Raw genomic sequence first — 57,671 nt, 5'->3', positions numbered from 1 at the left:
TCTCCAGTGCGATATCGCAGGAGGTTTCCGGGATCGGAATCACGACATCAATATCCAGATCTTCCCACTCGCGAGCAATCTTCTCCCCCAGCTTCTGCCCCATACGCACACGGGCGCTGTAGACCGAAATCTTGTCCATAAAGGAGTCAGGACGAGCGAAATAAACGTACTCGAACAGGCATGGGTTGGTTTTCGGATTCTCTGCACACTGGCGCGTGAACAATTGGCCCTTATTGGTGATATACACCGCTTCGCCCGGCGCCACGTCGCGCAAGAACTCAAAGCCCAGCGTATCCAGCGCCACGCTTTCGGAAGCCACCATATATTCATTACGGCCATCTTCCAGCGTGCGTTTGCCGATGACTAACGGGCGGATGCCGTGCGGGTCACGGAATGCCAACAGGCCATGGCCGATGATCATCGCGACACAAGCGTAAGCACCACGCAGCTGCTGATGCATGGCGGCAACGGCAGTGAAGACGTTGTCGGACTCCAGCGGATAGTGTTGGAAGCGGTCCAGCTCACTGGCCAGCACGTTCAGCAGAATCTCAGAGTCGGATGTGGTGTTGATATGGCGGCGACCGCTTTCGAACAACGTCTGGCGCAGTTCATGGGCATTGGTCAGATTGCCGTTATGTGCCAGCGTAATGCCGAACGGTGAGTTTACATAGAAAGGTTGAGCCTCTGAAGCACTGGAGCTGCCAGCCGTCGGGTAACGCACATGGCCAATACCCATGTTGCCCTGCAAACGCTGCATATGGCGTGCCTCAAACACATCCTTCACCAGACCGTTTGCTTTACGCAGGCGGAACCCGTTATGGGCATCAATGGTGACGATGCCTGCGGCATCCTGGCCACGGTGCTGAAGCACCGTCAGCGCATCATAAATCGACTGGTTTACCGGCATAAAACCGGCGATACCGACAATACCGCACATGTTGTCTTTTCCTCATCAGCGCTACCGCCCTGGTAAATGGGTCGGTAAGAAACTCGACGTGCTCTGCAGGTAGTCAAAGAACCACCTGATGATGTAACTGAACTGGGGAATAAGCTGCGACTGTTTCCAATCGGCACTTTGTGAAAAACCAGTAAAGGTATCCAGGAAAAACAGTATCGCCGAAACGATCAACACGCCGCGCAGTGCGCCGAAACAGACGCCCAGCACCCGGTCGGTGCCTGATAACCCGGTTTTCTCTACCAGTGAGCTAATCACATAGTTAACAATAGCTCCTACGATCAGGGTCGCAATAAACAAGATTGCAATCGCGATACCGTTTCGCACCAGTTCATCTTCAAAACGAGTGAAGTAGACCGCAAGGTAAGAGTAGAAATGGCTGGCAACAAAAAACGCACATCCCCATGTCACAAGTGACAATGCTTCGCGAACAAACCCTCGGATCAGGCTCACCAGAGCCGAAAATCCAATCACCGCTATAATGACGTAATCAATCCAGACCATGAACTATTCCAATAATGAATCGCCCCTGCCCCCTTCATCTTTCATACCGCATCTGCGTTGGCTGCCTTGATACGACATGAAATCTAACGGGTGATCCAATTCGCGGCGAATTCTAACAGAAAAAGAAAACGTTTGCGTAGGGGTTTTCCTACCACGTTACAAATAAAAAGCGGCGATAAAAAAATTCCCAACCGCCGCGCCTACATAGGCCATTTCAGCTACGAAAGGCACAGTTTATTTAATGATTATACTGGCACGCATAGGTTTAGGGGCACAGCATGCTGTGCCCCTTTCTCTTAACGTACGCCGTATGGCTTCACCTGGCCGCTCAAACCGCTGAGGGAGTTCAGCGCAGGCAATGAAGACTGCAGTTTCTGTTTCGAGGCGTCTGGACCGACGTAAATCCGAGTAATCTGCCCCTGTACCGGTGTGGATGGCACGGTGAAAGCACGATAGCCGGACAGCCTGAGCGACGCGACCACTTCGTTCACCTTGGCAGCATTCTTCAACGCCCCCAGTTGCACCACATACGCTTGCCCTGCCGGTGCTTTCTCTTCCGCCGGTTTCTGCACAGGTGCAGGTTCAGGCTTCGGTGTCGGTTCTGGCTTCGGCTCAGGTTTGGCTACCGGCTTCACTTCCACCGGTTTCGGCTGCTGCACCGGTTTTGGTTTCACTTCCACCGGCTTGGTTTCTACCGGTTTAGGTTTCGGCTGTGGCGTTGGCGTCGGCGTCGGTTGCGGACGCGTCTCGACCGGTGCCTGCGTGACCTGAGCCGGCTTCTGCGCGGCCTGCTGCGTCGCCGCCTCATTAGCCGCCTGCTGTTCAACCAATGCACCTGCGCCTTCCGGCGGTTGTGCCGGCAATGGCTGACTTACCGGTGGCACCACGTCGTTCTCTTCCACATCACCGGCCTTCGGCACCAATGGAATGGCTGCGAATTCATCCTCGTAATGTTTCTTTTTACCGTCCAACAGCCCTGGCAGGATAATCACCCCCAGCGCAACCAGAATCACGGTACCCACCAATCGGTTTTGAAATTTACTTGCCACTCACACTCCCCGCATCTCGTCTAACGCCGCCATCACGTGTGCAACGGTGTGGAACGATCCACAGACGATCACAATATCCTGTTTTTCAGCGTCCTGCATAGCCTGACGCCAGGCAGTTTCGACATCGGTAAACTGCCGCGGTTCCGTTAAATATTGCGCCAACAGCTCAACACTGGCACCGCGCGGCCCTTCAAGCGGCGCACAGTACCATTCATCGACCTGCTCACTCAGACAGGCCAGCGTACCGGCAATATCTTTGTCCGAAAGCATCCCCACCACGGCACGTACTTTGCCACCATTACGCGGCAACGTCGCCAGGCGACCAGCCAAATAACTTGCCGCGTGCGGGTTATGCGCCACGTCGAGGATCAATGTCGGTTCACGCCCCACAATCTGGAAACGTCCCGGTAAGGTCGCCTGCTGCAGACCGGCGAAAATCGCCCGCTCATCAATTTCCAACGCAGAATAATGCAATGCAGCCAGTGCGGTCGCCGCATTGGCTAAGGGCACGTTTGGCATCGGTAAGTCAGTCAGCAAGGTACCGCCGCCTTCCCACTGCCAGCGCTCACCCTGTTCGCTAAAGGTCCAGGCCTCGCCGCGGCGATACAGTTGCGCACCCAGAGTGTCCGCCACTTGCCCAATGGTTGCCGGCATATCCGGTTCCCCCACGACGGCGGGCTTACCGCCACGGAAAATCCCGGCTTTTTCGCGGCCAATGCTTTCGCGGTCGCTGCCCAGCCAGTCGGTGTGATCCAGTGCAATGCTGGTCACCACTGCCACGCTCGGGTCGACGATGTTGGTCGCGTCCAGACGCCCACCAAGACCAACTTCCAGGATCACCACGTCAAGCTTAGCTTGTTTGAACAGTTGCAAGGCCGACAGAGTGCCAAATTCGAAATAGGTCAGTGACGTTTCACCCCTGCCCGCTTCAATGACGGCGAATGAACGGCTGTGTTCGGCTTCGCTCAGCTCATCACCTTGAATGCGCACCCTTTCGGTATAACGTACCAGATGTGGTGAGCTGTAGACGCCAACGCGCAACCCCGCCTCCATCAAAATCGCTTCCAGAGTGCGGCACGTGGTGCCCTTGCCGTTAGTGCCGGCAACGGTGAACACCGTCGGTGCAGGAGTGAGTAAATCAAGGTGCTCCGCAACGCGTTGTACGCGTTCCAGGCCGAGTTCGATCGCCTGGCTGTGCAGACGTTCCAGATAAAAAAGCCACGAGCTCAATGGCGACGTGGCTTGGGGAATTTGGTGGTTTTGCATGAGTCCCGTCACTGAACTTGGGTTCATTAATCCATCAGGGCACCACCCTCACCGCGGTAAAGGCGATGCTCTGCATGATACCCCATGTTTTCAAGCCGCAGCGTGACTCGCTGTCGCTCGAGATCCATCGGGTATTTCCAGCCGCCACTTAGCCACAAAATGGCGGCTGAACTCCGCGTTGGCTTGCGCCAACACGGGTGACTGACTTGCCTCAGGCGTCGGCCTGATTTTCCTGTGCAGACACCGGCGCAGCTTCATCGAAATGTGGCTGTGGCTGGTTGGTCAGTTTGGAAAGGATACTCGCCAAGGTCTGGCGCATTTCCGGGCGACGCACGATCATGTCGATCGCGCCTTTCTCAATCAGGAACTCACTGCGCTGGAAGCCCGGCGGCAGCTTTTCACGTACGGTCTGTTCGATAACGCGTGGACCGGCAAAGCCGATCAGCGCCTTCGGCTCAGCGATGTTGATATCGCCCAGCATTGCCAGACTGGCGGAAACGCCACCCATGGTCGGGTCAGTCAGTACTGAAATGTACGGCAGACCACGCTCCTGCAGTTTCGCCAGCGCAGCGCTGGTCTTCGCCATCTGCATCAGCGACATCAGCGCTTCCTGCATACGGGCACCGCCACTGGCTGAGAAACACACCAGCGGACAGTTATCTTCTAGCGCCTGCTCAACAGCACGCACAAAGCGTGCACCGACTACAGACGACATGGAACCGCCGATAAAGGCAAATTCAAACGACGCGGCGACAATAGGCATGCCATATAACGTGCCTTTCATCACGACCAACGCATCTTTTTCACCGGTTGCTTTCTGTGCGGCAACCAGACGATCTTTGTATTTCTTGGAATCCTTGAACTTCAGAACATCTTTCGGTTCCAGTTCGCTACCCAGCTCCACTTCACTGCCTTCATCCAGCAGAGTATGCAGACGCATACGCGCAGTCATGCGCATGTGGTGGTCGCATTTTGGGCACACTTCCAGATTACGCTCCAGCTCGGCGCGGTAGAGAACCTGACCGCAGCTATCGCATTTGGTCCAAACCCCTTCAGGAATGCTCGCCTTACGGGTTTGGGTAATATTGCTCTTGTTAAGAATTCGTTCAATCCAGCTCATCGATGACCTTTCTGTTTGAACCTGGCAGACGCCAGTCCGCAGTTCATGCTTTAACAATCCCCCCGTAAACAGACCCAATGAAAAAGTGCCCGAGTAAAACGCGACAAGCGCGCGACAGAGGCACTGATTTCAAGGTTGTTCACAGGAACAGACCATAAATGTCGCTCATTAAACCATATCGGCCCGGCACTGTGGACAAAAAACTGGTCGAACCGACAGGTTAAGCGATGTTTTTACTGTTTTTGCTGGCGGGCAGCCGCGCGCTTATGGCGCCAAATTTCAATGATGCCCGGCAGAATTGAAACAATGATGATAGCCACGATCAACAGTTTCAGGTTTTCCTGCACGATCGGCAAATCGCCGAAGAGATAACCAGCATAGGTGAACAGCAGCACCCAAACCAGCGCACCAATCACGTTGTAAGCCGCAAAATGGCGATAGGACATATGCCCCATTCCGGCAACGAACGGCGCAAATGTGCGCACGATCGGTACAAAACGCGCCAAAATAATCGTCTTCCCGCCATGCTTCTCATAAAACTGATGCGTTTTATCCAGGTAACTGCGACGGAAGATTTTCGAATTCGGGTTGCTGAAAAGCTTTTCTCCGAATAGCCGTCCAATAGTGTAGTTCACCGCATCCCCAAGTATCGCCGCACCTATCATCAGCGCGACCATAGTGTGTACATTCAGATCATTGGTCGGCAACGCCGCCAACGCCCCCGCAACGAACAACAGAGAATCCCCTGGCAAGAACGGCGTCACCACCAGCCCGGTTTCGCAAAACAGAATCAGGAACAAAATACCGTACACCCACATACCGTATTGCGCCACCAGCTCAGCCAGATGCACGTCAATATGCAGAATAAAATCAATCACAAACTTGATGATGTCCATAGGTTCTCTCTTTTACCGGGTGTCTCACCCACTCGGCAGGTACACAAGGGAACAACGCGTCAGGCGCGCCGGCGTTTAATCGTCGGGTAAAAACAGTGGCCCCATCGGGGGCCGGGGTAGGGCAAAGTGCTCAGGGTAATCAACGCTAACCAGGTATAACCCTTCGGCCCGCGCCGTCGCCGCAGCCAGATTACGATCTTTCAGTGCCAGTAATTCGGCCATCCAATTCTCATCCTGATTGCCGCAGCCAATTTCCATCAGGCTACCGACAATATTGCGAACCATATGATGCACAAAGGCATTCGCCTTGATATCTACCACAATATACTCACCATAGCGCGTAACCTTAACGTGTTTTACGTTACGCCATGGCGTGCGTGACTGACATTGCACGGCGCGAAACGACGTAAAGTCGTTTTCGCCCAACAACGCCTGCGCCGCCCTCTCCATGCGCTCGGCATCCAGCGGGTGATAAAAATGCGTCATCCCCTGCTGCAATACCGCCGGACGATAACGGTGGTTATAAATAATGTAGCGGTAACGGCGTGCCGTAGCGCTGAAGCGTGCATGGAAATCTTCAGCAACGCCGGTCACCCAACGCACAGCAATATCCGGCGGCAGATGGGTATTTACCCCCATCGTCCAGGCGGCATCCTTACGCTGCGCGGTGGTTTCAAAATGCACCACCTGGCCGGTAGCATGCACCCCGGCATCGGTACGTCCAGCACACAGCACGTTGATCGGCGCATTGGCCACTTTACTCAACGCCTGTTCCAGACAGGCCTGTACACTGGCCACTTCCTGCTGACGCTGCCAGCCGTAATAACGGCTACCGTCATATTCAATCCCCAGCGCGATTTTCAAGGTCGGCTGGGTGGGCAAGACAACCTCGGACATCAGTACATCTGCTCCTGCACCAGACGTTCTGCGGTTTCGATCGCCATCAATGCGCCGCCAAAGCGTACGTTGTCAGCTACCGACCAGAACTGCAGGATTTCAGGAATGCCGTAGTCATTACGCAAGCAGCCAACGCTCAGCGCGTCGCTGCCGGAAGCTTCCGTCACCTGAGTCGGGTAATCGTCTTCTTCGCTCAGTTGGATATCATCCACCTGTTCCAGTTCGCTACGTGCTTCTTCCGCAGACATCGGGCGCAGGGCTTCCAGATGAACGACCTGTGCATGGCCATAGAACACCGGCGACTGCACGCAGCTCACGGAAATCGGTAACCCTTCGTCCTGCAGCACTTTACGCACCTGATCGACAATCAAACGTTCTTCACGCACGCTGCCCTGCTCGTCGGTCAGCAACGGCAACAGGTTGAATGCCAACTGCTTGGCGAAAACGCCAGGCTCAGCGGGAATTCCATTCAACAGGCGTGCACTTTGGCCCGCCAGATCGTCGACAGCCACTTTGCCGCGTGACGATACCGACATCAGGGTCGTCACGTGCAGGCGAGAAAGCCCGGCCTGTTCGGTCAGCGGTTTGATTGCGGTCAGCAGTTGGCTGACCATGCTGTCCGCCACGGCAACAATATTGCGGTTACGGTAATCGGCCAGCACCTGCGGGTTAACCCCAGGCACCACCAGTGGAACATCCGGCTCCAGCGCAAACAGGCCGCTGGTGTCGATCACCAGGCACCCCATATTGCCTGCTTCTTCCGCATAGCGAGCCGAGGCCTCAGTACCGGCAACAAAGAATGCTAACTGAGCTTGCGACCAGTCGAACTCTTCCGCTTTTTGCACCAGCACTGACTTGCCATTGAAGCGCACGGTCGCACCTGCACCACGTTCGCTGGCCAAAGGATAGAGTTCGCCCACCGGGAACTGGCGTTCCTGTAACAATTCCAGCAACGCTTCACCTACCGCGCCAGTGGCACCAAGTAGAGCGATATTCCAGCCGTCAGACATTGGGTTTCTCCAGAGTATTTATTCAAATGCAAATGGGCGGCTAATGCACCGCCCTGATAACAAAATTAGTCGCTGTGGCTTAAGAAAGCCTTACGCTATCAAAAAGCCCAGCGCGTTCAGCAGCTCCGCACTGGCGCTGTCATTGCACTGGACGCGCAATGAAGACCACTCGCGGCGCTCCTGATAATGCTTGCGCAGACGATCGAATTCACCCGGTTGCCCGGCCACTTTACGCAGCGGCGCATCGTCGCGGCGCACATCATACACCAAGTGCATCAATCGTTTTAATTTGCCTTCGTCCAGCGGCCCATTGAGTTGGATCTGGCTGAATTCGGGCACCGGCAACAGCGAGGCCAGCGCGATCTGCTGAGGCTGCCCCAGGTGGCGGCTGAAGGCTTCAAACACCTGCGTCGTGCCGCGTGCTTTGCCTTCCAGCGTATAGCCAGCGATATGTGCAGTACCTATGTCCACCCGCGCCAGCAGCGGCAGAGACAGTTCCGGTTCCGGCTCCCAAACGTCCAGTACCGTGCTGAGTTTTTTACCTTTTTCCAGCGCCTGCAACAGCGCAGCATTGTCCACCACCGGGCCGCGGCAAGCGTTAATCAAAATGCGGTTATCCGGCAACGCCGCCAACAGCTCCGCGTCCACCAAATGCAGCGAGTGATAAGGGCCGGATTTATTCAGTGGCGTGTGGAAGGTCAGGACATCGGCTTCTGCCACCAGTTTCTCCAGCGGCCAGAATTCCTCGCTATCGCCCCGTTCAGCACGCGGTGGATCGCACAATAACGTACGCACACCCAAGGCTTTCAAGCGGGCGTCCAGACGCGACCCTACATTGCCGACACCGATAATGCCGACGGTTTTATCGCGCAATTGAAAACCGTCGCGTTCTGCCAGCAGCATCAGTGCAGAGAACACATATTCCACCACGGCAATCGCATTACAGCCCGGAGCCGCAGAGAAACCGATACCTTGCTGTTGCAACCAGGCGTCATCGACATGGTCAGTGCCCGCGGTTGCGGTACCGACAAAACCAACGCGGGTGCCGGCCAGCAGCGCTTCATTCACTTTAGTGACCGAACGCACCATCAGCGCATCGGCATCTGCCAGCGCATCGCTCGGGATCGGGCGCCCAGGCACGGCCTGCACATTCCCTAAACGACTGAACAATTCAGTCGCATACGGCATATTTTCATCGACCAGGATTTTCACTTATTGCTCCGACGGTTTACGGCTATTTATACCCAAAATAATTGGCGTTGCATCGAGGTGGCAAGCGCAGCAATCCCCTGGGGCTTACTCAAGTAAGTGACGGGGGTGTGCTCGCAGCCAAACAGAGGCAACGTCAAGTATGAAGGGTTATCTGGGAAATAGTGTGCCACTGAATCAGGCCCGGCGAAAGCGCTCGGGAGTCGTGCCGGCGATTTGCTGAAACATGACGATAAACGCCGATGCCGAGCTATACCCCACGTCCAGCGCGACCTCCTGCACGGTTTTCCCCTGTTCCAACAGCGAAACGGCGTGCAAGAAGCGCAGCCGCTGGCGCCATTCGCTGAACGACATGCCCAGATCCTGCTGGCAACGGCGCGATAGCGTGCGCTCGGTGGTATAGACGCGGGCAGCCCAGGCGGCAAGTGAGGTATTGTCCGATGGGCAGTGCTCCAGGGCTTCCAGTACCGGTGCCAGGAACTTGTCTTCGGATGTGGGTAAATACGTTTGTTGCACCGGCGAAACATGCAATTGGTCGATCAGCGCACGACACAGGCGCAGATCCTGTTTGCTTTGCGGAATGTATTGTTTGCGGGCGTAGAAGTCTTCGGCAATGGCCCGAAAAATCGGGGTGACACTCACCAGACAAGGCGCCTCCGGCAGCCCGGCGCACAGCGGCAAGGCAATATCCACCATGCGGCACTGTGCCAAACGTTGGTTATAACAGGAGTGTTCAATTTCCGCCGGTGCCCACAGCACAAACTCCGGCGGAGCCAGAAAACGCTGGCCGCCGATGCGTAACACCATGACCCCAGCCTTTACCCACATCAATTGCCCCCAGCTATGACGGTGGGGCTGGAACTCCGTACGCGCATTGAATTCCTCGCAGCGGAATTGCACCGGACGCGGTGCAGGGATCAGCGCTTCGGGGAAATGACGGATTTCTGGCATGGTTTCGTCCCGTTACTTGTCTTGTTTAGGATAAATATTGTCTGGATATCACTATATATAATAAACCGGACACGCGTAAACTAGCCAGCATGTCAGTCGTTAATGAGAATAATTATCATGAATATGCTCTTCCCTTTGCTGGCGGTCTTGATTTGGTCAATCAATGCCGTGGTCAGCAAGCTCTCGGCCACCGCAATCGATCCGGCCGCCATTTCCTTCTATCGCTGGCTCCTGGCGCTCGTCACCCTGACCCCCTTCGTGTTGCCTGGCGTAGTTCGTCACTGGTCGGCAATACGTGCCAACTGGTGGAAATTGATGATTCTCGGCATGCTTGGCATGGTGCTGTATCAGAGCCTGGCGTACTACGCAGCACACAGCGTTAGCGCACTGTTTATGGGCATCATTGTCTCGCTGATCCCATTACTGACCATTCTGATCAGCATTGTGCTGTTGCGCGTCGCGCCAACGGTGGGTATTGCTATCGGCAGCCTGTTGTCTTTGGGGGGCCTGATCTGGCTGGTCAGCGCCGGTAACCCGGCGGAATTGTTGCACCACGGTATCGGCAAAGGTGAATTGATGATGTTTGCGGCTACCGCCTCTTATGCGCTGTACGGCGTGCTGACCAAACGCTGGGCGATTGCTCTGCCAAACTGGCAGTCATTGTATGTACAGATACTGTTCGGCGTGGTGTTGTTGTTGCCGAATTTCCTGATGGCGCAAGACGTCGCGTTAACCCGTCAGAATATCCCCCTGGTCTTGTTCGCCGGCATCCCTGCGTCGATTATCGCGCCATACTTGTGGATCCACGGGGTTATGCGCTTGGGGGCCAATACGGCATCTATCTTTATGAATCTGGCACCGGTATTTACCGCCATCATTGCAGTGTTGTTCCTGCATGAACACCTGCACAGTTACCACCTGATCGGCGGCGGCATTACTCTGCTCGGCGTAATCCTGTCACAGCGCCTACGTACTCCGTTGGCGCGTAAAGCGAAACAAGCCGCAGAGTGCGAAAGCTAAGGTAACAGTTGAAAACGCACCCGCACCAGTAAGCCACCCAGTGTGGCCGAGGTTAACAACTCTGGGCGGGTGCCATGGTAACGGGTGATATCGCTCACCAGCGCCAACCCCAGCCCTGCGCCGGGTTGACCGCCCACGTTATCCAGCCGATGGAACGGCTGGAGCGCCTGCGCAGTGTCCTGTTGGGCAATGCCTGGGCCGCTGTCTTCAATTTCCAGTACCCCCTCCCCGCCCAATCTGTCCATGATGAGCCTTGCCGTTACCATGCCCTGATGCGGCGTATACTTCAGTGCGTTATCCAACAGGTTGGCGCACAGTTCCGTCAGCAGCAGCGCTTCTCCCCCCACCCAGCATACCGACTCTCCCTCATAGCCAAGATCGATACGTTTACTGCGCGCCTGTGGCAGACGCGAAAAACACGCATCTCGCAGCACCTGCGCCAGGTTCACCGGCTGCAACTTGCGATCGGCATCGTGTTCATGGGCTTTGAGCCTTGAGAGATAAAGCAGACGATCGGTCAACGCCACGGTGTTATCCAATGTGGCGCTCATCGCGACCAGACTTTCCCGCCACTGCTCCGGCTGATCGCTTGCCAGCGCAACCCCTACCTGCGTTTTCAGCACGGTTAACGGCGTCCGCAATTGATGTGAAGCATCGGCGCTAAAGCGCTCCTGACGTGCCACCATCACTCGCAACCGCTCGATATAACGGTTAAACGCCAGCAGTAGCGGCTGCATTTCCGACCAGGGCAACACCATTGGCAGCGGCGTTAATTCCCCCGGATCACGTCGCAACATGATGCCTGAAAGCTTGCGCATCGGTTTGAGCACCCGCTTGAGAAGCCCAAAGGCCAGGATCATGGTCAACACGACCACGGTCCCCTGACTGAGTAGCGCAGAGAGCATCATCTGCCGCGCCAGATAGCGGCGTGACTCCAGCGTTTCAGCCACCAATATGGTTGCCATGCCCATCACGCCAGATTCGTTGATGGGTTGGTACAAGGCGGCAACGCGAATCGGGCGTCCGCGATACTCGGCATCATAAAAATGCACCAATGCGGGATACAAGCTTGAACGCAGAATATGGGGCGGCATCGGCGGCAAATCGTCATAGCCAGAAATGCTTCGGCCTTCTGGCGAGATCACCTCGTAGTAAAGTTGATCGTTCATGTTGCGCTCGAAACTGTCGAGCACGACATAGGGGACGTCCGCTTCCAAACGCCCATTACGCACCACCAGCCGCTCCGCCACGGTGCGCGCCGATGCCAGCAGCGTACGATCGTAAGCCAGCGTGGCGGCGTTCATTGCACTGAAATAGTGGGTATAAATCGAGATACTGCCTAACACCAGCAGGGGTAAGCCAAAGAACAATAACAGTTGGTAAAACAACGATTGCGGCGCGTTAAACCACCTCATTGCAAAGCTCCAGGCTGTAGCCCAGACCGCGCAGAGTGATAATTGCCACATTGCTGCCCTGCAGCTTTTTCCGCAACCGGTGAACATAGAGTTCAATGCTCTCCGGGTTAGCCTCATCGGCCAAGGTAAATACCTGTTCGAACAACTGCTGTTTGGCAACCGGACGCCCACGGCGGTGAATCAATGCCGTCAGCACCGCCAGTTCACGCGGTGTCAGTTGCAGCGGCTTGTCGTCCAGTTGGAAATAGCCCTCATCGTGATAAGTCAGCGCACCGTATTGCAGCGCTTGCTGAGTGACACCGACGCTGCGGCGCAGCAACGCCCGAATGCGGGCTTCCAGCTCATCGAGTTCGAAGGGTTTCGTCAGATAGTCGTCGGCACCCAGATTCAGTCCCTTCACCCGATCGGCCACGTCGGTTCTGGCCGTCAACAGCAATACCGGCAAGTCCTGCCCACGTTTGCGCAATCGGGCCAGCAGTTCCAGACCATTCAGGCGCGGCAATGCCACGTCTAACACCACCAACGCGTAGGTTTCATTTAACAGCAAATGGTCGGCTGCCAACCCGTCTGGCGCAATATCGACGGCAAAGCCGACACCGGTCAGCGCCTTTTGCAACCAATGGGATAACTCAGGGTGGTCCTCAACCAATAACAGACGCATGCTTCCATTCCATTGATTTATCTATGCTCGCAGGCCGAATGCTGCGCTATCGCATCAGGATCCGGCGTCATACGAATTAACATGTTTATAACAGAAGGATGGCATGGAAGCCGCTGTGATAGAAGGGTTATGCCGGACCAGTTTTGGGAGCTGGAACACAATTGCGGCACTGAATAAACCCTGAACTGTCGACGAGGGCGGCTAACGTCGTGGTCGAGGTATTATTTTTCGCTGTCGGCGAGGGCAATATCAAATACCGGCTGTAATTTGGCAGGACTGAACGGGGGTGAAACCAGCACAGTGCGATTATTGGTGGAAAAAACAATATCAATGCCGGTGACACAGGCGGTCATCTGGCAAGCATACTTTTTGCCATTATCTTTGGAGAAGTGCAGTTCAAAAACACCGATATCCGGGCGCAGGCGCTTCAACCGGCAATGCCCCGAGGCCCCTGTCATCTCATCATAGGCCGTTGGTAGCATCTTGATTGCACTGACTTTGGCGCTGTCCCTGCCACCGAATAATTTCCCTAATGAAAACATATCAATCCCCCCATCATCATTTTATTTTTAATCATTTTATCTCAAGACAAAAAGGGTAAAACTGACATTACGCAGCCTTTAAGCCAAGTTTACAGGCTGTTCTTGCGCCCTGACATGTGTTAGCGCACAGGCAATCTGCTGTTTCAGCACAGGTGTTTTGCCCCCAACAGGAGATGCATATCACATCCCGAAAACTTTTTCGTCCGTTGAAAGGTAAATGAAAGGTTGTTGATTTAACAATCCAGCAACCCGTATCGGCGGGGATCCGCAACGACAGAAAAATACCTTGGGGAAAGCAATGAAAAAAATAATCACCCGCACTCTGACCGCTACCGCTCTGCTGTTGGCAGCCAATCAAGCCTTTGCCGTGGAAGCACCGAAACGTACCGAATGTATCGCCCCCGCCAAGCCCGGCGGCGGATTTGACCTCACTTGTAAGCTGATTCAGGTGTCCTTGCAGGAAACCCACGCTATCGATAAACCGATGCGCGTCACCTATATGCCCGGTGGTGTCGGCGCGGTCGCCTATAACGCCATCGTCGCCCAGCGGCCGGCAGAATTCGGCACGGTGGTTGCCTTTTCCGGTGGATCACTGCTGAATCTGTCACAAGGAAAATTCGGCCGTTATAACGTGGATGACGTGAAATGGCTGGCCGCTGTCGGTACCGACTACGGCATGATCGCCGTCCGCGCCGACTCGCCGTATAAAACGCTGAAAGACCTGATGGATGCCTTCAAAAAAGATCCAAACAGCGTGGTGTTCGGTGCCGGTGCTTCTATCGGGAGCCAGGACTGGATGAAAACGGCCCTGCTGGCACGTGAAGTGGGTATCGATCCCCATAAAATGCGCTACGTCGCGTTCGAAGGCGGCGGCGAGCCCGTGACCGCACTGCTCGGCAACCACATTCAGGCGGTATCAGGCGATCTGAGTGAAATGGTTCCCTACTTGCAGGGTGACAAAATTCGCGTACTGGCGGTCTATGCTGACCAACGTCTGCCTGGCCAGTTAGCGAATGTCCCCACCGCCAAAGAACAGGGCTTCAATCTGGTCTGGCCGATTATCCGCGGCTTCTACGTCGGCCCGAAGGTCAGCGAAGAGGAATACCAGTGGTGGCTCGATACCTTCCAGAAAATGATGACGACCGAAGAGTTCAAAAAACAACGTGATCTGCGTGGCCTGTTCGAATTCAACCTGACCGGCAAAGAACTGGATGCCTACGTGAAAAACCAGGTCAATCAGTACCGCGAACAAGCCAAAGTTTTCGGCCTGGCCAAGTAACAGGGGGATACCATGAGCGATCGCATTTTCGCCGGTCTCTGGCTGCTGTTGTGCATTGGGGGGTTGTTTATCGGTTGGGGGATCCAGAGCGAATACAGCTACGAACCCCTGGGGCCACGTCCCTTCCCTCTGGCCATTCTCAGCCTGATGGCACTGTGTGCTGCGCTGTTGCTGTTGAACAAACCGCAGGCCGTTGAGTGGCCACATAACAAGGTGATGCAACGTCTGCTGGTACTGGTCATTACGTTGGTGCTGTATGCCTGGGGCTTCGAATGGCTGGGTTTTCCGCTGGCAACCGCGCTGCTGACCTTTAGCATTGGCCTGTTGTTCCAGGCCAGTCTACCGGCAGCTTTGGTGTCCGGCGCATTCATGGGCGTAGCCTTGTATTACGCCTTTGACCGCTTACTTGATGTAACACTGCCACTCGGCGTTTGGCTGAGCTAACGGGGGCGACGATGGATACCTGGATGTACTTATCTCAAGGGTTCGAGGTGGCACTGGTGCCACAGAACCTGATTATCGCTCTGATCGGCTGCTTCGTCGGCACGATTGTCGGCTTGCTGCCGGGGCTGGGGCCAATCAACGGCGTGGCAATCCTGTTGCCACTGGCGTTTGCCCTTAAGCTGCCGGCCGAATCTGCACTGATCCTGCTGGCAACGGTGTATATCGGCTGTGAATACGGTGGCCGCATCTCCTCAATACTGCTTAACGTCCCGGGTGACGCCGCAGCAATCATGACCGCATTGGACGGCTACCCCATGGCGCAGCAAGGCCGTGCCGGCGTGGCACTGTCGATCTCGGCGGTCAGCTCCTTTACCGGTTCACTCATTGCTATCGGCGGGATTATCCTGTTCGCTCCGCTGTTGGCGCGTTGGTCGCTGGCGTTCGGGCCGGCCGAATATTTTGCTCTGATGGTATTCGCTATTGCCTGTCTGGGTAGCATGATGAGTCAAAATCCACTGAAATCGTTGCTGGCGGCGCTGATTGGTCTGGGACTGGCAACGGTCGGGGTGGACGCTAACACGGGTGTTTACCGCTTCACCTTCGACAGCATCCACCTCTCCGACGGTGTGCAGTTCATTGTGGTCGTTATCGGTCTGTTCTCGGTCAGTGAAATTCTGTTGATGCTGGAAAGCACCAGCGGCGGACAAAAATTGGTGCGCAAAACCGGTCGGTTATTGTTCAACCGCAAAGAGGCCGCTCAGTGCGTGGGCCCTACATTGCGTTCTTCCGTGGTGGGGTTCTTTGTCGGCATCCTGCCGGGTGCCGGCGCCACGATTGCCAGCGCCCTCACCTACATGACCGAAAAGAAAATCAGCGGCAACAGCGACACCTTCGGTAAAGGGGATATTCGCGGGGTTGCCGCGCCAGAAGCGGCCAACAACGCTTCAGCCTGTGGCTCATTCATCCCTATGTTAACGCTGGGTGTCCCTGGGTCTGGTACCACCGCAGTCATGATGGGCGCGCTGACGCTGTACAACATCACGCCAGGCCCGGCGATGTTCACTGAACAGCCCGATATAGTCTGGGGGTTGATTGCCGCACTGCTGATTGCCAACGTGATCTTGCTGATCATGAACCTGCCGTTGGTGGGCCTGTTTACCCGTATGTTGACCATACCACTGTGGTTCCTGGTACCTGCGATTGCCGCCGTATCCGCGGTAGGGGTGTACGCCGTACACAGCACAACCTTTGACCTGCTGTTGATGATCGGACTTGGGGTGTTTGGTTACATTTTGAGGAAAATGCATTTCCCGATGTCACCGCTCATTTTGGGTTTCGTATTGGGAGAGATGTTAGAACAAAACCTGCGCCGGGCGCTGTCGATCAGCAACGGAGAGTTTGGCATCTTGTGGAGCAGCAGCATCGCGCAAACGCTGCTGGTATTGGCGGTGTCTGTATTGGTGCTGCCGCCATTGCTGCGTAAATTGCGCAAACGCCGCGTGTCGGCGGAAGCGGCTAACGCCGACTAAGTCGTCAGGGGGGCGGGTAATAACCCTAAGACCGATCGTTTAAGCGTGCTTGAACGATCCGACCAGCGAGAGACAAATCCGGCGTCAGCCCCCTGACGCCGGATTTTTTTGTTTGAACACGGTATGGATTTCATTGTTGATGCTTTTTTCCCTACCTTGTCCCCGCATTGCCACCCAAACACAGCCTAAAACTTGGCAATGCACGGGATAGCGGGCGTCCCTCATCCAGATATCATCTTATCTGCTCTGCCCCCGGAAAAACGCAAGAAACCAATCGATCGATATAACCGATTCATAAAACAAATTTGATAGAATCTGACTATTGATTGAATTTTATCGATCGGTATAAGTGATTTGCCACAGGACAAAAATTAGTCAATATATAAATTGCAGCGTTCATTATAATAAAATTATTAAATCGGCCAATCTAATGATTGCCATTTATAAATCAGGATTATAAATGACACGCCTCACCGCTGCACGAAACCGCTTCATACATCGAATATCATTTTCATCTTAAACACAAACGGATCTGCATGAAAAACTTCACAATGGAATGGGAATTAATATGAAACCAGGGATTGCAATGTATAAAAATTTCATTTTTTTTATTGTTTTTTCATTCTCTCAGCAAGCTGTCGCTGGCGCATATATGCTTCCTGTCTCTTTTGTTAACTGGACGGTGGTTCAATCTTTGGTTGCATGGGATGAGAGTACATCCGATCTCAACCCTTGCTATCGATGGGCCTCTTGTTTTATTGGTCCGGATGTAAAATACAGTACCCGATATCCGGGGCTATATGGTTCCTGTATAGAGTCTAACAACTGTCTCCGAATTGAAAATTACAGAACGGCAAAAGAAGTAGAGATCGCGTGGAAAGCTTCCTTTGGCATTCCCTGGACCTCAAGGCCTTATAAAGTAAATGGCAGTGATGCCAGCTGCGTTGGGCTTTTTTATACACGGACACCCTCAATATCCGGAGGTGCACTTTTATGGCCCAATTCTGTTTGCGGTAAATTACCCCCACCAAACCAATCTTGTAATGTGAATATCCCAACGGTGATAGATTTTGGTACGCTTACGCAAGATGAAATTTACGGGGCGGAAAGAAACATTCAGGGAACAGTTGAGTGCTCCCTAACAGGAACTGTAAAAATATATTCACAGTCGACATTAGGCGAAGATAGAATTTATTTAAATGGCAACAAGAATTTTTATTCTACGCTATTTTTGGATGGGAAGTCCGCATGGACGGGTGTTGATTACTATTTAATGGGTAAAACACCCAAAAATATAAGCCTGAAAGCAAAAATGACAGCCAATGAAATCATCAGTCCCGGACCTTTCTCGGGGAATGCTATTATTTACATTGCCTTCCTCTAGGTGTCTGCTGCATAACCCCGGTAGTCAACCTATATTGACCACCACATTACACTGTTTAGCCTTACTCTGAATCAAGCCGGGTTGCGGTATATTCACAAACGCCGCCTGGCGTTTGAAACAACCAAGGCTGAGTGAGTCAACAGGGCAGGATAACGCCCCTGCCCTGTTCATTTAACGCTTAATTTCGCTTATCGCTCGCTCCAGGCCCGCAATATCATTGCCCGCCAGCAAGGGCTGCACACAGGCAAAATCCTCGGCTGACAAATCATAAATGCGCAAAGCCAGTAACCGAGCAATGATCTGCGGGGTAAATCGCAGCTTTATCGGTCGCGCCGGATTACCGCCCACAATGGTGTAAGGCTCAACGTCCGACGTCACAATACTGCCTGCGGCAACTATCGCCCCTTCACCAATGGTCACGCCCGGCATCAGCATCGCCCGCATCCCTATCCAGCAGCCATCCCCCAAACGGGTATCGCCTTTCGGCTTATAGGCAGCCTGGATGCTTTCCATCATCGGGTACAGGCAAAACCAATCGATGCGGTGGGTATGGTTACCCCCCATCAGGATGACGGTTTCTGCGGCAATACAGACATAATCGCCAATCAGCAATTGGTCTATCGCCCCTAGCGGGGGCCACTGTTGACTCACCGCATCCCCGTGTAAATAACGCACCACGGAGCGTTCAAAGCCGTCATCCAGGTAGTCGCTGTAATAGCTGTGGGTTCCCTTGACGATAATGTTGGGGTTGGTCACCGTTTGGTGCAGTAATTCTGTTTTTGACCAGTGTTTTTCAGTCATGGCGCTTTCTCTGTAATCTGTTACAAGAGCCACAGCCTAGTGTCTGTGGCAGTGTTTTTAGGTCACAAAACACTGCCTGATTAAGCGATTAACGCCCGTTTTAATCTTGGGTTGTTCGTCATTGATGCCTCCAAATTTCGGCCCAAGGGTAACAAATCACGCCTCCGCCGTCTTGCTCTTCAGCATCAATACTCCGCCCATCACCAGCGCGCTGCCCAGCAACTGCAACTGATTCATGTTTTCCCCCAGCAGGAAATAGGCGATCACCGCCGTGAATACCAATTCCAGCGACAAAATCAGGTTAGCCACCGCCAATGGCAAGGTTTTCAAGCTGATGTTGTACAAACCGAATCCCAACAGCGTCGGGCCTGCCGCCAGAGTCAGCAGTAATAACCAACCACGCCACTCGATGCCTTCAACGCCGTGGGACAAGAACCACAACGAGCCGGTCATGCCATGGAATGCCGCCAACGGATATAATGTCAGCGCAGCATTGAACAACCACTGATAGATCGCCGAGAAACCGAACACATACAAAATTGTATTCCACACCGGGTAATGGCGCTCTGTCGCCACCCGCCCCCCCAACGTGTAAAGGGTATAACCAATGCCTGACAACATGCCCACCAGCAATCCCAATACATTGAAATGGCTGTTGCCCATGCTGTCGCCGTTACTGACCAAGAAGCAGCCCCCCAGGCTGACCACAATCACCACCAATTGACGCAGGCTCAGGCGCTCGCTGTACATCATCCACCCCAGGAACACAGTAAAACCGACCGAACAATAGGTCAGGATGGTTGCCACCGACGCACCGTTAAGCGCCACCGACAATGTCCACAAACTGTTGAACACCGCCAGTAACAGGCCATAACAAGCATAAAATGGCACCTGTGAACGTTGTAAGCGCGCCCACTCAGGCTTGAATAACAACAGAATCGGCAATAACACCAACGCAACCAGCGCCGCTCGCCAAAAGGCCAGCACAAAGGTCGGCAGGTGATAATACTCCGTAAGTACACGAATAATGATGGCGGTAAAAGCCAGTAGCATGGCGCTGATAATCGCGATCGCATATCCCTGACTGCTGCCCTGTAAAAAACGCGCGCCCGGTAAAACCGGCCTGGCTGAAATACCTGATGGTAATGACATGACACCCTCAAAAAACTGCGGTAATACACCTGGGCAGAGATTCTAACGCCACACAACTTTGCCGCCAGAGCCACTTTGCCCTGATGTTATGCAGGCCACTTTTATCCGCTTGAAGGCCAGTCGCTATGGGGTATAGTAAAAATCCGCACCGTTAACCGAGCCAATTGCGCATGCATATTCCGTTAGACCGTCAGCAGGATGTTCCGCTGTATTTGCAAATTGAAGAGGCGCTGCGGCGGGCAATCCTAAGCGGTGTTTTTGTCGATGGTGATAAACTCCCCTCCACCCGTACGCTTGCCGGCGAATTGGCTGTCAGCCGGCTGACGGTAGAGAATGCCTATGCCGAACTGGCCGCCAAAGGTTTTCTGCATCAACGGCGCGGCAGCGGTGCCTATGTATTACACCCGCTGCAACACCCCGCTCAGCCGCGCCCAAAGCCCGATGTGCTGTTCCCGGCAGAACGTTTCACCACCCTGACCTCGCGGCTGGATGGCTACCCCGATACGCCTTTGCCGGACAATGTCATCAACTTTGCGGCCGGTGTTGGCAGCCCAAAAGTGTTTCCTCAGGAAGAATTCCGCAAGATATTGCTGTCGGTGCTCAACCGCCATGCAGAGGACGCTTTCAGCTATGGCGAGTACTGCGGGTATTACCCTCTGCGCGATACATTGGGGCGCATTCTCACCGCCCAGGGCATTCCTACTCATGCGGAACAGTTGTTGATCACCAACGGCTCGCAGCACGCCATCAGCCTGATTGTACAAAGCCTGCTGGAGCCGGGTGATACGGTGATCGTCGAACAACCCACTTACGCCGAAATTCTGGGGTTACTGCGCCTGCATCGCATTAATATCGTTACCCTCCCCAGCGATCGTCACGGTATGCGGGTTGAACAACTGCCCGCCCTGCTGGAAAAGCACCGCCCAAAGTTGATTTACACCATTCCCAACTTCCAAAACCCCACCGGCCGTTGTCTGAGTGAAGCCCGCCGTCGGCAATTGCTGGCGCTGGCCCAACAGGCTGGCGTGATGATACTGGAAGACGATTTTGTCGGTGATCTGCGCTACAACGGCAAACAGCTGCCCTCGCTTCGGGCCCTGGCACAGCCAGGCACGGTGATTTATGTCAGTACTTTTTCCAAAATGCTGCTGCCCAGCATGCGCATCGGCTATCTGGTGGCAGACAGCGAACACTACCAACGGATCGCCCGACTAAAGCACGTTGACAGTTTCACCAGCTCGAACCTGATCCAGCGAGCGCTGGACGCATTCGTTACCATTGGGCGCTACGACAAGCAGCTGCGACGCGCCGGACGCATCTACCGGCAGCACCGCGACACCATGGTGGCAGCCTTGCAGCAACACCTGCCGCATGGCTGTCAGTTTGAAACGCCGGAAGGCGGGCTGTTCATCTGGTTGACGCTACCTACCCGCGTCAGTACCGAAGCACTGATGCCGGTAGCCTGGAAAGAAGGAGTGACCTTTGCGCGAGGAGAATGCTTTTATGCCGAGGAGCAACGTGGCGCCCATGGCATGCGATTAAATTTCGCGGCCAATACGCCGCCGCTGATTGAAGAAGGAATCGCCCGACTATGCCGGGCGATTCGTCAGGTGATGACGTCAGAACACGCCGCTCCCCCCTAAATCATGGGCGTTATATCACATAGGCCGGGTTACACCCCGGCCCACCACAACCGCAGTTTCATCCCCCAATAGCTGGTCCAGCCGGTGGTGCTCTGTACCACCTTGCCTTTGGAAATCACCACCAGCGTGGGTGTGACGCCGATTTGCCACTGCGCAGACAACTGCCCCTGCGGATCGTTAACCACAGGTAACGTCACGCGTTTGCCCGCCATCCACTGCGCCACCTGACGATCGTCGCCGGAGCGCAGTGCCACGGTAAGCACGTTGCTCCCTTCGTCAGCCAGTTTGGCAACATACGGCGTGGTGAAACGGCATACGCCACACCAGCTGGCCCAGAAATAGACCAGCAGTGGCTTATCCTGGCTGAGCTGAGCCAGTGACACCTGCTGGCCACTTAGCGTCGTCAACATGTGCGAATCAAACGCTGCCGGTGCCTGCGGGGCGCGTAACCAGTCCATGCCAAACGCCACCACCAGCAGGATCAACAGCAAGACCAGCAGTTCGCGCGCCCAGCGCCGCAGCCTAGCCATTTTTCACTTTCGCCAATTGCTGTTTCACCAACGTCTCCAGGTCTTCATAAGAGACCGCACCCGGCAGCATCTGATCGCCGATCAGCGTCGCTGGCGTTCCTTGCACACCCAGTTTCTCTGCCAACGCCATATTTGTGCGCAGGGTGGTCATGCTCAGTTCACTCGGCGAGACCGCTTTTACGCCGGTTTTCTGCTGTGCAGCGGCAATGCTGGCATTGTCGTGGAAGCCTTTTTTAGCCATCAGACGTTGGTGCAACGCCCAGAATTGGTCCGGATGCTGTTGCCAGGTCGTCAATGCCACACGCGCCGAACTGACCGAGCTTTCCCCCTTAAAAGGCAGCAATTTCACTACCAGCGCCACATCTGGATATTGTTTGACGATCTTCTCCAGCATCGGATCAAAACGCTTGCAGTACGGGCAATTGTAATCGGTAAAGGTCACCATGGTCAGTTTGGCGTTGGCGGCCCCTAAGCGTGGGCTGGCAGGATCGTCGTACAGCACGCTGGCATTTTGTTTGATCGCTTGGCTAATTTGTTGTCCCGCTGTCTGTTGCTGCCAGGCGTCTACCGCCTGTGCCAGAATATCCGGATTAGACACCAAGGTTTCACGGATCAGCTCTTTAATGCGCGCCTCTTGTTCAGACGTAAATGGCGCAGCGGCCCAAACAGGGGTAACAATCAGCATCAGTAAAATCATTAATTTTTTCATTGTACGTTTCCTTTGGCGGCGGACAGGGTTTGTAATACGGCATCGCGGGTCAACAGCGGGGATAACACCACGCCATCTGGGCTGCCGGGGCCATAAATCTGGTTAAAAGGCACGGCAACGCTGCCGCGCTGTTGCAGGAAGGCGCTAATCTCGGCCGATGGACGGCTCCAATCGCCACGCAGAGCAACAACGTCATCGGCGCTCAGTGCCTTTTGCACATCGTCACGCAGCAGGACGTTGAATTTATTGGCTTTACAGGTTACGCACCAGTCGGCGGTCACATCGACAAACACCCGTTTATTTTGGGCCAATGCCTGGGTGATTGCCTGCTCGCTCAACGGTTGCCAAACCACGTTGTCGTGCAGCGGCTGACGCCACAGCCCGGCAGTGAGAGAACCGGCCAACAACACGACACCGACCAACACCAGCGTGCCAGCCGCCAACTTAGCAGCCAGACGCACGCCATGTTGCCAGCCAACGGCCAACAACAACGCCAGCAGTGCGACACCGCCCACCACCAACGTTGGCACCATGCCAATATGGTTGACCATCAGGCTCAGCAACCACAGTGAAGAGGCAAGCATCAACAGCCCCATCACCAACCGCAGGCTGTTCATCCAACGGCCCGGCCTTGGCAAGCGCAGCGCCAGTGCCGGCCAGGCGGCAATGAGTAGCCATGGCAGGCTCATGCCGATACCCAGTGCGACAAACATCCCCCACAACACCGGCAAGGGTGCTGCCAGAGCAAAGGCCACTGCGGTCCCCAGGAAAGGTGCAGAACACGGCGTTGCCAGCAAGGTAGCAAAAGCGCCCTGCCAGAAATGCCCACCCAAGCCACGGCCGTTGTGGGTTGCCAGTTTGGTATTTAATGAAGAGGAAAGTTGCAGATGGAACAGGCCAAACAGGTTAGCGCTGAACAGCAGCGTAACCAGCACCATAAAACCAATGAACCACGGATTTTGGAACTGGATACCCCAACCCAGCGCCTGATTGCTCAACCGCAGCAGCGTCATTAGCAACGCTAACGCCATGAACGAGGCCACAATACCCAGGGTCGACGCGAGGAACTGTAACCGGATGCTCTGACGGTCGCGATGCTCTACCTGAAGAATTGAACCGAGTTTAATCCCCAGAACCGGCAGGACGCAGGGCATCAGATTGAGAATCAACCCACCCGCAAGCGCCATCAGCACCGCTTGCCACAGCGAGAAGCTCGCCGCAGCCGGCAAGGCCAGCGGCCCGCCAATCGGCAACGTCACCTGCTGCGCCAACCCGTTATCGCTGATCACCAACGTCAAGGTTTTACCGCGCAAATCCGGTGCGCTGTCCCCCCAACCATCGCTGACCGGCACCCGCGCTAACATGTGCGTACCCTCGCGACTCACCTTTGGCTTACCGAGATCAGCATCTTCCAGCGTATCGAAGAACAGTTCAGGCTGCTGCCAACCGGCGCCACGCTCAGCGCTGATGTGCAGTTCGCCACGCTGGTAGCCGGCTTTAATACTGTCCACCAACCCATCGGCAATCGGCACCTGCCCCATCGCCTGGGCAAAATCATGGGTAAATTGCGCGTCAGAGGCGGTACCAAGATCCAGGCTGAATGGATAGTCGGTCAGGATACAGACGTTGCTGCACGTTGACAGCGTCAGGGTCCCTGCCAACTTGCGCGGTGCTGCCCCCTTCATCACCATAGGCAGTTCAACCCGATCGTGATAACCCTGGGTAGAAATACCGGCAACATCAAAGCGCTGCGGCGTCGGCCAAAACCAGGTGGCGGGTGGCGGATTGCCCTGCCAGGTTATGGCCGGTGCTATACCGCCCTCACCGGGCGAACGCCAATAGGTTTTCCAGCCTTTTTGCAGCGCTATTGCCAGCAGTAATCGGGTTTCCCCATTTTGCGAGGTATCGGCACGCAGTCGCACCTTCGCGTGATCATTCGTCGGACTTTGCAGCCAGCCGCTATCCGCCGCCTGCAAAGCAGGCAGCCATAGCATTAACAGGCAGGCTAACGCCGACCTGATGATATTCAACATGTTCTTTCTCCATAAAATAAATCAATCACCAACGGGAAGGGGCGATTAACTCATTCACGGAAGACACATAATCGGAGGTGCACCCTAAGGGTGGTGGGGGAAATCACTCTGGGAGGCGGAATACGCAGGCGCGCAGCCACGGTAGGTGCCAGCAGCACCAATAACAACCCCAGACCGAACAGCAGCGTTTCAAACATCACCGGCGGTGAGGCCAATAAGGATTTAGCACTCAGTTCGCAAGGGGTCGGTTGGGTTTCAGCAGCATCATCAGCAGAAGAGGCTACCGCGCTAGCGACAGGCAGGCCAAGCGCTTGTTGCAATGCATGCAGGCTCGCCATGCGCTGAGTCATACAGACCAGCACCACCAGGCAAGCCAAGCATAAAAACCATTTTGCAATCCGCTGCTGTTTAACCATGCCGTCCTCAATTCCAAGTCTGCGCTTATCTTAGCGGCGCAGGCGCGTTTAGCAATGTTTTGCCTGTAAAGAAATGTCTGTCGACGGTATTGATGATGGCCGTTTACAGGTATCATAAGCGCAAACCTGTGCTTTTCGCCGGGTACGACGATTATTTTCTCCCCAAAGTAAGGGGTGTTACGGCCAGGCGGCAAGCACATGGGCTCGATGAACGCACGACAGTACGGGATTCGGGTGAAGTTGCGCAGCCAACACAGCGGTAACGCCAAGTAAGCTGGGGATACACAGCGAAGGACAGGTGATATGCAACCTTTGAGTGGACCGGGTACCCCGATCGCCAGCGATCGCCCCCCAAGCCCGGATAAAACCACAACCACTGACGGCAGCCCGCTCTCCCCGGCACAACGCACGACGCTGGAGAAACTGGTCGTCAAGATCATGGCACTCAGCCCAGCCAAGTCCGCCGAGATCTGGGTTACGTTGCGCCATGATCTGCAGACAGACAACAACAGTGAACTGCTGGCTCGCCATTTTCAGCCGGCCGAACAACTGTTGCAGAATCGCTTGGCTCAGGCACAACAGAGCCACGCCAGCCGACAACTGTTGCAACAACTCACCGAACTGTTACCGCAGGGCAATAATCGCCTGGCCGTCAGCGATTTTATTCGCCAGCAGTTTGGGCACACGGTATTGAGCCAGTTGAGCCACCCACAGTTGCAACAGGTCCTCAACCTGTTGCAAACCGGTAGCCTGACCATTCCTCACCCGCAGCAGACGACGACCAGCGATCGTCCCCTGCTGCCTGCCGAACACCAGAGCTTGCAACAGCAGGTGACCAAGCTCAGCGCCGCGACCGGCGAATCACCGGCTAAAATCTGGCAAACCCTGTTCGATCTGGCTGGGGTAAAAACCAATGATCCTCTTCCGGCTCGTCACTTCCAGCTGCTGAACCAGTTTTTGCAGGTGAAGGTGGCATTGAGTCCACAGACAGCACCAACGCTAAACAACCTGCTGGCCGTACTCAAACAACCGGCAGATCCGCAGGAGCAGCAGCAGCTCAATGACTACTGCCAATCGCGTTTTCACTGCAACGCAACGGCGCCGCTAACCCATCCGCAGATGAGCGATGTGATCAACCAACTGTTTGCACGTCGTCTGGAAAAAGCGGGCCCTACTCAGCCGATAACCGGCAGCGCAGCCGAGCCGCAGCCGTTGCTCAATCCACTGATTGCCGTACTGCCCCAACCGCTGCAAAAAGCGCTGAGCAAACCCGCTGCGGTATTCATTCTTTTCATTCTGGTGCTGGCCTTGGTATTTGCGCTGGTGTTTTAACCTATCAGCCGCAGCCGCAGTCTTCTCCAATCGTCTTTCCCAGCAGCGAACCTGGCTGCTCACCGGTGGCCAATGGATGGCCATCGCGTTTCCAGAAGTCCAGTCCGCCAATCAGCTCCTTCACCTGGAACCCCTGCTGCGCCAACTTGTACGCCCCCTTGGTTGAACCGTTACAGCCAATGCCGTCACAGTAAGTCACATAAACTTTACCGCGATCCAGATGCGCCGTGCCAGCTTCGTCCATAAGCCGGTGTGGCAAGCTGATCGCGCCGGGAATATGCCCGGCGGCATACAAAGCCTCTGCGCGGGTATCGATCACTACGATTTCACTGATGCCATTACGCAGATCTTCCGCCACGTCCCATGCGTCCGCGTAATAACTCAGTTTCGCCGCCAGATAATCGAGACTCTGCGCCGCTGTTCCCGGTGGGAATGCCAAAACCAATGAAGATACCGCCATGGAATTCACCTCTGTTGATAAAGACTGATGACAATACTGCCTGATTTTGGTCTTATGATTGATACCCATTTTTGTACGTTGATAAGTCCCATTATGGCAAATGCGCTGCTCACCCTTTTTTACCTGCCAGAACACACAAGCGGTACCTTGCGTGAGCGCGTGTGCAGCACATTACGCCGGGCGATTCATAACGGGGCGTTAACCCGTGGTCAACGTTTACCCTCATCCCGAATACTGGCCAAAGATTTGGGCGTATCACGCGTGACAACGGAGGCAGCCTATAGCCAGCTCGAGGCCGAAGGCTATCTGCAACGCCGAGTGGGCCAAGGGACCTTCGTCGCAATATGCATTGTTAAATCGCCGCCCGTCGCCAACGTGATCGGTGAACCGCATTTGTCACTCCGCGGCAGGCAGATCGTACAAACCGGGGGTTGCCGCGATCCCGAGCACCCCTTGCCCTTTGCCGCCGGTTCGCCGGACCTGCGCGTCTTCCCATTAAAACTGTGGAAGCACCTCACTGCCCAGCAGTTACGCTTACGTGGCGAAACCCTGCTGCGCTATGGTGATCCGCAGGGTTACCGCCCCCTACGCGAGGCCATTGCCGGCTATGTCAGCCAAACTCGCGGCGTGAATTGTGACGCGCAGCAGGTCCTGGTACTGACCAGCTCTCAACAGGCTCTGCAGTTGATTGCTACTTTGCTGTTGGATAATGGCGACAAGGTCTGGATGGAAGAACCCGGTTATCGCGGCGCCCGAAATGCCTTTACCAGTGCAGGCGGCGAATTGGTACCGGTCAGTGTTGATGAAGCCGGTATGCGGGCAGATGACAAGCTCCCTGCTCCCCGGCTAATTTATCTGACGCCTTCGCACCAATACCCTACGGGGGTGGCGCTGAGCCTGGCACGGCGGCTCGAATTGCTGGCTCTGGCGCAACGGCATCGGGCGTGGATTGTTGAAGATGATTACGACAGCGAGTTTCACTATGACGGCCAGCCTATGCCGGCGATGCAAAGCCTGGATCGGCACGGCAACGTGCTTTATCTGGGGACGTTTTCCAAGGCGCTATTTCCCTCGTTGCGGCTGGCATATTTAGTGGTCCCGCCTGCCTTGGTCGAATCCTTTACCACCGCACGCACAGTCTATGACGGTCACAGCGCCCAACTGATGCAGGCAGTCACCGCCGAATTTATCCTGCAGGGGCATTTTGCCGCGCATATCCGCTATATGCGCCAGCTGTATTCTAGCCGACGTGACCAGTTGTTGGCGCAAGTGCACGAAAAGCTAGGGCATTACGCTACCCCGCAACCGGCCGCCGGGGGATTGCAGCTCAGCGTTTGGCTACCTCCGGGCCAAGAAAGCGCCCTCACTCAGCAAGCACAGCGTTTAGGTGTGATAACACCCGGACTGGCGGCGCTGTATCAAACAGCAAACCTGCGGCGCGACGGTTGGCTATTGGGCTTTTCTGCCCTGACACCGGGTGAGATCCGTGCCGCCGTCGAACGGCTGGCACGGATTACTGCCCGCTAAATTTGCAACATCGCTTTCGGTGACATTACTGCTCGGTCAGCCGCAGTTCTGCCACTATCGGCAGATGATCGCTAACCGCCGGCCAGTGGATGCCATTCCAGTCACCGCTGGCGTTTGGCACCGTCAGGCTGTCCAGATGCCAGCGCTGCGCATTGCCGCTAAAGATGTAATCGACTTTAATTTCGGCATTTTCCGCCGGCCAACTGCGACCATCTTGTGCGGCAGGCATAATGTCGTTCCAGTAACGGCTGAGTTCAGTCCAGGTAACGCTGCCCGGGACATCGTTCATGTCGCCGAACAACAGCTTGATGCCACGCATTTCAATGGTACGGTCGTTTAACTCACGCACCTGATCCAAACGCATGGCCGGATCTTCTTTGGTATCCAGATGAGTATTGATCAGGGTGATGGGGGCCGGGAACTCGGGCACGTCGGTCTGGGCGCTGAAAGCAATGCGCTGTTCACGCTGCCCGGACGGCAGTGGGTAAATCTTGCTGTCATGCAGCGGATATTTTGACAGAAACGCCAGGCCATATTCGCCGCCGTCAAAGTCAATCGCGCGACCAAAGACCACGTGCATGCCTGTCAGCTTGGCCAGCTCCGCAGCCTGATCCAATTTACCGCTGCGGCCCGTCAGTTTGTCCACTTCCTGTAATGCCACCACGTCAACGTTCATCGCCTTGATGGCCTTGGCGATGGCGGTCATATCGCTGACCTTGCCGGCAGCAATATTAAAGCTGGCTACGCGGATCTTCGGGGCCTGTTCCAGGTTATAGGTTTTGTTCTTCAAGCCACCCAGTGCGCTGGCCACTTCGCGGCTATTGGCATTGCTGTTGGCATGGCCGCCGTCGGTAGAGGACCAGGCCGTATGAGATATTCCCAGGGATAACAGAGTAATAAGCAAAGCATGACGTGAGCGCATGAATTCTCCTTTAGCGTTCAGATTTTTGTTGGGGCACCCGCACCCCACAGCTAACAATGATTTTGCCGCAGTTACCCGCGACTATTTCCTAGTTATCTCGCTATTTTTTTATTCTGCGCCGCATCTCGCATTCCGACAGTGAAAGTATTGCACCATTGGACAACCGGCTGAATTAGCTTTAAAACCGATAGACCGCTTATCGAGAGGAACCCAAATGACCCGCGCCTTAGCCGAACAGCTCACCGAACGTTTCTTCCGCTATCTGGCGGTAACCAGCCAGAGCGATGCCGCTGCCCCGGCCCTGCCCAGCACGCCGGGGCAGCATGACATGGCCAAGCTGCTGGCGGCCGAACTGCGCCAGTTGGGGATGCAAGACGTACAGATCGATGATCATGCGACCGTCACCGCACGCAAGCCCGGTAACCAACCAGGCGCACCGCGCATCGGTTTTATCACCCATATCGATACCGTTGACGTCGGCCTGTCAGCGCATATCCACCCACAGTGCCTGCACTTTAGCGGTCAAGATCTCTGCCTTAACGCGGAACATGACATCTGGCTGCGTACCGCTGAGCACCCGGAAATTCTCGCCTATCCAAATGAAGATATTATTTTCAGCGACGGCACCAGCGTGCTCGGCGCGGACAACAAGGCGGCAGTGACAGTCGTGATGACCTTGCTGGCTAACCTGAGCGCTACAGATCGCCACGGTGATATTCTGGTGGCCTTTGTACCGGACGAAGAGATTGGCCTGCGCGGTGCCAAGGCGCTGGATTTGACGCGCTTTGACGTAGATTTCGCCTATACCATTGACTGTTGCGAGCTGGGTGAAGTGGTCTATGAAAACTTCAACGCCGCAGCGGCGGAGATCCATATTGAGGGCGTTACTGCGCACCCCATGTCGGCGAAGAATATCCTGATCAACCCGATTCGCATCGCCAATGACATCATTAACCAATTCGACAGTCGAGACACGCCAGAACATACCGAAGGGCGCGAGGGCTATTTCTGGTTCAACGACATGGTGGCCAACGCCAACCTCGCCACCTTAAAAGTGTCGATCCGTGATTTTGATCTGGCGGCGTTCAATGCGCGTAAAGCACGGATACAAGAAGTGGTACAGCAGGTGGCGGCAAACTACCCGCGCGCCAAAGTGAGCTGTACTGTTACCGATATCTACAGCAACATCAGCAACTCTATCGGTGATGATAAACGCGCCATTGAGCTGATATTCGGCGCCCTCGCCGCCCACGGCATTCCACCAAAAGTTATCCCCATGCGAGGGGGCACTGACGGCGCAGCGCTCTCCAGCCGCGGGCTGGTAACCCCCAATTACTTCACCGGTGCACACAATTTCCATTCACGCTTTGAGTTCCTGCCGGTCAGTGCGTTTATGAAGTCATATCAGGTGACTCGCAGCATTTGTTTACTGGCTGCCCGCGGGTAGCAGCCACACGGCCCCCAGCGCGATATTTCATGCAAAGATATCGCGCTTAGGCCAGCAACCAGCCCACTACCCCACCCCACGCCAACAATGGCAATGAGTAGTAATGGAATTTCAGCCAGATTTTACGCTCGCCCGCCATACGCAAAGCAATCAGGTTCGCCAACGAGCCGATCGCCAACCCAAAGCCACCGGCATTCACCGCATAAGCCAACAGTTGGCTTGAAGGCACATAATTGAGCAATAGAATGGTGGCAGGCACATTGCTGATTATCTGTGACAGGCCAATTCCCAGCGCATAAATTCCGCCGTTGCTCAACGAAGAGAGGCCAGCGAACCAGGATTGGATCGCCTCAAGTCGGGTGAACAACCCCACGTCGATAAACATGGCGATAAAAACAAAAATCAGGCTCCAGTCAATCTGCAGCAACACCCGGCGAGCCAGCAGTAAAAAGCCGGCGAAAACAGCCAACAGACCGTACAGCGGCAATCCCATATCCAGAGACAGCAGAAAAATCACATACAGCACCACGCAGCTCAACAACAAATGCCGTTGATACGGGTAGCCTTCGGTGTGCGGAACCTTAACGATCTCCCGTGGCGGGAAGCTGAACCAGGTCAACAACAACAGGCTAGCCAGCATTACCGCGCCAAAAGGCAACATTTGGGCAATAAAACCCAAGAAAGACAGCGAGGATTTACTCCAAAGCAAAATGTTCTGCGGGTTGCCGATTGGCGTCAACAACGAGCCGGCATTAACCGCCAGCGCCTGGAAGATAATCAACCGGCTAATCGGCAACGAAGACAGTTTTTTTAGCGTGATGGTTAGTGGAATGACAATAAACAGCGCCACGTCGTTGGTCAGGAACGACGACAGCAGCGCGGCAGAAAACACTAAAAACAGCGCCAGCCGTCGTTCACTGTGCAGCCTGTTGACGATCTGACGACCGATAAAATCAAAATAGCCACTGACCTCAACCCCTTTGGTCAATAACATCAACCCCAGCAGCGTGATGATGGTACGCCAGTCAATAAAACGGTTAAGCTCTGGCAGCTGTTGTGGATTGAAGGCGGCCATCAGCACACCGGCCAGCAACAGGATATGTAAGAAACGATCTTTCAGGAATGGCTGAATCAGCCGAACAGCGGCGTTTGAACTCATGTTGAGCGCTTCAAAAAACAATCAAGGATCGGGAAGCAGACGTTAGCCCAAGCACACAAGTAACGCCAGAAAAATGCTTTGTTACCTTTTAACCGCCATTCTTGAAACCACCTCTTTGTGGGCTGCCGGCACGCCCTCGGTCACGTATTGTCTGCATACTACCGGGGTGCGTTCAGTGGCCACCTCGATGCACCGCCCGTTATTTTGGCTATCTCTGCTTTTCATTTGTCGCACTTTGCTTTATTTGTAGCGCCCTCCTCTGTTTCAAAGGATTTTTTATGGCTAACGTTTTTGCCAAAGGGCTTTTGCTGAGTGTGACGCTCAGCCTGTTGACCGCCTGTAATGACCAGGACTCCCGCCCGCAGATTGATCTCGAGGGCAAAACCATGGGGACCTTCTACAGCGTCAAAGTCAGCGGGGATATCGCCGTCGATAAGCAGCAGTTACAGCAGCAGGTCGATGCCGTGTTGGAACGGGCTAATGACGATATTTCTACTTACCGTACTGATTCGGTACTGTCGCGTTTTAATCAAACGCAGAGCGCTGATCCACAGCCCATCCCACGCGGCATGGCAGACATCATCTTGATGGCTCAACGTATTGGCCGCGATACTCAGGGCGCAATGAATATTACCGTTGGCCCCCTGGTGAATCTGTGGGGCTTTGGGCCGGATAAGCGCGCGGTAAAAGTACCGAGCCAACAACAAATAGAGGCGGCGCAAAAAAATGTTGGCCTGCAACACCTCAAACTGATCAGCGACAATCGCGGCGAATGGCTACAGAAAGACCTGCCAGAAATGTATGTCGACCTCTCGACAATGGGCGAGGGCTATGGCGTCGACCAACTGGTACAACTGATGGCGCGCAATGGCATCACCAACTATTTGGTGTCCGTCGGTGGTGCAGTCTCCTCGCGCGGTGTTAACGGCAAGGGTAACGCCTGGCGAGTGGCGATCCAAAAACCGACCGATCGTGAAAATGCCGTGCAGGCGCTGGTTGATCTGCAAGGCTACGGCATCAGTACGTCCGGCAGTTACCGCAACTACTTCGAACAAGATGGGCAACGCTATTCGCACGTGATCGATCCCACGACGGGCCGGCCGATCACCCACCGCCTGGTATCCGCCACCGTGATCGCCCCCACCGCATTGGAAGCCGACGGTTGGGACACTGGGCTGATGGTTCTGGGCACAGAAAAAGCGCTCAAACTGGCGGAAGATAAAGGGCTGGCGGTGTATTTGATCAGCAAAACCGATGACGGTTTCAGCGCGGTGATGACACCGCAGTTTACAGCGTTCCTGGTGAAATAATTTCTGGGATAGTGATAACGAGGGTGCAGTAGGTAAAACTGCACCCTCATGGTGTCATCCTTTGCGGTGCAGTAACAAATAGGCCACCGGTATCACCAACATCGACAACAGGGGCGCACTAAGCATCCCGCCAATCATCGGTGCGGCAATACGTCGCATCACTTCAGAGCCGGCGCCGTTGCCCCACATGATCGGCAATAATCCCGCCATAATGGTGGCAACCGTCATCACTTTTGGCCTGACCCGCAATACGGCACCTTCGCTAATTGCATCCATCAGCTGTTGTTGCGTTAACGGCTGCCCTGGCTGACGGTGTTTCTCCAACGCATGGTTTAAATACAGCACCATGATTACGCCAAATTCCGCCGCCACACCGGCCAACGCGATAAAGCCCACCGCCCCCGCCACCGACAGGTTGTAGTTGAGCAAATACAACAACCACACGCCGCCGATCAGTGCAAATGGTAACGTCGCCATGATCAGTAATGCATCCCGCACGCTGCTAAAGGTGACGAACAGCAGCACGAAAATGATCGCCAACATGACCGGTAGCACGACCTTCAACTGGGCGCTAGCGCGCTCCAGATATTCAAACTGCCCTGACCAGCTCAAGGATACTCCCGCAGGCAACTTAACCTGCTGTGACACCGCTTGCTGCATCTCTTCCACCGCCGATTTAAGATCGCGTCCACGCAGGTCAACATAAATCCAATTGGAGAGTCGGGCGTTTTCACTTTTCAGCATCGGCGGTCCTTCAGTAACCCGAATGTCAGCCAGCATAGACAGCGGCACCTGCCCTCCGCTGGCTGTCAGCACCGGTAACGCCTGCAGTTGCTGCACCGAGTCGCGAACCTCACGCGGGTAACGCACATTGATGGGATAACGCGCTCGGCCTTCAATGGTTTCACCGATGTTTTCGCCCCCCACCAGCGTTGCCACCATAGATTGCAGCTCTTTTACCGAGACGCCATAACGTGCCGCCCGCTGGCGATCAATATCAATATCCACGTAGCGCCCGCCGGTAATACGTTCCGCCAGCGCTGAGGTGACGCCCGGCACAGGCTTCACCACCTGCTCAATTTGCCCGGAAATCCGTTCAATATCGGCCATGTTATTGCCGTTCACCTTGATACCGACCGGGCTTTTTATCCCGGTGGCCAGCATATCCAGACGGTTGCGGATAGGTGGAACCCAAACGTTGGCAATGCCTGGCACCTTGACCACAGCGTCCAGTTCAGCCACCAGCTTGTCCATGGTCATGCCAGGCCGCCACTGGTCACGCGGCTTGAAACGAATGGTGGTTTCCAGCATGGTCAGAGGGGCAGGATCGGTGGCGCTCTCCGCCCGTCCTGCTTTACCAAATACCGTCGCGACCTCGGGCACGGTTTTAATCAACCGGTCGGTGAGTTGCAGCAACCGGCTCGCCTCGCGCGCCGACATCCCCGGCAATGACGATGGCATATACAGCAGATCACCTTCGTCGAGCTGGGGCATAAATTCGCTGCCCAAACGACTGAGCGGATACAGCGTTAACAGCAGCAGTAATAGTGAAACCCCGAGCGTGGTTTTGGGCCTCGCCAGCACCGCAGCCAACACCGGTTGGTACAGGCGGATCAACCAACGGTTGATCGGATTGGCATGCTCGTCGGGAATGCGACCACGAATAAAATACCCCATCAGCACCGGCACCAGCGTAATCCCTAACCCGGCGGCCACCGCCATGGCATAGGTTTTGGTGTAGGCCAGCGGTGAAAACATCCGCCCTTCCTGTGCCTGTAATGTGAAGACAGGGATAAAGGACAGGGTAATAATCAGCAAACTGCAAAAGAGTGCGGGCCCGACCTCTACCGCCGCCTGCTCTGAAATACGCCAATAATCCGCCGATGTCGGCTGCTGCCCCGGATGGCGCTGTCGCCACTGCTCCAGCACCTTATGCATATTCTCGATCATGACGATCGCGGCATCCACCATGGCACCGATCGCGATGGCTATCCCACCCAGTGACATGATATTGGCGTTCACCCCTTGGTAATGCATCACCACAAAGGCCCCGAGGATGCCGAGCGGCAGCGTAATCATCGCCACCAGCGCCGAACGGAAATGGAACAGGAACAAGGTGCACACCAGCGCCACCACGATAAACTCTTCCAGCAGCTTATGGGACAAGGTTTCAATGGCATGCTCAATCAACTGAGAACGGTCATAAACCGTCACAATCTCCACGCCAGGCGGCAAGCTCTGCTGGATCGCCTGCAACTTCACCTTCAACGCATTAATGGTTTCCAGCGCATTTTTGCCGTAGCGCATCACGACAATGCCGCCTGCAACTTCCCCCTCGCCGTTAAGCTCCGCGACACCACGGCGAATCTCCGGCCCCTCACGCAAGGTCGCCACCTGTGAAAGCAGGATGGGTACCCCATCACGAACGGTGATTACCACGTTGGAGAAATCACTCAGTTTTTTCAGGTAACCCGAGGTGCGCACCATATATTCCGCCTCGCCCATCTCCAGCAGCGCGCCGCCACCCTCTTGATTGGCGTCCTGAAGGGCACTCACGACCTGCTGATGGGTGATATTCAACGCACGCAGGCTTTGCGGATCCAACACCACTTGATACTGGCGCACCATACCGCCTACGCTGGCGACTTCCGCCACGTTGGGGACAGTTTTAAGCTCAAATTTTAGCGTCCAATCTTGCAGGGCCCGTAGATCAGCCAGGCTGTGTTTCCCGCTTTTATCGACCAACGCATATTCATAAACCCAGCCAACCCCGGTAGCATCCGGCCCCAGCGCCACCTTGACCTGCGCCGGTAATGAAGACTGCACCTGACTGAGCGATTCCAATACCCGAGAACGTGCCCAGTACAGATCGGTACCGTCTTCAAACAGCACGTAAACATAGGCGTCGCCAAACATGGAAAAACCACGCACCGTCTTGGCACCCGGCACCGTTAATAAAGTGGTGGTCAACGGATAGGTAACCTGATCTTCAATCACCTGCGGTGCCTTGCCTGGGTAGGTGGCACGGACGATGACTTGCACATCGGACAGGTCAGGCAACGCATCGAGTGGCGCTTTCTGCAAGGCCCATATCCCCCAGCCAGCCAGCAGCGCCGAGGCCAACAGCACTAACAGTCGATTACGCAACGACCAACGGATCACGAAAGCAATCATAAGTGCCCCCCGTGCTCAGCGTGAATCGGTACTATCTGACTGATATGCGAACCCCTATCATCCACAGTAAAGCGGATCTGCACTTTGTCGCCCGAGGTGATGCCGGTCGGCAATCCTCCTGGAGGCAGGGCAAAGTCCATGGTCATTGCCGGCCACTGCAATTCCGGTACAGGGCCATGGGACAGCGTAATCGTGTCGCCATTCAGCGCCTCAATCACGCCTTCGGCCTGGTACTGTTTAACCTCTGACTTTGCCGCCATCTGCGGCAAGGCACTGCGCATACTGGCCTCGGAGTCGATCAGGAATTGGCCAGAAGTCACGACCTGTTGCCCTACACTCAGGCCGCGTTTGATCTCCACCCAGCCATCCTGTGTACGCCCGGCGACCACCTCAACCGGCGTGAAATGCCCACTCCCTTCAGCAACCAATACCCGATTACGATCGCCGCTGCCGATCAGCGCCTCTTGCGGTATCGCCAGCACCGGTTTACCCACCGTGCTCTGCGACAGCGTCAATTGCAGGTACATGCCTGGCCGCAATTTTTGCTGCGGATTCTTCAATAAAATACGTGCCTTGAAAGTACGGGTCAGCGGATCGACATTGGCCAGCAGTTCGCTTACTTCTCCCTCAAAACGCTCCCCCGGCCAACTGGCGGAGGCGGCCTGTACCTTATCACCCACCTTCAACAAGCCGGCCTGCGCCTGCGGATAATCAGCCAGGATCCACACCGGGTCGAGGCGAGCTATCTCAAACAGGCTCTGCGCCGCGGTCACCTGCGCACCTTCAAGAACGGTCAGCTTGTTAACGAAACCGTTTTCCGGGGCCACTATCTTAACGCGTGGCTCGGATTTTCCCGTGCGCTCCACTTGCCGAATTACCGCCTCGGGCATAAACAGCAACTGTAACCGCTGGCGTGCTGCCGCAGTCAATTCGGTATCACCCAGCTTGCGTATCGCCAGATACTCCTGCTGCGCCGCACTCCAGTCCGGTATCCACAACTGCGCCAGCGCTTCCCCCTTCTTCACCTGTTGCTCGCTGGCACGAACATAGAGCTTCTCCACCAGTCCATTGGCACGAGCAGCGATAATTTGAATGCCGCGCTCATCCGTCGCAACGCTGCCAAAGGCGCTAAATTGCGGTTCCAATGTGCGTAACTGCGCAGCCTCGATACGCACCCCCAGATTCTGTTGCTGGCGCGCACTGATGGTCACGCCGCCTTCCGATTCAGCTTCATCGGCATAGCGTGGCACCAGTTGCATATCCATAAAGGGAGATTTACCCGGTTTATCAAAGCGCTGAGCTGGCATCATCGGATCATACCAATACAGTACCTGTCGCTCGCTCTTGCTTGCTTGCGGTGCCGTTTCACCCTGCGAGCCAAACCAATATCCGGCCAATCCACTGCCGATCAACGCGGCTAATAACGCCAGCTTGAATTGTATTTTCATTGCATCGATTCCTGTGGGGTGAGGTAGCGGATAGCGGCCCAGATTTGTGCAAGCCCACGAGCGGCTTTGCCGGCGTTGAGGCGGCTGTCGAGCAGCGCACGCCGCGCTTCCAGCACCGCGGACAGGTCACTTTTACCCGTGCGATATTGCGCCAACACCAATGTCAGCCGCTGTTGCTGCAAGGGGATGGCCTGCTGCTGCTGACGTTGCCACTGCAACTGCGCCGCCTGGTACTGCGCCAACAGCGTATCGAGTTGCGCCTGATGATCGCGAATCAGCAGCGTCAGTCGATCGTTGGCCTCCATGTTGCGAGACACATCGGCGGCATAGTCCTTATCCTGGCGTTGCGAGCGGAAAAGCGGCAGATCCACGGTAAACATCACCCCGGCCAGATCCTCGTAATCATCAGCACGCTTGCCGTAATACACCTCGACGCCGACATCCGGTATTGCCGCCACTTCTGACTGTGCAGAACGCGCCTTGGCAACATCTGCCTCACGGCTGGCTTGCAGTACTTCGGGGTGCTGCCTGATCCCCTGTCGCAATACGTCACTGTCAGCCGGCAAACGTTCAAAGCGCGGCAAGGTTCCTGACGTATCCGTCGCCGCCACGCCGGTCAGTTGCGTCAAACGCGCCTGTGCCACCCTAACGTCCCGCTGTGCTTCGCTGATGCGATCTTGCATGGCCAGCAACGTCAGTCGGGCGTCCAACACCGCACTGGCCGGCGTGCCACCACCGGCTACGCCCGCGCGCTGAGTGGTGATTTGACGTTCGCTCTCCGTGACCAAGGCTGTCGCATCACGCAGGCTTTGCCGGCTCAATGCCAACTCAAGCCACGCTTGGGCGGTTTGCTGCTGCAAACGGGCACGGATGGTGGCGCTGCCTGCATCTGTTTTGCTGGCTTCGGCGCGCAAGGTATCAGCCTTGCGCTGGCGTTTGGTGCTGCTGACATAGTCCTGCATGATGCCAACCCGCCCCATCGTCATACCTTCGCGAGTGAAACGCCGGGCATTTCCCCCCTGCACCGGCACGTTCTCAATACCGAACTTCAGCTTGGGATCGGGCAATTGCATTGCCGAATCTGCCATGCTCGCCAGGGCATTGACCTGATGTCGATTGGCCGAGAGTTCGGCGGAATAACGTTCCGCTGCCGTCAGTGACTGTTGTAGCGTGAGCTCCGTCGCTTGGGTGGCTGATACCCAACAAACGAGCAGCAGCCAGCCCACCCGCAAGGGGTGAGAAATAATCCTGGTCATGACGCCTCCGTTATTGCCGCGTGGCGGCGATAGCAATCAACTGATAACCGCCGTCAATCGGCAGGAAGCTGAAGTCAACCGCAGTTCCCACCGGCAATACGGTAAGCGAAGGCGATGAAGGGAGCAGGAAACTCATGGTCATTGGAGGCCAATTAAGGGCTGGAATGGCTTGATGCCTGATAGACACCTTCCGCTCATCCCAAGCCTTTATCACGCCCTGGCTGTGGATTTCGACGGTAGGTTTGACAGCGGAATGTTGCATCGCCCTATCAGCGGCACTGGCGACAGAGGAGAAAAATAAGGTGATTAATACAGCGGCAAATAAATTACGCATAACGGGTACTCCATGAAATAGTTAACGAACACGAATGACCGTCGGAGACGGTAAAGCGGTTGTCAGGGCTATTCACGGAAACGACAGAATACGATCTCTGCCGGCGGGCCTGTTATCGGGGGCGTTTGCCAGGTGTTAAACGGGATAGAAAGTGACAGAGCGGGCGCGATCACCGCCAGTTCGCTGCTGGCTGGCAAAGCGGCTAATGCCAGATTAGCGTGATCCTGTTGGGCTGATTCCGGCACGCAGTGTTTCTCACACAGCGGCTCTTGTGTCTGCATCTGCTCTGATGACGGCTGGCTATTTTGCATATGCATCATATGCTGAGCCATCGGCGCTTCACCACTGAACTGCAGGTTGCAATTATGGCTGGCCAGCGCCATCTGGGTATTTAGCAGTAACCAACTGACGACCAATAGCCCTGCACAGGCTCGCTTTTTAGCGAAACGCAATCGGTGCATGAATAAGGAGATGGACGCCAACGCCGACATCAGGTGATTCCAGAAGATGAGATAGCGGAAGTATATCGACCAAGTGCTTGTGCAGGAATGGAATTTACACCCGCTGACAAAGTGGTGCGCGCCCACGTAAGGGAAACCAAAATGCATTGATGTTAATCAACAGGTATCGCGTCAGCTCAAAAAAAAAGCCCAGGGTCACTGGGCTTTATGCGGGTAAATTCACCGATGGGAAGGTTATTTGGTTAACGCGATAATACCCAGCGTCAAACCCGCAACCGCTGCTGCACCACCGGCGATTGCGCCTGCGGTTTCCCAGTTATCTTGTGTCGTGCCTTTCATACAGGTGTTGGTGTGCACCAAACGCCCCTGATCATCATAGACAGGTACGCAAGGTGAATCAGTCGCGCACCCAGCCAAAATGACCGACAGTAACCCAACTGCAATTAACTTTTTCATACTATTGCCTCAATGTTCGATCACTCTGAAAACTACGCCGAGTGACAATCGCGCTATTGAGCCATTGTATGCCCAAAAGACTGAACAAAGCGTTAATGATCCGTCAGCAGATGTAATTTGGGATAACTCTGAACGGCTAACCCGTTGGCCTGCAGACAGCAAAAAGCCCGCGAATACGCGGGCTTTATTCTAATACCTTGAGCCGGAATTACTTCTGCAGTTTACGCATGACCAGCGTGGCGTTAGTACCACCGAAACCGAAGCTGTTAGACATAACAGTGGTCAGCTCACGTTGAGTCGGCTGAGTCACAATGTTCATGCCTACGGCTTTCTCATCCAGGTTTTCGATATTGATACTTGGTGCAATAAAGCCGTGCTCAACCATCAACAGGCTGTAGATCGCTTCCTGCACGCCAGCGGCGCCCAGTGAGTGACCGGTCATGGCCTTGGTGGACGAAATTGCCGGGGTGTTATCGCCAAACACTTCGCGGATAGCGCCCAATTCTTTCACGTCGCCAACCGGCGTTGAAGTGCCGTGCACGTTCATGTAGTCAATTGGCGTATCAACGCCCTGCATCGCCATCTTCATGCAACGCACTGCGCCTTCGCCAGAAGGAGCTACCATGTCTGCGCCGTCGGACGTTGCACCGTAGCCGATGATTTCAGCATAAATGTGCGCGCCACGTGCCAGAGCGTGTTCCAGTTCTTCTACCACGACCATACCGCCGCCGCCTGCAATGACGAAACCATCGCGCGCTGCGTCATAAGTACGGGAGGCTTTTTCTGGGGTGTCGTTGTAGCTGGTGGACAGTGCGCCCATCGCATCAAACTCACAGGCCATTTCCCAGCACAGTTCTTCACCGCCGCCGGCAAAGACAACGTCCTGCTTACCCAGTTGGATCAGTTCAACCGCGTGGCCAATGCAGTGTGCAGAGGTTGCGCAGGCAGAGCTGATGGAGTAGTTAACGCCACGAATTTTGAAGGGGGTTGCCAGGCAGGCAGAAACGCCTGAAGCCATCGCCTTGGTCACCATATAAGGGCCAACGCCACGCAGGCCTTTGGCGCGCATACCGTCAGATCCAGCAACCTGGTTGCGCGGTGAACCGCCACCTGAGCCAACCACCAGACCGGTGCGATCGTTGGAAACCTGATCGGCAGCCAGACCGGAGTCTTTAATGGCTTCTTCCATGGAAAGATAGGCATAAACGGACGCATCACTCATAAAGCGCATGACTTTACGGTCGATCAGACCCGTGGTGTCCAGTTTAACATCGCCCCATACGTGACTACGCATGCCGGAATCTTTCAGCTCCTGGGAGAACGTGATCCCAGAACGACCTTCCTGCAGGCTCGCCAGGACCTCCTGTTGGTTGTTACCAATGCTGGAGACGATTCCCAGGCCAGTAATCACTGCACGTTTCATTCAATACCTCTTCCACAATTTTACATTCGGGATTTTGCATCGCACTTTAGCGTACAGATGTACGCCGAACAAGTCCGATCAGCGTTTTTCAGCTTTATTCTTATCCAGTTTGCGCCATAGCGCCAGCGCCGTTAGAATCCCGTCACCCCTTGAGTTATGAGCAACTAACCGTGAGCCACGCCCCGATCCAAACCGCAGCGTTATCCTGGAATGAACAGGGTACACCTGTTTCGAAACAGTTTGATGACGTCTACTTTTCTAATCAGGATGGGCTGGAAGAAACCCGCTACGTATTTCTCAAGGGCAACCAACTCCCTCAACGTTTTAGCTGCCACCCCCGCCCCCTGTTTCTTGTGGCGGAAACGGGCTTTGGCACCGGGCTTAATTTTCTCACCTTGTGGCAGGCTTTTGCCAGCTTCCGTGAGACAACGCCTAACGCCACGTTGCAACGGCTGCACTTTATCAGTTTTGAAAAATTCCCTCTCGTGCAGGCCGACCTCGCCGCTGCGCACGCACGCTGGCCGGAGCTGGCTCCCTTTGCCGATGAGTTACGCGCCCAATGGCCATTGCCGCTGCCGGGCTGCCACCGTCTGTTGCTGGCGGAAGGCCGCATTACGCTCGATCTGTGGTTCGGCGACGTTAACGCGTTATTACCGCACGTCGACCCCAGCATGAACCGCCAAATCGATGCCTGGTTCCTCGACGGCTTTGCGCCGGCGAAAAATCCGGACATGTGGACGGAACAGCTGTTCGCCGCGATGGCTCGTTTCGCCAGGCCTGGCGGCAGCCTTGCCACTTTCACCGCCGCAGGCTTTGTGCGACGCGGATTGCAACAGGCCGGATTTGAAGTAATAAAGAGCAAAGGCTTCGGCCAAAAACGTGAAATGCTGATTGGCACGCTGCCTGAAGATGTCACCGCCATCACGCATCCTTTCCCTTGGTCACTCCGCCCGGCGGCGGACAGTAACGACGACATTGCGATCGTCGGTGGTGGTATCGCCAGCGCATTAACCGCACTTGCGTTGTTACGCCGCGGTGCGAAGGTCAGGCTGTATTGTGCCGATCCTCACCCCGCCGAGGGGGCTTCCGGCAACCGACAGGGCGCGCTTTATCCCCTGCTGAATGGCCGTGGGGACGCGCTGGAAAACTTCTTCAGCGCGGCTTTCCCTTTTGCCCGCCGCCAGTACGATGCGTTAGTGCAGCAAGGTGTCGAGTTTGACCATCAATGGTGTGGCGTCAGTCAGTTGGCCTTTGACGAGAAGAGTGCCGGGAAAATTGCAAAAATGCAGGCGGTTGAATGGCCTCCGGCGCTGGCAATGCCCGCCGATCGCGCCACGCTCAGCGCATTGTGTGGTATCGACAGCGGTTTTGGCGGCATTAACTACCCGCAAGGCGGTTGGTTGTGCCCTGCCGAACTGACACGCAATGCCCTTGCGCTGGCACAACGTCAGGGGCTGGGCTGCCATTATGGGTTTACGCTCAGAACGCTGACAGCCACTGAGACCGGTTGGCAACTCAGCTTCAGCAACGGTGAAAGCCGGCAGCATGCAACAGTGATTTTGGCCAACGGCCACCGCCTTTCTGAACTGGCGCAAGGTGAAGCCCTGCCGGTTTATGCCGTACGCGGTCAGGTATCCCATATTCCCACAACCCCAGCGCTAAGCGAATTGAAGCAGGTGCTGTGTTACGACGGCTACCTGACCCCGGTCAACGCCAATAACCAACAGCACTGTATAGGCGCCAGCTACCAGCGTGGCGAAACCACCACCGAATATCGCGAAGAAGAACAGCAGGACAATCGCGCTCGTCTGTTACGCTGCCTGCCGGACCAGGCCTGGCCACGAGAGGTAGACGTCAGCGGTCGTCAGGCCCGTTGCGGCGTACGCAGCGCCACGCGCGATCATTTACCGATGATCGGTGCAGTACCGGATTATCAAGCCACGTTGGCGCAGTATCAGGATCTCCAGCGCCAGCATCAACGCGGCGAAGTTATCGCCAATGCTCCGGTTTATCCGAATCTGTTTATGATTGGCGCATTAGGCTCACGTGGGCTGTGCTCTGCGCCGCTGGCGGCTGAAATTTTGGCAGCGCAGCTGTTCGGCGAACCCTTGCCGGGCAACGCAGACATGTTGGCGGCAGTGAATCCGAACCGGATGTGGGTAAGAAAACTACTGAAGGGACGTGCGGTTTAATCGCAGTTTTGCAGGGCGCTGTTATGAACTGCGCCCTGCAAACGGGTTCAGGCTGTCGGCAATGCCGTTTGGTACAGGTTTTCCCACATGCCATACACCAATGCCTGGTCCGGTGGGGACAGCTCGCCGGCAGCGATGGCTTTATGCAGGCTGCCTTCCACCTGTGCCTTCAGCGCTTCGGCGGTGTGTTCACCCTGTTCTTCCACCTCGGCAACCGCCAACGTCAGATGACCGCGCAGGTAGCCACCGGCAAACAGTTCATCATCGCTGGCGTGCTCTACCATGTCATCAATCAGCGCCAAAATGCGCGCTTCGAATTCTGCGATCATCAAATTTCCTCTATTACCCTGCATCTTTCAAACCGCCGCGTTGTTGGCTACGTATTGAAAGCTATTGGGTATCTATTTCCAGTTAAATATACAGTCAGTTGAGATCTTCCGGATAGGGGAAAAGCTCAGCCGTCAGCGGTAGCGTATTGTAAAACGATTGTAACGCCTGAATAAAGCGCGCAGGTCTTGTGGGTATTCCCTGCTCTAAGAGCAGCAGCACCCGCTCGCGTACCTTACGCTGGAAGGCGATGCGATCCGGTTCACAGTCGCCGTTCAGGTTGTCACAACTGACGTTGAACGGGAAACCGGCCGCGACGCAGAACATCCACTCCAGCGACTGCGGTTTAATTTCTACCGCTTCGAATTCACTTTGCGTCTGCGCATCTCGCCCGTCCGGGCAGTACCAGTAACCGAAATCAACCTGTTTGCGGCGCTGTTCACCGGCAATACACCAGTGTGAAATTTCATGCATGCCGCTGGCATAATAGCCGTGAGCAAAGACAATACGGTTGTACGGCAATTCGTCATCGGCTGGCAGGTAGATGGGTTCATCGTCACCTTTAACCAGCCGGGTGTTGTAGTCATCACTGAAGCACTGATTAAAAATCTCAATCAGTTGGGAATATTGGTGTGTATCAGACATAAAAGACTCAAATAACCACAAATTTAAAGTGGTAATTATACCCTAACCGCGCTTTTGGCATACTACATATGCAACGCCAGCCACTGGTGAATTTCTGTACCGTGATTGTCGTACAGCAACTTACAGCTCATCACCAGCGAAACGATGACGATCATCGGGCGGATCAGCTTTTGCCCGCGGGTCATGACCATATGCGCCCCGAGACGGGCGCCCAGCACCTGCCCCACCAACATCACCAGGCCTATCCCCCACAGCACTTTGCCACCGATGATAAACAACACCAGGCTGCCAAAGTTGGACGTGAAGTTCAGTACCTTGGCGTGTGCGGTAGATTTGGCCAGGTTAAAGCCACACAGTGTCACATAGGCCAACGCGTAAAATGAACCGGCACCGGGCCCAAAAAAGCCATCGTAAAAACCCACGCAACCACCGGCCACCAGGCCGAACGGCAAGGCGCTCAAACGGCGCTGCCGATCGTTTTCCCCCAGACGCGGAGTCAGCAGGAAGTAAAGACCGATACCGATCACCAATAACGGCAGCATTTGCCGCAGCAAATCGGCGCGCATGTGCTGCACCAGGATCGCCCCGGCGACGGAGCCGATCAGCGCCAACAGAATAGTCAGTTTTTGATCGTTAAGATCAACGGCTCGTCGGCGGATGAAGTACAGGCTGGCGGATAAAGAACCACCCACCGACTGCAACTTGTTGGTCGCCAGCGCCTGCGCCGGGGGAACGCCCACCGCCAGCAGTGCCGGCACGGTCAACAGCCCACCTCCACCGGCAATGGAATCGATAAAGCCTGCCAGCAATGCCACCACAAACAAAACCCCGAGCATCTCGGGGCCAACGACGAACCACTCCATTTATATCCCTCTGACTTGAAGCCGCATCTGTGTTGATTGCACTTACTCACCCGAATCACTTACTGACGTGAGACCATCGGGATATATGAGCCTCTTCCCTGAGGCTCACCCTTCGGGCCAGCGTAAACACTGTTCAAATCGGTTCCCGACCGATTTGTCATTCTCTTACTGCCTTGATGCAACTCCAATGACTTTGGATATATTATTCCGCAGCGAAATGGTTATTCAGCAAGGCCTGACAGGTAGGCGGTAATGGCGGCGGCACCGGTTTACCCGGTTTGGCGCTTGGCTGGTGCGGGACGAACCAGCTTGCTAGTTCTGCACCACAGCCGTCACCCGGTGGCGGCGTATCCTGTTCTTTACACTCCAGGCTGCCTGCCGGGCAACGCAGCCGCACATGCATATGCGCACGGTGACCGAACCACGGGCGCACCTTGTGCAACCAATCGCGATCGGCACCGGCATCCAAACACAGGCGCTGCTTGATCGCCGGGTTGACGAAGATCCGCGTCACTTCCTGATCTTGAGCCGCCATTTTGATCAGTGATTCAATCTGCGGCTGCCACTGGCGTGCAACCACCTGCTTGCCGTCGCTGGAAACCAAATCGATGGGCTGCGGTTTCAACAGTTGTTGTGCACTCCAACGCTGGCGCGGCAGCTGTAACCAGATGTCGACATCAAGGCCGGATTGATGACTGGCATGGCCGCTACTGAAGCGCCCGCCAGCCGGCATTGCCATATCACCGATCAACACCGTACCGAGATTTTTTTGGTTCGCCTTATTGCTCAGACGTTGAATAAACGCCAGCAGATCAGGGTGACCGAAATAACGACGTTGATCGGGGCGCATCACCTGATAATCCGGTGAATTCAACGGCAACGGTTGGGCACCGATGATACAACCGTTGGCAAACCCCCCCACGGCCTGTGGTGCGCCGGCCACCGGGTGATCAATTTTCTGCCAAGGCGTCAACGCCATGGCAGAGCCCGATGCCATCAGGGCAACGATACCTAACATCCAGTTTTTCATGGTGATTACCAGCGAGGAACGTTAGAAACCACATCACCGTTCTGCGCACGCTGGCGCAATAGGTGATCCATCAGCACAATCGCCATCATCGCTTCGGCGATCGGTACCGCACGGATGCCTACGCAAGGATCGTGACGGCCACGGGTAACCATTTCCACGGCTTCGCCCTGGCGATTGATGGTTTTACCCGGCACCATGATGCTGGAAGTCGGTTTCAATGCCAGGTGGGCAATCACCGCCTGGCCGCTGCTGATACCGCCGAGAATACCGCCCGCATGGTTGCTCTGGAAACCTTCCGGGGTGATTTCATCGCGGTTTTCACTGCCACGCTTGGTCACGACGGCAAAGCCGTCACCAATTTCTACGCCTTTCACCGCATTGATGCTCATTAGCGCATGCGCCAGATCTGCATCGAGGCGGTCAAAAACGGGCTCGCCGAGGCCAACCGGCACATTTTCGGCAATGACGCTGACCTTGGCGCCAATCGAATCGCCCTCTTTCTTCAGCGCACGCATCAGTTCGTCCAACGCTTCCAGCTTGTCCGGATCCGGGCAGAAGAACGGGTTCTGTTCGACCTGTTCCCAGTCTTTCAGCTCGCAAACTACGTCGCCGATTTGAGCTAAATAACCGCGCACCTGCACGCCGAATTTCTGCTGCAGGTATTTCTTGGCAATCGCCCCTGCCGCAACGCGCATTGCGGTTTCACGCGCCGAAGAACGGCCGCCGCCACGATAGTCGCGCACGCCGTATTTTTGTTCGTAGGTGTAGTCTGCATGTCCCGGGCGGAACACGTCTTTGATTGCACCGTAGTCCTGCGAACGCTGGTCGGTGTTTTCAATCATCAGCCCAATACTGGTACCGGTGGTCACGCCTTCAAACACGCCAGAAAGAATACGCACCTGATCCGGCTCGCGGCGTTGGGTGGTATAACGCGAGGTGCCCGGACGGCGACGGTCCAGATCGTGCTGCAAATCAGCTTCGGTAAGCGGAATGCCTGGCGGCACACCGTCTACGATACATCCCAGCGCCACGCCGTGAGATTCACCAAATGTGGTGACGCGGAAAATCTGCCCAATACTGTTTCCTGCCATCGCGGCTCCTTACCCTTAATTATTATCTTTGTGGGGCCCGCCAAAGCAGGCCCGAAGAATGCTTAGCTGCGGTAGAGGCTGAAGTGTTCTTTGCAATCCACCAATTGCTGCTTGGTCAGCATAAACACGCCGTCACCGCCGTTTTCAAACTCCAGCCAGGTGAACGGAATGTCTGGATACTGTTCCATCAGATGTACCATGCTGTTACCCACTTCACAAATCAGCACGCCGTCGTCGCTCAGGTAATCCGGTGCACAGGCCAGAATACGACGCACCAGCTTCAGGCCGTCGCTGCCCGCCGCCAGACCCAGCTCAGGTTCAAAGCGGAACTCCTGCGGCAGATCGGACATGTCTTCTGCATCGACGTACGGTGGGTTGGTGACAATCAGATCGTACTGGATCGCGGGAACGTCGCGGAACAGATCGGAACGGATTGGGGTCACTTGCTGTTCAACACCGAGCGCCTGAATATTGCGTTCGGTCACTGCCAGCACGTCGGCGGAGATGTCTACTGCGTCCACTTCCGCTTCCGGGAAAGCGTAGCCGCAGGCAATGGCGATACAGCCGCTGCCGGTACACATGTCGAGAATATGGCTCGGCGGGTGCGGGATCAGTGCGCTAAAGCGATCGTTGATCAGTTCGCCAATCGGGGAACGCGGTACCAGCACGCGCTCATCGACATAAAACTCCAGATCGCAGAACCAGGCTTTGTTGGTCAGATAGGCGACCGGGATGCGCTCGTTGACGCGGCGGATCACGCGCTCAACGATGCGGTGGCGCTCGCTGGAGGTTAAACGTGCGGTGTGCATGTCCTCAGGAATATCCAGTGGCAGGAACAGGCTTGGCAGCACCAATTGCACCGCTTCGTCCCACGGATTGTCGGTTCCGTGACCATAGTAGATATCGGCGGCATTAAAACGGCTTACCGTCCAACGCAGCATATCTTGAATGGTGTGCAGTTCACTCACTGCTTCCTCGACGAAAATTTTGTCCAATTTGCCCTCCGGCAGGCACTGTGATTCATGATTTAGCCGCATAGTTTGCCATGAAGCCCGCGACAAATCACGCTAACCGCTTGCGCTTTTCAATTTGGCGCGAATTTTGCGTCGACAGATACCCGTGACACGGTAAACTACCGCGATAAATGATTTCCGGTGAATAAAAAATGAAGAACAAGCACCCTCTGAGTAAAGATGAATTGCAGCTCTTCAGAGAGTCGGTAGTAGACGCAAAGAAGCTGCGTCAGGACACCATTGTCCACCGTAAACCCAAACCAAAAACCAAACAGATTGCGCCGCAGCGCCTGCTGCAGGAACAAGTCGACGCCAGCTACTATTTTTCGGATGAGTACCAACCACAGTTGGAAGAGGAAGGCCCAACACGCTACGTGCGCCCGGGATACAGTGCGTTTGAACTCAAGAAGCTCCGCCGTGGCGATTATTCGCCAGAGCTGTTTCTCGATCTGCACGGGCTGACCCAGATGCAAGCCAAGCAGGAACTGGGGGCGCTGATCGCCGCTTGCAAGCGCGAACACGTACACTGTGCCTGCGTCATGCACGGCCACGGTAAGCATATTCTGAAACAACAAACCCCACTGTGGTTGGCTCAGCATCCCGACGTGCTGGTGTTCCATCAGGCCCCCAAAGAATGGGGCGGTACCGCAGCGATTTTATTGCTGGTCGAACTGGCCGAGTAAACAGCAGAAATGACAAAGGGCGATGGTAACATCGCCCTTTCGTTTTGGACCCGGCATGCGGCGCCCTACACTTTAGCCATCACCTGCGATGGGCTGACTTGCCATTCAAACTTACCGTAGCTGCCATCGGCCGCCAGATCAACGTTGGCGATCGCAGAGGTCGCGAACATTGGCGGGCACTCCCCCGGGCAAAGTTCAGCCACCAGGTAACCCACGAGCGGTAAGTGAGAGACGATAAGCACAGCGTTGATCCCCTGCTGCGCCAGCACCTGCAAATAACTGCCCACCAGGCTGGCATCCCCACCCGGCGTCAGCTCGGGCAACACTTCTTCGCTTGCCGGCAACGTTAAGGCTTCCCGTACCGTAGCCAGCGTCTGCTCTGCCCGCAGATAAGGGCTGACCAGCACGCGTTCAATATCCACAGACTTGGTGTTTAACCAGGCCGCCATCTGACGTGACTCATCACGGCCACAAACAGTAAGAGGTCTTACCGAATCGCTGGCCGCATCGAGTGCCGCCTCTCCGTGACGCATAATCAAAACTTGCATATTGCACCGCTGTTGTTGACAAAATAACGCTATACAGAAACGCCGAGCGTGCTGTATCGCCGAGTTTTACAACCCTAAAGCAAAAGCTTTGAAACGATAACGCGCCGTCTCTTTATGGCGGCCGGGCATTTTGCCTGAAAGTTCACGTAAAGAAAACGCTGTTTTTTACATCAATGGCGCCTTGATACGGATTTGACGCTCACATAACAACCAATTCAACAGGTTAAATTTTAACCTTCTTAGCATGAATTTTATTGATGGCGGCCGGTTTTTCACCGCCATCAGGCTACGTTACCCCGTCCTCATCTCCCTGTATAGAGTCCGGAATTGCCGGTATTCCAAGGAGTGATAACGATCACAATGCATCCTTGATCCTACTCTAGTACAAATCACATCACCGCGCCGCTCACGTGCCCTGCGGATAGAAGCGTTCACCCTGCTGCGCCATGCGCTGCAAGCGTTCGCAAGGTGCAAAATGTTCACCGTACTGGCGCTGCAGGTACTCCAGCGTTTTAACCACCTTATCGGCACCAAGCTGATCCATATAGCGGAAGGGGCCCCCCAGGAACGGCGGGAAACCAATACCGAAGACGGCACCAATATCACCATCACGCGCACTGCGGATCACGCCCTCTTCCAAACAACGCGCCGCTTCATTGAGCATCATCATCACGCAGCGTTGGGCAATAACCGCCTGCTGCAAATGTGACTTAGGCGTAATGCCCAATAAAATATACACTGACGTATCGGCACGTTTATTCCGCTGCCGTTGCTGGCCTTCACTCGGATACAGATAAAAACCACGGGCATTTTTGCGCCCTTTGCGCCCATCTTTCAGCACGGCATCAAAGGCAGCGGGTGCAGAAAAACGCGGCCCCAACTGTTCAACCAGCACCGGGATGATTTTGGTGCCAACGTCAATGCCGACTTCATCAAGCAGCGTTATCGGACCGACCGGGAAACCAAAGTCCACTAAGGCTTTGTCCAACGCCTCAATCGGCTCGCCCTCCAGCAGACAACGTGCCGCTTCATTTATATAGGGCGCCAAAATACGGTTAACGTAGAAACCTGCGCGATCGGCAACCACAATCGCCGTCTTGCCCTGCTTGTGTGCCAACGCCACAGTGGTGGCAATGGTTTCTTCGCTGGTTGCAGCGTGCGGGATAACCTCAACCAACGGCATTTTGTCCACCGGGCTGAAATAGTGCAGCCCAATCACCTGCTCTGGACGCTGTGCCTTGGCTGCGATCTGGCCAATAGGCAGCGATGACGTATTGGAGGCAAAAATGGTGTGAGCGGCAGCGTGCTGTTCTATTTCCGCCACCATCTGTTGCTTCAGGGCAAGGTCTTCAAATACGGCTTCGATCACCACGTCCACCTGCTCAAAGCCGGTGTAATCCGTCGAACCGGAGATCAACATCATCTGTTTTTGCCGCTCAGCCGGACGCATACGCTTGTTACGTACCCGCTTGCTGAGCACATCCCAACTGTATTTCAACGCGTGGTTAATACCCGTTTCATTAACGTCTTTAATGCGTACCGGCAGGCCACCGCGCGTGGCTGTGACGCAGGCAATGCCTCCCCCCATCAAACCACCGCCTAAAATACCAATCCGGTGAAGGGCATGAGGTAGCGCATTGGCACCCCGCTCTTTCTTCAATGCCGTGGATGCAAAGAACAAACTGCGTAACGCTGCCGATTGCGGCGTCATGGCTAACTCACCAAAGGCCCGGGCCTCGGCCTCATAACCGCTGGCGCTGCCGTGATCCAGACCGGTGCGCACCACCTGAATGATCCGTTCCGCCGCCGGATAATTGCCGTGGGTTTTCGCCAATGTTTTTTTACGCACGATGCTGAACAGCAAACTCTTGCCCAGCGGGCCATTGAGCAGCCGTTCCTGCCAGGGTAAATCGCGTTTGGTTCGCCAACCCAGCTTCGCCAGTTCAATCGCGGTCTGCAACAAAATGGATTGGGGTACGGCATCGTCAACCAGCCCCATGCGCAGCGCCTGACGCGCCCGAATATGTTTGCCGGTCAAGATCATATCCAGCGCCTTACTGGCGCCGATCAGACGTGGCAAGCGCTGAGTGCCGCCCGACCCCGGCAGTAACCCCAGCTGCACTTCCGGCAGGCCAAGTGCCGTTTTATCGTCCAATGAACAAACGCGGCTGTGGCAAGCCAACGCCAGCTCGAGTCCACCACCGAGGCAAGCACCATGAATGGCCGCCACGACCGGGACCTGGAACGCAGCAATCTGCGCCAGCGTGCTTTGCCCTTTTTTTGCCAACGCCTCTGCTTCTTTGGCCGTTGTACAAGCGGCAATCATGGTGATGTCCGCACCGGCAATAAACGAATCAGGTTTGCCTGAAATGATCACCAGCCCTTCCAGGGCCGGATGTTGCTGTGCACGAATCAGAACATCATTGACCTGATCAATAAACTCCGCCTTCAGCGTATTCACCCGCTCGTCTGGGACATCGATAGTAATCACACCAATGTTGTCTGGACGTAACGTCAGCTGAAAGGCCGAGGGTTTGGCGCGCTGTTCGTGCAATGCGTTTTCAAAACTCATTATTCCACCTCTACGATCATTGCTGCCCCTAACCCCCCAGCCGCGCAGGCCGTGGTCAACCCCAGCCCGCCACCGCGGCGCTTCAGCTCGTGCAGCGTTTGGGTGATCATGCGCGCGCCGGTAGCGGCAAACGGGTGGCCGTAGGCTATCGAGCCACCCAATACGTTAAACTTGTCCATATCCACTTCACCAATCGCCCGGCTGCGCCCCAGTTTTTTCTGGGCAAACTCGTCACTGGCAAACATTTTCAGGTTCGCCAATGTCTGCGCAGCAAACGCTTCGTGCATGTCGATGAGTTGCAGATCGGCCAAGCCGATGCCAGCGCGATCCAACGCCAGCGGCGTGGCGTAGGACGGCCCAAGCAGCATGTCTTCCCATACGTCGATAGCGGCAAAAGCAAAACTGCGTAGATAGCCCAAGGGTTGCAGGCCCAGCTCTTTTGCACGCGACTCGCTCATCATCAACACGGCGGCTGCACCGTCAGTCAACGGCGTGCTGTTCGCGGCAGTGACGCTGCCATGCTTACGGTCAAAGGCCGGTTTTAGTTTCGCGTAGGAAGCCAGGCTGGAGTCTTTACGGACGTTATTGTCTTCAGCAATCTGTGTGCGATACGGCGGTACGTAGGCGGTCATCACTTCATCATGCAACAGCCCTTGCTCCCAGGCTTTGGCCGCCAATTGGTGAGAACGGTGCGCCAGCGCGTCCTGCTCTTCCCGGGTGATACCGTGGCTTTTCGCCATTTGCTCGGCAGTATCGCCCATGCGCAAGCCGGTTGAGTATTCAGCCACTGCCGGCGGTACTGGCATCAGATCGCGGAATTTCAATCGGCTGAACAACTTGAGACGCTGTGACAGGGTGCGTGCTTTGTTGACGTCCACCAGCGTACGCGCCAGCGCTTTGCTGACGCCAATAGGCAATACCGAAGAGGAATCAGCGCCGCCGGCAATACCAATACTGATACTGCCCGCCATAATGCTTTCCGCTACGTTGGCAATCGCCTGGAAACTGGTGGCGCACGCGCGCGACACGCTGTACGCATCGGTATGCACACTCATGCCGGTGCCCAACACGATTTCACGCGCAATGTTCGGCGCTTCTGGCATTTGTACGACCTGGCCGAACACCAATTGTTCGATCAGGGCCGGATCAATCCCGCTGCGGGCCAACAGTTCGCTCACCGCCGTTTTACCCAAATCCACCGCAGGAATACCGTGATAAGCGGTTGCCTGCTTGGCAAAGGGGGTACGCAGTCCATTTACAATAGCAATACGGTCACCGTGACGGGTCACCAACGGCAGTGCCTTACTCATAAACGCTCCTGAAGAAAATAACGTCAGCGCAACGGCCAAAAAAAGAGGTCTGACCTGATGAGGTCATTGTTAACCAAATGTTTACATTTGGCAAACCGTCAGAAGTGAAAACTGAGAGCAGGAGCAACTTTCTACAGAGGGATAAAGGGAAAGGCAGCGGTGCGGGTTTGCCCCACACCGTTTTACAGCAGTGATTAACGCAGGCCGAGCTGGAAAATCAGGGTTTCAGCCTGGCAGGCAAAGGTGAAATCCGCCGCCAGTTCCACGCCACCGTCAACCGGTTTAATGCTACTGCTGATGTCACAAGGATCAGATTCCACGTTGCGGGCTTTTTCGGTCAACACGGCCAGCATTTTCTCCGCATCCTGCTGATTAGCAAATACCTGGCTGTAGGAAGCGGTACAATCCGTATTGTCCATCACGGTACCCACATCGACACAGCAACAGGCGGCCGTTTCCTGGGCACTACATTTATTCAGCGAATTTGACATGGTTGATTCTCCTCAGGGACCGCCATCACGCGAGTCCAAATTGCCATTTAGCGAATGGCGCAAAGATACAAGATTCTGCGCTTATTTTACTCTGCGGCGAAACCGATCACTAGCACTTACTTTTTATAGGTGTTTTAAGTGATGGAAATCACAAACGAAAATCGTTGTCTGCTAAGGAATGGTAAGAATTTTGTTATGTAGGGGTGGTTTTTTGTTAGCCAGATCTCTCTTTTGATATCAATTTGGAAATATTTAAAAAACAATGTTGCAACATTCTCACAGGTCGGACCTATAATTCAGCCACTGGTCTGATTTGTCTGAATGAGATCGGACCCTACAATCGCGCGCTTCCTTGTTACTTTATGTAACATGTTTAAATAATAAACACATAAAATGAGGTTTTGGTCATGAGCCAGAAAAACCTATTTACTAAATCAGCTCTCGCAGCTGCAGTGGCAATTATTTCTTCAAACGTGTCTGCCGCCGGATTCCAGCTGAATGAGTTCTCAGCAGCTGGTTTAGGACGTGCGTATTCTGGCGAAGGCGCCATGGCAGATACCGCGGCTTCTGCCAGCCGCAACCCGGCCCTCCTGATGATGTATACCCGCCCAGAGCTGTCTATCGGTGCGGTGTTTATCGATCCGGACGTAGACATTTCAGGCAAGTCACCTTCTGGTGCCAGCCTGGATGCAAAAAACATTGCCCCAACAGCCTGGGTGCCAAACCTGCACTACGTTCAGCCGATTAACGATCAATTTGCCGTGGGCGGCTCGGTAACGAGCAACTATGGCTTGGCTACCGAATTTAACGACGGTTACACCGCAGGTGCTTACGGCGGTAAAACCGACCTGACCACCGTGAACCTGAACCTGAGCGGTGCTTATCGCCTCAATCAACACTTCAGCTTCGGCCTGGGCTTCGATGCCGTTTATGCCAAAGCCAAACTCGAGCGTTATGCTGGCGAACTGCCGAAACTGATCGCTGGTTCTGGCCAATTGCCACCTCAGTTAGCAGGCCCGGTTTCACAAATCCCGGCAGATACCCAAATATCTCATCTGAAGGGTGACAAATGGGGTTATGGCTGGAACGCCGGTATCCTGTACGAAGTGGATGAAAACAACCGTTACGGTTTCACCTACCGCTCTGAAGTAAAAATTAAGTTCGACGGTGATTACAAAAGCAGCCTGCCATCCGCCTATAACCCACTCTTGGGGGCTCTCGGCCTGCCTATGGGCACCAATGGCAGCACCATTCCAGGCTCTTTGGACCTGAACCTACCGGAAATGTGGGAAATCTCAGGTTATAACAAAGTTGCACCTCAGTGGGCGATCCACTACAGCATGGCTTACACCAGCTGGAGCCAGTTCCAGGAGCTGAAGGCTACTGGCAACGGCGGTCAGACCCTGTTTGAGAAACATGAAGGCTTCAGAGACTCTTACCGTATTGCCTTGGGTACCAGCTACTTCTACGACGACAACTGGACCTTCCGTACCGGTATCGCCTTCGATGACAGCCCGGTGCCCGCGCAAAACCGTTCTATCTCAATTCCGGATCAGGACCGTCTGTGGCTGAGCGCAGGTACCACCTACGCGTTCAACAAAGACGCCTCGGTTGACGTCGGCATTTCCTACATGCACGGCCAGAAAGTGACCATCAAAGAAGGCCCATACACCTTCGACTCCGTGGGCAAGGCTTGGTTGTACGGTGCTAACTTCAACTATCGCTTCTAATACTATCGATACTGTCGATACAGAAGCCAAAAGCGCCCTTCGGGGCGCTTTTTTATTGCCGGTTATCCGCCGCATATAAAAAAACCCGCCAGGGGCGGGTTCTTACATTCCATTCGCTAACCGAGGTTATTGCGAGTCTATCTCGTCCAAATCACCCTGAATCGCTTGAGCATTCGGGTTGATTTCCGGTTTCAATGACCCACCGTTCGCCAGGAAGTCGTTCCGCTGGAAATAAGCTTCACGCACCATCAAGTACGGATCAGAAGAGTTGCGCAGCAGGCCGTCTGAATCCAACAGCTCGGCGCGGGTTTCAATCCCTTCTATGACCCATTTGCCTGCTGACATCCAGAAGGTCAGGTAGCTCAGCACGGGATAAACCGTATCCGCCCAGTCGCCACCCTCTTCACGCAAGGTGAAACTGCCGTAGCCCGGTAACATCACATAAGGGCCATAGCCAACACCATAGTGCCCTAGGGTGCTGCCGAAACGGTTCGGCTCTTCGCGCGCCAGTTTCGGGTTGGCCATCCCTGCAACGTCGATCAAACCGCCCATCCCCAAAAGGGTGTTGAGGAAGAAACGGTTAAAGTGGATCATCCCCTTGTAGGGATCGCCTTTCAGGAAGGAGTTTACCATGCTGGCCGGCTCTTCCAGGTTGGACGTGAAATTGCTGATGCCATTACGCGCAGGCATCGGCAAATAGTTGCGCCATGCCACTGCGACAGGACGCAGAACGTACGGATCCAGGACGTTATAGTTAAAGTTGAACATCGTCCGGTTAAATCCTTCCAGAGGATCGGATCGCCCTTGTGGTTCATCTTGTGGCGTGCTGGCACAGCCCACCAATAATACCGTTGTGAAAGCCAGCCCAGTCAGGCGAAAGTTCATATTCTTCTCCATGAAAACGCGTTCGGTCTTTTTATTCAGGGGACCTGCTTGTTTATCTGAACGTCAATCTGCTCTTTACCGCTGAAATTCTGCAGCGCGCTTTCACCGAACCAGTCACCCGCCTGCGGCGTGGCCAGACCATCCTGAGAAATTCGTACCCGCACCTT

54 protein-coding genes (2 of these 54 running past the window's edge) are annotated in these 57,671 nt (G+C 55.1%); 13 read left to right on the top strand and 41 right to left on the bottom strand.

The features are described 5' to 3' along the window. The 10 genes from purF to JOE25_RS21895 form a co-directional block, all read right to left on the bottom strand. On the bottom strand, positions 1 to 937 hold the 5' portion of the coding sequence (gene purF / locus JOE25_RS21940) for an amidophosphoribosyltransferase (RefSeq protein ID WP_209638883.1). 581 nt of this gene lie to the left of the window's left edge; only the first 937 of its 1,518 coding nucleotides appear in the window; it begins with the start codon at positions 935 to 937; its stop codon lies off the left edge, out of view. Between the two features lie 21 nt (positions 938 to 958). After that, positions 959 to 1,459, bottom strand: coding sequence for a colicin V production protein (cvpA, locus tag JOE25_RS21935; protein WP_020827869.1), 501 nt, complete (start codon positions 1,457 to 1,459; stop codon positions 959 to 961). Between the two features lie 296 nt (positions 1,460 to 1,755). After that, a complete protein-coding gene (gene dedD / locus JOE25_RS21930) occupies positions 1,756 to 2,508 on the bottom strand; it encodes a cell division protein DedD (RefSeq protein WP_209638881.1) in 753 nt (250 codons plus the stop codon). Next, on the bottom strand, positions 2,509 to 3,774 hold the full coding sequence (gene folC, locus JOE25_RS21925) for a bifunctional tetrahydrofolate synthase/dihydrofolate synthase (RefSeq protein ID WP_209638879.1): 1,266 nt from the start codon (positions 3,772 to 3,774) through the stop codon (positions 2,509 to 2,511). Positions 3,775 to 3,985: 211 nt separating this feature from the next. Beyond that, positions 3,986 to 4,894, bottom strand: a complete 909-nt coding sequence (gene accD / locus JOE25_RS21920; protein ID WP_209638877.1) for an acetyl-CoA carboxylase, carboxyltransferase subunit beta — start codon at positions 4,892 to 4,894, stop codon at positions 3,986 to 3,988. 233 nt (positions 4,895 to 5,127) lie between these two features. Further along, entirely contained in the window at positions 5,128 to 5,790 is a 663-nt protein-coding gene (locus JOE25_RS21915; RefSeq protein ID WP_020827873.1) for a DedA family protein, read from the bottom strand. Positions 5,791 to 5,865: 75 nt separating this feature from the next. Then, entirely contained in the window at positions 5,866 to 6,687 is an 822-nt protein-coding gene (gene truA, locus JOE25_RS21910) for a tRNA pseudouridine(38-40) synthase TruA (protein WP_209638875.1), read from the bottom strand. Further along, the gene (locus JOE25_RS21905; RefSeq protein WP_209638874.1) at positions 6,687 to 7,697 is read right to left on the bottom strand and encodes an aspartate-semialdehyde dehydrogenase; all 1,011 of its coding nucleotides are present in this window, start codon (positions 7,695 to 7,697) and stop codon (positions 6,687 to 6,689) included. Before JOE25_RS21905 ends, truA begins: the two co-directional genes overlap by 1 nt. Positions 7,698 to 7,787: 90 nt before the next feature. Then, positions 7,788 to 8,909, bottom strand: a complete 1,122-nt coding sequence (pdxB, locus tag JOE25_RS21900) for a 4-phosphoerythronate dehydrogenase PdxB (RefSeq protein WP_209638872.1) — start codon at positions 8,907 to 8,909, stop codon at positions 7,788 to 7,790. A 174-nt stretch (positions 8,910 to 9,083) separates the two neighbouring features. Next, on the bottom strand, positions 9,084 to 9,857 hold the full coding sequence (locus JOE25_RS21895) for a helix-turn-helix transcriptional regulator (RefSeq protein WP_209638870.1): 774 nt from the start codon (positions 9,855 to 9,857) through the stop codon (positions 9,084 to 9,086). A 117-nt stretch (positions 9,858 to 9,974) separates the two neighbouring features. On the opposite strand from JOE25_RS21895, the gene JOE25_RS21890 reads away from it, so the two are divergent. Further along, a complete protein-coding gene (locus JOE25_RS21890) occupies positions 9,975 to 10,877 on the top strand; it encodes a DMT family transporter (RefSeq protein WP_209638868.1) in 903 nt (300 codons plus the stop codon). Here JOE25_RS21890 and JOE25_RS21885 read toward each other — a convergent pair. From JOE25_RS21885 to JOE25_RS21875, 3 genes are all read right to left on the bottom strand, one after another. Continuing rightward, positions 10,874 to 12,292: a sensor histidine kinase gene (locus JOE25_RS21885; protein ID WP_209638866.1), complete on the bottom strand. Its 1,419-nt coding sequence runs from the start codon at positions 12,290 to 12,292 to the stop codon at positions 10,874 to 10,876. The two genes, JOE25_RS21890 and JOE25_RS21885, sit on opposite strands and share 4 nt — an antisense overlap. Then, positions 12,279 to 12,953, bottom strand: coding sequence for a transcriptional regulator TctD (tctD, locus tag JOE25_RS21880; RefSeq protein WP_209638864.1), 675 nt, complete (start codon positions 12,951 to 12,953; stop codon positions 12,279 to 12,281). Before tctD ends, JOE25_RS21885 begins: the two co-directional genes overlap by 14 nt. 221 nt (positions 12,954 to 13,174) lie before the next feature. Next, positions 13,175 to 13,495, bottom strand: a complete 321-nt coding sequence (locus JOE25_RS21875) for a hypothetical protein (RefSeq protein WP_209638862.1) — start codon at positions 13,493 to 13,495, stop codon at positions 13,175 to 13,177. A 298-nt stretch (positions 13,496 to 13,793) separates the two neighbouring features. On the opposite strand from JOE25_RS21875, the gene JOE25_RS21870 reads away from it, so the two are divergent. The 4 genes from JOE25_RS21870 to JOE25_RS21855 all read left to right on the top strand — a co-directional run bounded on the left by JOE25_RS21870 (position 13,794) and on the right by JOE25_RS21855 (position 18,131). Next, positions 13,794 to 14,774, top strand: coding sequence for a tripartite tricarboxylate transporter substrate binding protein (locus JOE25_RS21870; RefSeq protein ID WP_209638860.1), 981 nt, complete (start codon positions 13,794 to 13,796; stop codon positions 14,772 to 14,774). A 12-nt stretch (positions 14,775 to 14,786) separates the two neighbouring features. Then, positions 14,787 to 15,218 (top strand): tripartite tricarboxylate transporter TctB family protein, encoded by a 432-nt coding sequence (locus JOE25_RS21865; RefSeq protein ID WP_209638858.1) that lies wholly within the window; start codon positions 14,787 to 14,789, stop codon positions 15,216 to 15,218. 11 nt (positions 15,219 to 15,229) lie between these two features. Next, entirely contained in the window at positions 15,230 to 16,747 is a 1,518-nt protein-coding gene (locus tag JOE25_RS21860; protein ID WP_209638857.1) for a tripartite tricarboxylate transporter permease, read from the top strand. Between the two features lie 568 nt (positions 16,748 to 17,315). Next, entirely contained in the window at positions 17,316 to 18,131 is an 816-nt protein-coding gene (locus JOE25_RS21855) for a hypothetical protein (protein WP_209638855.1), read from the top strand. A 171-nt stretch (positions 18,132 to 18,302) separates the two neighbouring features. On the opposite strand, the gene JOE25_RS21850 is transcribed toward JOE25_RS21855, so the two are convergent. Together JOE25_RS21850 and JOE25_RS21845 are read right to left on the bottom strand one after the other, a co-directional pair. Beyond that, complete coding sequence (locus JOE25_RS21850; protein WP_209638853.1) at positions 18,303 to 18,932, bottom strand: CatB-related O-acetyltransferase; 630 nt, start codon at positions 18,930 to 18,932, stop codon at positions 18,303 to 18,305. Positions 18,933 to 19,088: 156 nt separating this feature from the next. Next, positions 19,089 to 20,084 carry a DMT family transporter gene (locus JOE25_RS21845; protein WP_209638851.1) on the bottom strand — a complete coding sequence of 332 codons (996 nt, stop codon included), beginning with the start codon at positions 20,082 to 20,084 and terminating at the stop codon, positions 19,089 to 19,091. 170 nt (positions 20,085 to 20,254) lie between these two features. On the opposite strand from JOE25_RS21845, the gene JOE25_RS21840 reads away from it, so the two are divergent. Further along, a complete protein-coding gene (locus tag JOE25_RS21840) occupies positions 20,255 to 21,727 on the top strand; it encodes a PLP-dependent aminotransferase family protein (protein ID WP_209638849.1) in 1,473 nt (490 codons plus the stop codon). 29 nt (positions 21,728 to 21,756) lie between these two features. Here the strand turns inward: JOE25_RS21840 and JOE25_RS21835 are convergent, their stop codons facing one another. Genes JOE25_RS21835 through JOE25_RS21820 form a run of 4 tightly spaced genes read right to left on the bottom strand, consistent with a single transcriptional unit; the run spans position 21,757 to position 25,415 of the window. After that, positions 21,757 to 22,257 carry a protein disulfide oxidoreductase gene (locus JOE25_RS21835; protein WP_209638847.1) on the bottom strand — a complete coding sequence of 167 codons (501 nt, stop codon included), beginning with the start codon at positions 22,255 to 22,257 and terminating at the stop codon, positions 21,757 to 21,759. Continuing rightward, positions 22,250 to 22,966 carry a DsbA family protein gene (locus JOE25_RS21830; RefSeq protein WP_209638845.1) on the bottom strand — a complete coding sequence of 239 codons (717 nt, stop codon included), beginning with the start codon at positions 22,964 to 22,966 and terminating at the stop codon, positions 22,250 to 22,252. Before JOE25_RS21830 ends, JOE25_RS21835 begins: the two co-directional genes overlap by 8 nt. Continuing rightward, positions 22,963 to 24,999 carry a protein-disulfide reductase DsbD domain-containing protein gene (locus JOE25_RS21825; RefSeq protein ID WP_209638844.1) on the bottom strand — a complete coding sequence of 679 codons (2,037 nt, stop codon included), beginning with the start codon at positions 24,997 to 24,999 and terminating at the stop codon, positions 22,963 to 22,965. The genes JOE25_RS21830 and JOE25_RS21825 overlap by 4 nt, the downstream gene beginning before the upstream one ends. Positions 25,000 to 25,049: 50 nt before the next feature. Then, a complete protein-coding gene (locus JOE25_RS21820) occupies positions 25,050 to 25,415 on the bottom strand; it encodes a copper resistance protein (protein ID WP_209638842.1) in 366 nt (121 codons plus the stop codon). A 303-nt stretch (positions 25,416 to 25,718) separates the two neighbouring features. Here JOE25_RS21820 and flk point away from each other — a divergent pair, with 303 nt between their 5' ends. Then, on the top strand, positions 25,719 to 26,747 hold the full coding sequence (gene flk / locus JOE25_RS21815) for a flagella biosynthesis regulator Flk (protein ID WP_209638840.1): 1,029 nt from the start codon (positions 25,719 to 25,721) through the stop codon (positions 26,745 to 26,747). A 4-nt stretch (positions 26,748 to 26,751) separates the two neighbouring features. On the opposite strand, the gene JOE25_RS21810 is transcribed toward flk, so the two are convergent. Then, complete coding sequence (locus tag JOE25_RS21810; protein ID WP_209638838.1) at positions 26,752 to 27,207, bottom strand: rhodanese-like domain-containing protein; 456 nt, start codon at positions 27,205 to 27,207, stop codon at positions 26,752 to 26,754. 27 nt (positions 27,208 to 27,234) lie between these two features. Between JOE25_RS21810 and JOE25_RS21805 the strand changes: the two genes are divergently transcribed. Continuing rightward, entirely contained in the window at positions 27,235 to 28,734 is a 1,500-nt protein-coding gene (locus tag JOE25_RS21805) for a PLP-dependent aminotransferase family protein (RefSeq protein ID WP_209638836.1), read from the top strand. A 25-nt stretch (positions 28,735 to 28,759) separates the two neighbouring features. On the opposite strand, the gene JOE25_RS21800 is transcribed toward JOE25_RS21805, so the two are convergent. Beyond that, positions 28,760 to 29,656, bottom strand: coding sequence for an endonuclease/exonuclease/phosphatase family protein (locus tag JOE25_RS21800; protein ID WP_209638834.1), 897 nt, complete (start codon positions 29,654 to 29,656; stop codon positions 28,760 to 28,762). A gap of 214 nt (positions 29,657 to 29,870) precedes the next feature. On the opposite strand from JOE25_RS21800, the gene pepT reads away from it, so the two are divergent. Further along, entirely contained in the window at positions 29,871 to 31,103 is a 1,233-nt protein-coding gene (gene pepT, locus JOE25_RS21795; RefSeq protein WP_209638832.1) for a peptidase T, read from the top strand. 46 nt (positions 31,104 to 31,149) lie between these two features. Here the strand turns inward: pepT and JOE25_RS21790 are convergent, their stop codons facing one another. Further along, positions 31,150 to 32,262, bottom strand: coding sequence for an SLC13 family permease (locus tag JOE25_RS21790; protein ID WP_209638830.1), 1,113 nt, complete (start codon positions 32,260 to 32,262; stop codon positions 31,150 to 31,152). A 278-nt stretch (positions 32,263 to 32,540) separates the two neighbouring features. On the opposite strand from JOE25_RS21790, the gene apbE reads away from it, so the two are divergent. Then, the gene (gene apbE / locus JOE25_RS21785; protein ID WP_209638828.1) at positions 32,541 to 33,572 is read left to right on the top strand and encodes an FAD:protein FMN transferase ApbE; all 1,032 of its coding nucleotides are present in this window, start codon (positions 32,541 to 32,543) and stop codon (positions 33,570 to 33,572) included. Between the two features lie 54 nt (positions 33,573 to 33,626). Here apbE and JOE25_RS21780 read toward each other — a convergent pair whose 3' ends face one another. From JOE25_RS21780 to fabB, 7 genes are all read right to left on the bottom strand, one after another. Then, positions 33,627 to 36,746, bottom strand: a complete 3,120-nt coding sequence (locus tag JOE25_RS21780; RefSeq protein ID WP_209638826.1) for an efflux RND transporter permease subunit — start codon at positions 36,744 to 36,746, stop codon at positions 33,627 to 33,629. Further along, on the bottom strand, positions 36,743 to 38,194 hold the full coding sequence (locus tag JOE25_RS21775) for an efflux RND transporter periplasmic adaptor subunit (RefSeq protein WP_209638824.1): 1,452 nt from the start codon (positions 38,192 to 38,194) through the stop codon (positions 36,743 to 36,745). Before JOE25_RS21775 ends, JOE25_RS21780 begins: the two co-directional genes overlap by 4 nt. Continuing rightward, a complete protein-coding gene (locus tag JOE25_RS21770; protein ID WP_209638822.1) occupies positions 38,191 to 39,450 on the bottom strand; it encodes a TolC family protein in 1,260 nt (419 codons plus the stop codon). Before JOE25_RS21770 ends, JOE25_RS21775 begins: the two co-directional genes overlap by 4 nt. A 10-nt stretch (positions 39,451 to 39,460) precedes the next feature. Continuing rightward, a complete protein-coding gene (locus JOE25_RS21765) occupies positions 39,461 to 39,784 on the bottom strand; it encodes a copper-binding protein (RefSeq protein WP_209638820.1) in 324 nt (107 codons plus the stop codon). A gap of 68 nt (positions 39,785 to 39,852) precedes the next feature. Next, on the bottom strand, positions 39,853 to 40,275 hold the full coding sequence (locus JOE25_RS21760) for a hypothetical protein (protein WP_209638818.1): 423 nt from the start codon (positions 40,273 to 40,275) through the stop codon (positions 39,853 to 39,855). 204 nt (positions 40,276 to 40,479) lie between these two features. Further along, complete coding sequence (locus tag JOE25_RS21755; protein ID WP_020827903.1) at positions 40,480 to 40,701, bottom strand: membrane protein; 222 nt, start codon at positions 40,699 to 40,701, stop codon at positions 40,480 to 40,482. A 208-nt stretch (positions 40,702 to 40,909) separates the two neighbouring features. Continuing rightward, positions 40,910 to 42,124, bottom strand: coding sequence for a beta-ketoacyl-ACP synthase I (fabB, locus tag JOE25_RS21750; protein WP_209638817.1), 1,215 nt, complete (start codon positions 42,122 to 42,124; stop codon positions 40,910 to 40,912). A gap of 170 nt (positions 42,125 to 42,294) precedes the next feature. Here fabB and mnmC point away from each other — a divergent pair, with 170 nt between their 5' ends. After that, complete coding sequence (gene mnmC / locus JOE25_RS21745; RefSeq protein WP_209638815.1) at positions 42,295 to 44,316, top strand: bifunctional tRNA (5-methylaminomethyl-2-thiouridine)(34)-methyltransferase MnmD/FAD-dependent 5-carboxymethylaminomethyl-2-thiouridine(34) oxidoreductase MnmC; 2,022 nt, start codon at positions 42,295 to 42,297, stop codon at positions 44,314 to 44,316. A gap of 47 nt (positions 44,317 to 44,363) precedes the next feature. Here the strand turns inward: mnmC and JOE25_RS21740 are convergent, their stop codons facing one another. The 6 genes from JOE25_RS21740 to prmB all read right to left on the bottom strand — a co-directional run bounded on the left by JOE25_RS21740 (position 44,364) and on the right by prmB (position 49,267). After that, entirely contained in the window at positions 44,364 to 44,645 is a 282-nt protein-coding gene (locus JOE25_RS21740) for a YfcL family protein (protein ID WP_209638813.1), read from the bottom strand. Positions 44,646 to 44,739: 94 nt separating this feature from the next. Then, the gene (locus tag JOE25_RS21735) at positions 44,740 to 45,288 is read right to left on the bottom strand and encodes an elongation factor P hydroxylase (protein WP_209638811.1); all 549 of its coding nucleotides are present in this window, start codon (positions 45,286 to 45,288) and stop codon (positions 44,740 to 44,742) included. Between the two features lie 62 nt (positions 45,289 to 45,350). Next, positions 45,351 to 46,151 carry a sulfite exporter TauE/SafE family protein gene (locus JOE25_RS21730; protein ID WP_209638809.1) on the bottom strand — a complete coding sequence of 267 codons (801 nt, stop codon included), beginning with the start codon at positions 46,149 to 46,151 and terminating at the stop codon, positions 45,351 to 45,353. Positions 46,152 to 46,353: 202 nt separating this feature from the next. Next, positions 46,354 to 47,181 carry a penicillin-insensitive murein endopeptidase gene (gene mepA, locus JOE25_RS21725; protein ID WP_209638807.1) on the bottom strand — a complete coding sequence of 276 codons (828 nt, stop codon included), beginning with the start codon at positions 47,179 to 47,181 and terminating at the stop codon, positions 46,354 to 46,356. 5 nt (positions 47,182 to 47,186) lie between these two features. Next, on the bottom strand, positions 47,187 to 48,272 hold the full coding sequence (aroC, locus tag JOE25_RS21720; protein ID WP_209638805.1) for a chorismate synthase: 1,086 nt from the start codon (positions 48,270 to 48,272) through the stop codon (positions 47,187 to 47,189). A gap of 62 nt (positions 48,273 to 48,334) precedes the next feature. Then, positions 48,335 to 49,267 (bottom strand): 50S ribosomal protein L3 N(5)-glutamine methyltransferase, encoded by a 933-nt coding sequence (prmB, locus tag JOE25_RS21715; protein ID WP_209638803.1) that lies wholly within the window; start codon positions 49,265 to 49,267, stop codon positions 48,335 to 48,337. A 170-nt stretch (positions 49,268 to 49,437) separates the two neighbouring features. Here prmB and smrB point away from each other — a divergent pair, with 170 nt between their 5' ends. Beyond that, positions 49,438 to 49,968, top strand: a complete 531-nt coding sequence (smrB, locus tag JOE25_RS21710; RefSeq protein ID WP_037423626.1) for an endonuclease SmrB — start codon at positions 49,438 to 49,440, stop codon at positions 49,966 to 49,968. Positions 49,969 to 50,033: 65 nt separating this feature from the next. On the opposite strand, the gene sixA is transcribed toward smrB, so the two are convergent. The 4 genes from sixA to JOE25_RS21690 form a co-directional block, all read right to left on the bottom strand. Then, complete coding sequence (gene sixA, locus JOE25_RS21705) at positions 50,034 to 50,516, bottom strand: phosphohistidine phosphatase SixA (RefSeq protein ID WP_209638801.1); 483 nt, start codon at positions 50,514 to 50,516, stop codon at positions 50,034 to 50,036. Between the two features lie 406 nt (positions 50,517 to 50,922). After that, entirely contained in the window at positions 50,923 to 53,088 is a 2,166-nt protein-coding gene (fadJ, locus tag JOE25_RS21700) for a fatty acid oxidation complex subunit alpha FadJ (RefSeq protein ID WP_209638799.1), read from the bottom strand. Next, on the bottom strand, positions 53,088 to 54,398 hold the full coding sequence (fadI, locus tag JOE25_RS21695; protein ID WP_209638796.1) for an acetyl-CoA C-acyltransferase FadI: 1,311 nt from the start codon (positions 54,396 to 54,398) through the stop codon (positions 53,088 to 53,090). Before fadI ends, fadJ begins: the two co-directional genes overlap by 1 nt. Positions 54,399 to 54,592: 194 nt before the next feature. Then, complete coding sequence (locus JOE25_RS21690) at positions 54,593 to 54,889, bottom strand: YfcZ/YiiS family protein (protein WP_209638794.1); 297 nt, start codon at positions 54,887 to 54,889, stop codon at positions 54,593 to 54,595. Between the two features lie 407 nt (positions 54,890 to 55,296). On the opposite strand from JOE25_RS21690, the gene fadL reads away from it, so the two are divergent. Next, positions 55,297 to 56,619 (top strand): long-chain fatty acid transporter FadL, encoded by a 1,323-nt coding sequence (gene fadL, locus JOE25_RS21685; protein WP_209638792.1) that lies wholly within the window; start codon positions 55,297 to 55,299, stop codon positions 56,617 to 56,619. Positions 56,620 to 56,745: 126 nt separating this feature from the next. Here the strand turns inward: fadL and mlaA are convergent, their stop codons facing one another. Continuing rightward, a complete protein-coding gene (gene mlaA, locus JOE25_RS21680) occupies positions 56,746 to 57,504 on the bottom strand; it encodes a phospholipid-binding lipoprotein MlaA (RefSeq protein WP_209638790.1) in 759 nt (252 codons plus the stop codon). A gap of 35 nt (positions 57,505 to 57,539) precedes the next feature. Next, a protein-coding gene (gene ccmI, locus JOE25_RS21675) for a c-type cytochrome biogenesis protein CcmI (RefSeq protein WP_209638788.1) crosses the window boundary here: on the bottom strand, positions 57,540 to 57,671 show its final stretch. The gene runs 1,080 nt beyond the window's last position; the window shows 132 of its 1,212 coding nt (coding positions 1,081–1,212); the start codon falls outside the window, past its right edge; it ends in the stop codon at positions 57,540 to 57,542.

Origin of the sequence: Serratia sp. PL17 (assembly GCF_017832355.1) — a bacterium.
In the GTDB taxonomy this organism is placed as follows: domain Bacteria; phylum Pseudomonadota; class Gammaproteobacteria; order Enterobacterales; family Enterobacteriaceae; genus Serratia.
This window is presented reverse-complemented; position numbering and strand designations above follow the sequence as displayed.

Bases quoted from the DNA above. Each gene is read 5' to 3' on its own strand.
- cvpA (WP_020827869.1), bottom strand. From the start codon at position 1,459: ATGGTCTGGATTGATTACGTCATTATAGCGGTGATTGGATTTTCGGCT.
- folC (WP_209638879.1), bottom strand. From the start codon at position 3,774: ATGCAAAACCACCAAATTCCCCAAGCCACGTCGCCATTGAGCTCGTGG.
- accD (WP_209638877.1), bottom strand. From the start codon at position 4,894: ATGAGCTGGATTGAACGAATTCTTAACAAGAGCAATATTACCCAAACC.
- JOE25_RS21915 (WP_020827873.1), bottom strand. From the start codon at position 5,790: ATGGACATCATCAAGTTTGTGATTGATTTTATTCTGCATATTGACGTG.
- truA (WP_209638875.1), bottom strand. From the start codon at position 6,687: ATGTCCGAGGTTGTCTTGCCCACCCAGCCGACCTTGAAAATCGCGCTG.
- JOE25_RS21905 (WP_209638874.1), bottom strand. From the start codon at position 7,697: ATGTCTGACGGCTGGAATATCGCTCTACTTGGTGCCACTGGCGCGGTA.
- JOE25_RS21895 (WP_209638870.1), bottom strand. From the start codon at position 9,857: ATGCCAGAAATCCGTCATTTCCCCGAAGCGCTGATCCCTGCACCGCGT.
- JOE25_RS21890 (WP_209638868.1), top strand. From the start codon at position 9,975: ATGAATATGCTCTTCCCTTTGCTGGCGGTCTTGATTTGGTCAATCAAT.
- JOE25_RS21885 (WP_209638866.1), bottom strand. From the start codon at position 12,292: ATGAGGTGGTTTAACGCGCCGCAATCGTTGTTTTACCAACTGTTATTG.
- tctD (WP_209638864.1), bottom strand. From the start codon at position 12,953: ATGCGTCTGTTATTGGTTGAGGACCACCCTGAGTTATCCCATTGGTTG.
- JOE25_RS21875 (WP_209638862.1), bottom strand. From the start codon at position 13,495: ATGTTTTCATTAGGGAAATTATTCGGTGGCAGGGACAGCGCCAAAGTC.
- JOE25_RS21870 (WP_209638860.1), top strand. From the start codon at position 13,794: ATGAAAAAAATAATCACCCGCACTCTGACCGCTACCGCTCTGCTGTTG.
- JOE25_RS21865 (WP_209638858.1), top strand. From the start codon at position 14,787: ATGAGCGATCGCATTTTCGCCGGTCTCTGGCTGCTGTTGTGCATTGGG.
- JOE25_RS21860 (WP_209638857.1), top strand. From the start codon at position 15,230: ATGGATACCTGGATGTACTTATCTCAAGGGTTCGAGGTGGCACTGGTG.
- JOE25_RS21855 (WP_209638855.1), top strand. From the start codon at position 17,316: ATGAAACCAGGGATTGCAATGTATAAAAATTTCATTTTTTTTATTGTT.
- JOE25_RS21850 (WP_209638853.1), bottom strand. From the start codon at position 18,932: ATGACTGAAAAACACTGGTCAAAAACAGAATTACTGCACCAAACGGTG.
- JOE25_RS21845 (WP_209638851.1), bottom strand. From the start codon at position 20,084: ATGTCATTACCATCAGGTATTTCAGCCAGGCCGGTTTTACCGGGCGCG.
- JOE25_RS21840 (WP_209638849.1), top strand. From the start codon at position 20,255: ATGCATATTCCGTTAGACCGTCAGCAGGATGTTCCGCTGTATTTGCAA.
- JOE25_RS21835 (WP_209638847.1), bottom strand. From the start codon at position 22,257: ATGGCTAGGCTGCGGCGCTGGGCGCGCGAACTGCTGGTCTTGCTGTTG.
- JOE25_RS21830 (WP_209638845.1), bottom strand. From the start codon at position 22,966: ATGAAAAAATTAATGATTTTACTGATGCTGATTGTTACCCCTGTTTGG.
- JOE25_RS21825 (WP_209638844.1), bottom strand. From the start codon at position 24,999: ATGTTGAATATCATCAGGTCGGCGTTAGCCTGCCTGTTAATGCTATGG.
- JOE25_RS21820 (WP_209638842.1), bottom strand. From the start codon at position 25,415: ATGGTTAAACAGCAGCGGATTGCAAAATGGTTTTTATGCTTGGCTTGC.
- flk (WP_209638840.1), top strand. From the start codon at position 25,719: ATGCAACCTTTGAGTGGACCGGGTACCCCGATCGCCAGCGATCGCCCC.
- JOE25_RS21810 (WP_209638838.1), bottom strand. From the start codon at position 27,207: ATGGCGGTATCTTCATTGGTTTTGGCATTCCCACCGGGAACAGCGGCG.
- JOE25_RS21805 (WP_209638836.1), top strand. From the start codon at position 27,235: ATGACAATACTGCCTGATTTTGGTCTTATGATTGATACCCATTTTTGT.
- JOE25_RS21800 (WP_209638834.1), bottom strand. From the start codon at position 29,656: ATGCGCTCACGTCATGCTTTGCTTATTACTCTGTTATCCCTGGGAATA.
- pepT (WP_209638832.1), top strand. From the start codon at position 29,871: ATGACCCGCGCCTTAGCCGAACAGCTCACCGAACGTTTCTTCCGCTAT.
- JOE25_RS21790 (WP_209638830.1), bottom strand. From the start codon at position 32,262: ATGAGTTCAAACGCCGCTGTTCGGCTGATTCAGCCATTCCTGAAAGAT.
- apbE (WP_209638828.1), top strand. From the start codon at position 32,541: ATGGCTAACGTTTTTGCCAAAGGGCTTTTGCTGAGTGTGACGCTCAGC.
- JOE25_RS21780 (WP_209638826.1), bottom strand. From the start codon at position 36,746: ATGATTGCTTTCGTGATCCGTTGGTCGTTGCGTAATCGACTGTTAGTG.
- JOE25_RS21775 (WP_209638824.1), bottom strand. From the start codon at position 38,194: ATGAAAATACAATTCAAGCTGGCGTTATTAGCCGCGTTGATCGGCAGT.
- JOE25_RS21770 (WP_209638822.1), bottom strand. From the start codon at position 39,450: ATGACCAGGATTATTTCTCACCCCTTGCGGGTGGGCTGGCTGCTGCTC.
- JOE25_RS21765 (WP_209638820.1), bottom strand. From the start codon at position 39,784: ATGCGTAATTTATTTGCCGCTGTATTAATCACCTTATTTTTCTCCTCT.
- JOE25_RS21760 (WP_209638818.1), bottom strand. From the start codon at position 40,275: ATGTCGGCGTTGGCGTCCATCTCCTTATTCATGCACCGATTGCGTTTC.
- JOE25_RS21755 (WP_020827903.1), bottom strand. From the start codon at position 40,701: ATGAAAAAGTTAATTGCAGTTGGGTTACTGTCGGTCATTTTGGCTGGG.
- fabB (WP_209638817.1), bottom strand. From the start codon at position 42,124: ATGAAACGTGCAGTGATTACTGGCCTGGGAATCGTCTCCAGCATTGGT.
- JOE25_RS21740 (WP_209638813.1), bottom strand. From the start codon at position 44,645: ATGATCGCAGAATTCGAAGCGCGCATTTTGGCGCTGATTGATGACATG.
- JOE25_RS21735 (WP_209638811.1), bottom strand. From the start codon at position 45,288: ATGTCTGATACACACCAATATTCCCAACTGATTGAGATTTTTAATCAG.
- JOE25_RS21730 (WP_209638809.1), bottom strand. From the start codon at position 46,151: ATGGAGTGGTTCGTCGTTGGCCCCGAGATGCTCGGGGTTTTGTTTGTG.
- mepA (WP_209638807.1), bottom strand. From the start codon at position 47,181: ATGAAAAACTGGATGTTAGGTATCGTTGCCCTGATGGCATCGGGCTCT.
- aroC (WP_209638805.1), bottom strand. From the start codon at position 48,272: ATGGCAGGAAACAGTATTGGGCAGATTTTCCGCGTCACCACATTTGGT.
- smrB (WP_037423626.1), top strand. From the start codon at position 49,438: ATGAAGAACAAGCACCCTCTGAGTAAAGATGAATTGCAGCTCTTCAGA.
- sixA (WP_209638801.1), bottom strand. From the start codon at position 50,516: ATGCAAGTTTTGATTATGCGTCACGGAGAGGCGGCACTCGATGCGGCC.
- fadJ (WP_209638799.1), bottom strand. From the start codon at position 53,088: ATGAGTTTTGAAAACGCATTGCACGAACAGCGCGCCAAACCCTCGGCC.
- fadI (WP_209638796.1), bottom strand. From the start codon at position 54,398: ATGAGTAAGGCACTGCCGTTGGTGACCCGTCACGGTGACCGTATTGCT.
- JOE25_RS21690 (WP_209638794.1), bottom strand. From the start codon at position 54,889: ATGTCAAATTCGCTGAATAAATGTAGTGCCCAGGAAACGGCCGCCTGT.
- fadL (WP_209638792.1), top strand. From the start codon at position 55,297: ATGAGCCAGAAAAACCTATTTACTAAATCAGCTCTCGCAGCTGCAGTG.
- mlaA (WP_209638790.1), bottom strand. From the start codon at position 57,504: ATGAACTTTCGCCTGACTGGGCTGGCTTTCACAACGGTATTATTGGTG.